The organism is Aquimarina agarilytica ZC1 (genome assembly GCF_000255455.1).
Classification (GTDB): domain Bacteria; phylum Bacteroidota; class Bacteroidia; order Flavobacteriales; family Flavobacteriaceae; genus Aquimarina; species Aquimarina agarilytica.
Genome location: NZ_JH621256.1, coordinates 76920 through 128726, shown reverse-complemented (window position 1 = coordinate 128726; position 51807 = coordinate 76920). Strand labels below are relative to the sequence as shown.

At 32.4% G+C, this 51807-nt stretch carries 36 protein-coding genes and 1 pseudogene; 16 read left to right on the top strand and 21 right to left on the bottom strand.

Translation table 11 applies throughout. From position 1 onward, the window contains the following. Positions 1-184 precede the first annotated feature (184 nt). On the bottom strand, positions 185-811 hold the full coding sequence (locus KQA_RS0208325) for a WG repeat-containing protein (RefSeq protein ID WP_010179996.1): 627 nt from the start codon (positions 809-811) through the stop codon (positions 185-187). Between the two features lie 217 nt (positions 812-1028). Continuing rightward, positions 1029-1742, bottom strand: a complete 714-nt coding sequence (locus KQA_RS0208320; RefSeq protein ID WP_010179994.1) for a DUF4294 domain-containing protein — start codon at positions 1740-1742, stop codon at positions 1029-1031. A 113-nt stretch (positions 1743-1855) separates the two neighbouring features. Between KQA_RS0208320 and KQA_RS0208315 the strand changes: the two genes are divergently transcribed. The 8 genes from KQA_RS0208315 (at position 1856) to KQA_RS0208275 (ending at position 11912) form a co-directional block, all read left to right on the top strand. After that, on the top strand, positions 1856-2947 hold the full coding sequence (locus KQA_RS0208315; protein ID WP_010179992.1) for a M42 family metallopeptidase: 1092 nt from the start codon (positions 1856-1858) through the stop codon (positions 2945-2947). 100 nt (positions 2948-3047) lie between these two features. Continuing rightward, the gene (locus KQA_RS0208310; RefSeq protein ID WP_010179990.1) at positions 3048-3611 is read left to right on the top strand and encodes an NUDIX hydrolase; all 564 of its coding nucleotides are present in this window, start codon (positions 3048-3050) and stop codon (positions 3609-3611) included. Between the two features lie 68 nt (positions 3612-3679). Next, positions 3680-4807 (top strand): TlpA disulfide reductase family protein, encoded by a 1128-nt coding sequence (locus KQA_RS0208305; protein WP_040396212.1) that lies wholly within the window; start codon positions 3680-3682, stop codon positions 4805-4807. Positions 4808-4931: 124 nt separating this feature from the next. After that, positions 4932-6383: an MBOAT family O-acyltransferase gene (locus tag KQA_RS0208300; RefSeq protein ID WP_010179986.1), complete on the top strand. Its 1452-nt coding sequence runs from the start codon at positions 4932-4934 to the stop codon at positions 6381-6383. Positions 6384-6387: 4 nt separating this feature from the next. After that, positions 6388-7341: a hypothetical protein gene (locus tag KQA_RS0208295; protein ID WP_010179984.1), complete on the top strand. Its 954-nt coding sequence runs from the start codon at positions 6388-6390 to the stop codon at positions 7339-7341. A gap of 454 nt (positions 7342-7795) precedes the next feature. Then, entirely contained in the window at positions 7796-10240 is a 2445-nt protein-coding gene (gene thrA, locus KQA_RS0208285) for a bifunctional aspartate kinase/homoserine dehydrogenase I (RefSeq protein ID WP_010179982.1), read from the top strand. Positions 10241-10280: 40 nt separating this feature from the next. Next, positions 10281-11213 (top strand): homoserine kinase, encoded by a 933-nt coding sequence (locus KQA_RS0208280; protein WP_010179979.1) that lies wholly within the window; start codon positions 10281-10283, stop codon positions 11211-11213. Between the two features lie 90 nt (positions 11214-11303). Beyond that, positions 11304-11912, top strand: a complete 609-nt coding sequence (locus tag KQA_RS0208275; RefSeq protein WP_010179977.1) for an acyloxyacyl hydrolase — start codon at positions 11304-11306, stop codon at positions 11910-11912. Between the two features lie 99 nt (positions 11913-12011). Here the strand turns inward: KQA_RS0208275 and KQA_RS0208270 are convergent, their stop codons facing one another. The 17 genes and pseudogenes from KQA_RS0208270 to KQA_RS18725 all read right to left on the bottom strand — a co-directional run bounded on the left by KQA_RS0208270 (position 12012) and on the right by KQA_RS18725 (position 39465). After that, on the bottom strand, positions 12012-14144 hold the full coding sequence (locus KQA_RS0208270) for a S8 family peptidase (RefSeq protein ID WP_010179975.1): 2133 nt from the start codon (positions 14142-14144) through the stop codon (positions 12012-12014). Positions 14145-14688: 544 nt separating this feature from the next. After that, the gene (locus KQA_RS0208265; RefSeq protein WP_010179973.1) at positions 14689-16815 is read right to left on the bottom strand and encodes a S8 family serine peptidase; all 2127 of its coding nucleotides are present in this window, start codon (positions 16813-16815) and stop codon (positions 14689-14691) included. Positions 16816-17162: 347 nt separating this feature from the next. Then, positions 17163-18974 carry a 30S ribosomal protein S1 gene (gene rpsA / locus KQA_RS0208260; RefSeq protein WP_010179971.1) on the bottom strand — a complete coding sequence of 604 codons (1812 nt, stop codon included), beginning with the start codon at positions 18972-18974 and terminating at the stop codon, positions 17163-17165. Positions 18975-19190: 216 nt separating this feature from the next. Next, complete coding sequence (locus tag KQA_RS0208255) at positions 19191-21197, bottom strand: OmpA family protein (RefSeq protein WP_029209521.1); 2007 nt, start codon at positions 21195-21197, stop codon at positions 19191-19193. 3 nt (positions 21198-21200) lie between these two features. Next, positions 21201-22118, bottom strand: a complete 918-nt coding sequence (locus KQA_RS0208250) for a PorP/SprF family type IX secretion system membrane protein (protein ID WP_010179967.1) — start codon at positions 22116-22118, stop codon at positions 21201-21203. 2 nt (positions 22119-22120) lie between these two features. Then, positions 22121-25417: a T9SS type B sorting domain-containing protein gene (locus KQA_RS0208245; RefSeq protein ID WP_010179965.1), complete on the bottom strand. Its 3297-nt coding sequence runs from the start codon at positions 25415-25417 to the stop codon at positions 22121-22123. A gap of 293 nt (positions 25418-25710) precedes the next feature. After that, the gene (locus KQA_RS0208240; protein WP_010179963.1) at positions 25711-27360 is read right to left on the bottom strand and encodes a DUF1501 domain-containing protein; all 1650 of its coding nucleotides are present in this window, start codon (positions 27358-27360) and stop codon (positions 25711-25713) included. Positions 27361-27369: 9 nt separating this feature from the next. Continuing rightward, entirely contained in the window at positions 27370-28824 is a 1455-nt protein-coding gene (locus tag KQA_RS0208235) for a DUF1800 domain-containing protein (protein WP_010179960.1), read from the bottom strand. A gap of 157 nt (positions 28825-28981) precedes the next feature. Further along, a complete protein-coding gene (cmk, locus tag KQA_RS0208230; protein ID WP_010179958.1) occupies positions 28982-29668 on the bottom strand; it encodes a (d)CMP kinase in 687 nt (228 codons plus the stop codon). After that, positions 29658-30686, bottom strand: a complete 1029-nt coding sequence (gene porQ, locus KQA_RS0208225; protein ID WP_010179956.1) for a type IX secretion system protein PorQ — start codon at positions 30684-30686, stop codon at positions 29658-29660. The genes cmk and porQ overlap by 11 nt, the downstream gene beginning before the upstream one ends. 70 nt (positions 30687-30756) lie before the next feature. Further along, positions 30757-31902, bottom strand: coding sequence for a 3,4-dihydroxy-2-butanone-4-phosphate synthase (ribB, locus tag KQA_RS0208220; RefSeq protein WP_010179954.1), 1146 nt, complete (start codon positions 31900-31902; stop codon positions 30757-30759). A gap of 79 nt (positions 31903-31981) precedes the next feature. After that, positions 31982-33412 carry an LptF/LptG family permease gene (locus KQA_RS0208215; RefSeq protein ID WP_394330918.1) on the bottom strand — a complete coding sequence of 477 codons (1431 nt, stop codon included), beginning with the start codon at positions 33410-33412 and terminating at the stop codon, positions 31982-31984. 28 nt (positions 33413-33440) lie between these two features. Then, a complete protein-coding gene (locus tag KQA_RS0208210) occupies positions 33441-34070 on the bottom strand; it encodes a LolA family protein (RefSeq protein WP_010179950.1) in 630 nt (209 codons plus the stop codon). A 74-nt stretch (positions 34071-34144) separates the two neighbouring features. After that, positions 34145-36625, bottom strand: coding sequence for an FtsK/SpoIIIE family DNA translocase (locus tag KQA_RS0208205; protein WP_010179948.1), 2481 nt, complete (start codon positions 36623-36625; stop codon positions 34145-34147). A gap of 198 nt (positions 36626-36823) precedes the next feature. Next, positions 36824-37228, bottom strand: coding sequence for a hypothetical protein (locus KQA_RS0208200; protein WP_010179946.1), 405 nt, complete (start codon positions 37226-37228; stop codon positions 36824-36826). A 228-nt stretch (positions 37229-37456) separates the two neighbouring features. Beyond that, positions 37457-37752 (bottom strand): annotated as a pseudogene (locus KQA_RS18730) (transposase). Between the two features lie 72 nt (positions 37753-37824). Then, positions 37825-39465, bottom strand: coding sequence for a S8 family serine peptidase (locus tag KQA_RS18725; protein ID WP_010179942.1), 1641 nt, complete (start codon positions 39463-39465; stop codon positions 37825-37827). A 183-nt stretch (positions 39466-39648) separates the two neighbouring features. Here KQA_RS18725 and rplS point away from each other — a divergent pair, with 183 nt between their 5' ends. From rplS to KQA_RS0208160, 6 genes are all read left to right on the top strand, one after another. Continuing rightward, positions 39649-39999: a 50S ribosomal protein L19 gene (rplS, locus tag KQA_RS0208185; RefSeq protein ID WP_010179940.1), complete on the top strand. Its 351-nt coding sequence runs from the start codon at positions 39649-39651 to the stop codon at positions 39997-39999. Between the two features lie 317 nt (positions 40000-40316). Next, entirely contained in the window at positions 40317-42542 is a 2226-nt protein-coding gene (locus KQA_RS0208180; RefSeq protein WP_010179939.1) for an NADP-dependent isocitrate dehydrogenase, read from the top strand. Between the two features lie 349 nt (positions 42543-42891). After that, positions 42892-45267: a TonB-dependent receptor gene (locus KQA_RS0208175; RefSeq protein ID WP_010179937.1), complete on the top strand. Its 2376-nt coding sequence runs from the start codon at positions 42892-42894 to the stop codon at positions 45265-45267. A gap of 3 nt (positions 45268-45270) precedes the next feature. Next, entirely contained in the window at positions 45271-46116 is an 846-nt protein-coding gene (locus KQA_RS0208170) for a DUF4249 domain-containing protein (RefSeq protein ID WP_010179935.1), read from the top strand. A gap of 123 nt (positions 46117-46239) precedes the next feature. Then, positions 46240-47049, top strand: coding sequence for an N-acetylmuramic acid 6-phosphate etherase (gene murQ, locus KQA_RS0208165; RefSeq protein WP_010179933.1), 810 nt, complete (start codon positions 46240-46242; stop codon positions 47047-47049). Positions 47050-47054: 5 nt separating this feature from the next. Then, positions 47055-47285: a DUF6095 family protein gene (locus KQA_RS0208160; protein ID WP_010179931.1), complete on the top strand. Its 231-nt coding sequence runs from the start codon at positions 47055-47057 to the stop codon at positions 47283-47285. On the opposite strand, the gene KQA_RS0208155 is transcribed toward KQA_RS0208160, so the two are convergent. Next, positions 47282-47791 carry a DinB family protein gene (locus KQA_RS0208155; RefSeq protein WP_010179930.1) on the bottom strand — a complete coding sequence of 170 codons (510 nt, stop codon included), beginning with the start codon at positions 47789-47791 and terminating at the stop codon, positions 47282-47284. The genes KQA_RS0208160 and KQA_RS0208155 overlap by 4 nt on opposite strands. Before the next feature lie 168 nt (positions 47792-47959). Here KQA_RS0208155 and KQA_RS0208150 point away from each other — a divergent pair, with 168 nt between their 5' ends. Both KQA_RS0208150 and KQA_RS0208145 read left to right on the top strand, forming a co-directional pair. Then, entirely contained in the window at positions 47960-48796 is an 837-nt protein-coding gene (locus KQA_RS0208150) for a hypothetical protein (RefSeq protein WP_010179929.1), read from the top strand. 357 nt (positions 48797-49153) lie between these two features. Further along, positions 49154-50326: a molybdopterin molybdotransferase MoeA gene (locus KQA_RS0208145; protein WP_010179928.1), complete on the top strand. Its 1173-nt coding sequence runs from the start codon at positions 49154-49156 to the stop codon at positions 50324-50326. A 506-nt stretch (positions 50327-50832) separates the two neighbouring features. Here the strand turns inward: KQA_RS0208145 and KQA_RS0208140 are convergent. After that, positions 50833-51654 (bottom strand): ABC transporter ATP-binding protein, encoded by an 822-nt coding sequence (locus KQA_RS0208140; protein ID WP_010179927.1) that lies wholly within the window; start codon positions 51652-51654, stop codon positions 50833-50835. Positions 51655-51807 lie beyond the last annotated feature (153 nt).

Genomic DNA, 51807 nt, shown 5'->3' with positions numbered 1-51807 from the left:
TTGGAGCAATAGCGGAAAGAGCGAGTAGTGAAAGCCTGACCCAGAGGGGAACGCCATTATTGGTTTAATCTGATCAGTCCCGCATTACTGATACGTTATATTAATAATTCACCCATTTCAATTTAAAAAAAGCCTTTTCGTTTCACTAAACAAAAAGGCTTCTCTTATATATAATGTAGTAATATTATTTCTTCTTTTTATCTAGCGGTTGCAGGTTATCATATATAGGAGCTAATGTTTCTTTTCCTTCCATATTAATTAGACCATACTTCCCATTAAGCATAACTACCGCCAGATCTTTTTTGTAAATATTAAAATTTTCAATTTTATCATACTTTGCCGGAACTACTAAAGCCCCACTTGTATTTATAAATCCATACTTATTATCCAACTTTACTTTTGCCCAACCTTTTCTTATTTTATCAAATTGGTCTATTTCTTCGTATACTGGCTCTACTATTGTTTTCCCGACCCCATTTATGAAACCTAATTTCCCTTCTTTAGAAACCAATGCCCAGTCTTTTTTGTAAACATTAAATGCTTTGATCTCTTGAAACATTGGAGGTACAGCTTCTTTCCCTTCTTTTGTTATAAACCCTGTAAGTTTATCTTTGGTTATTTTTGCCCAACCTTTTTTTTGAATATCAAATTTGCCTATTGTTTCGTATTTTGGGGCTACAATTTGAACTCCGTTGGAATCTACTAAACCAACCAAGTTATCTTTATTGATTACAAAATAATCTACACTCTGCGCATAGAAGTTTGTTATCGCACTAAATGCTATTGCTGTAATTATTAGTTTTCCTTTCATTATGTTGCTGATTTATATTAATTAGTTGATTAAATTTTAAAAGTAGGGGTACTATTGCTTCGTCATTATACTTCAATAAAATGAGTAGCCCCATTCTACATCATTACTGAAGACTTATTTTTCTTACAAAATACAACAAAAAGCACAAAAACACTTACAATGTTATAACTAGAAGTTATTATTTAAAAATAAATGAAGAATTTTAACATTATCCTGTTTAATTAACCGGCACAGGTTCGTATGCTTTCCATTTTTCTATTAATTCAAATAAATTGAACTTTACTGCGGGAGGTTGCCGAACTAAAAGATCATTTTGAAAACTACGCTCTAAAATATCTTCAATGAGGTAATCTTCATAAACATTGGTTGGATCAAATTCTCTTTTTAATGATATATTGAAAAGATGGGCTGTTTTTTCATACCAAAATGCTTTCCACCCACTACGGTAGTTTTTTATTAAATCAAACATAGTTCGACCTGTTTGACGATGCACTAATTTTATAAGAATCTGACCTTCGGTTCTCGAAAACTTTTTGAGTTCTTTTGTAAAACGATCTTCCATAAATTCTTGCATATTTTTAATATACTTCTTCCTACGGCGTTTCTTTTTTATAGTTTCTAACTGGGTCACAATCTTTGTCAATGTATCGGCTGCCATTTTTGCATAGGGATACACCTTTCTTGTTTTACGCGCTAGTATTAAATATTTTTTTCTTTTGAGACTTGAATTAAATTTAAGACCCGGTAAAATAACAATTTCATTTAAAGGTATTGATTCTGTTGCCGTGCTATCACCTTCGACCATAAATAACAGTCGTTCTTTTTTTATTTCTTCCTTACTTGACGGTAAATATGATATGGTATCCTTTACCTGAGCTTTTGTTATAAAGGATAAACAAAAAAATATATTAAATATAAAAAATCGTTTCATTAGGTTATTCATGTTACTAAAACTGTACCAAAAATAATAATATCGGTCGTTCTATTATCTTAGAATGCTTAAATTCGTTAAAAATTGTATTGTACGACAGAATAAATTATATGATGGCAAAAAAAAACATCCTTAACAAAGAGTCCTTAACTTTTTTAGAAACTTACCTTAATAACGCCTCTCCAACTGGTTACGAATCGGAAGGGCAAAAAATATGGATGAATTATCTGAAACCTTATGTTGATGAATTTATTACTGATACCTATGGCACTGCTGTAGGAGTTATTAATCCAAAAGCTGAATTTAAAGTGGTTATTGAAGGCCACTCTGATGAAATTTCATGGTATGTAAATTATATTAGCGACGAGGGACAAATATATGTCATTCGAAATGGTGGTAGTGATCACCAAATTGCACCTTCGAAACGCGTTAATATTCACACAAAAAATGGTATTGTTCCTGGAGTGTTTGGCTGGCCAGCGATTCATACTCGTAAAGGTGGCACCAAAGAGCAGCCTGCAAAATTAGACAACATTAGTATTGATGTAGGCTGTAGCTCTAAAGATGAAGTTTTGGCCCTAGGTGTTCACGTAGGTTGTGTAATTACTTATCCTGACACATTCACTATTTTAAATAAAAATAAATTTGTTTGTCGCGCTTTAGATAATCGTATGGGAGGTTTTATGATAGCCGAGGTAGCGCGCTTACTTAAAGAAAATAATATTGAACTTCCTTTTGGTCTTTACATAACCAATTCGGTACAAGAAGAAATTGGTTTACGTGGTGCCGAAATGATTACACAACGTATACAACCTAATGTAGCAATAGTTACTGATGTTTGCCATGACACTACTACTCCTATGATTGATAAAAAAGTAGAAGGTGATAGTAAAATCGGTGCTGGTCCAGTGATATCTTATGCCCCAGCTATTCAAAACAAATTACGAGAACGTATTATTGAAACTGCTGAAAAAAATGAAATTCCTTTCCAACGTCATGCTTCAAGTAGAGCAACGGGAACCGATACTGATGCATTTGCCTATAGTAATGGAGGTGTAGCTTCGGCTTTAATTTCTTTACCACTGCGCTACATGCATACTACTGTAGAAATGGTACACCAAGATGATGTAGAAAATGTAATCAAATTAATTTACGAAAGTTTATTAACTATTAAAAATGGGGAAACTTTTAGCTATTTTGACTAATTACACGTTTACTATCTTTTAAACATAATTAACACCATAAAGCTGTCTGGAATAACACTCTCGACAGCTTTTAATTTTTAAACTATTATTATTACTTATTTTGGCTGATGAACTTATTGACATATTAACCCCTAATGGCACCCTTACGGGAGAAGTTAAACTTAAATCTGAAGCCCATAAAAAAGGGCTATGGCATGCCAGTGTACAAATTTGGATATATACCCCCGATGGCAAAATACTTATACAAAAAAGAGCAAAAAATAAAGACACCTACCCTAACCTATGGGATATTTCGGTTGCAGGTCACTTAACTGCTGGAGACTCCCCTATTGATGCAGCTATTCGTGAAATTGAAGAGGAAATCGGCTATAGAGTTTTCAAAGACAACTTAATTTTTTTAAAAACGATAAAAAAAAGCAAGCAAGTATCCTCCTCAATCATTGACAACGAATTCAATTATTTATATATAGTCAAATTACCTATTATTATTTCCAAACTAAAATTACAGATTGAAGAAGTAGCCGAAGTAACACTTATTTCAATTTCTGACTTTGAAAATCAATTAAAAAACCATCCTAATATTTTTGTTCCTCATGGAGCTTCATATTACAACTTTATCATAAATACCATAAAACAAAAAAATAATAATCAAAAAAAGGAATAAAATACCTACTATTCAGTTAATAAAATGGTAGTATATTTACCAAACATTGAAAAATTAAAACGACACTCATGAAAAAAATAGCTGTAATTTCCCTATGTATGGCTTTGTTTGCTTGTAAAAAAGAAGCAACAAGTGACTATACGATTACTGGAAATATTACTGGTTTTGATAACAATACTAAGGTATATATTAATAAAATAAGTGATTCTAATCGACAAATTGTTATCGATTCTACACAAATAGTTGATGGTAAATTTAGCATAAGCTTACCTAAAGTAACTTCAAAGGATTTTAACTTTATAACTTTTAATGGTGCCCAAGGCAATATTCTTTTAATTGCCGAAAATGAGCCTATTAGCATTACTGCCGATAAAAGCGACCTAAGAAAAGCAGAAATCAAAGGAGGTGCTGAAAATGCTTTATTCTCCGAATATTTAAACAATATTACTGCCATTAAATATGAGGAAGGTAATATCTCGAACAAAGGACGTACTGCATCACAGACTGGTAATTATGAGGAATTACGAAGATTAAAAGCCAAATCAGATTCTTTAACAGCTGTTAAAAAGGATATGCGCTTAAATATTCTTACTAAAAACCCTAATTCCATTATTAGTGTTATGGCATTAAGTGATTTGGTAAGTTACAAAATGATCAAAGGAGAAGAAGCAAAAGCTTTTTTTAGTAAAATGAGTCCTGAATTACAGCAATCACGTTTAGGTATTAATGCCGAAAAAATGCTGGCGAGCCTTATTGAAGAAACTTCGGATATTGGTGATGAAGTTGCCGATTTTTCTGGTCCTACACCAGACGGACAAACTTTAAGTTTAAAAAAGTCATTAGGTAAATACACTATTCTTGACTTTTGGGCTTCATGGTGCCGACCTTGTAGAGTAGAAAACCCTAATGTGGTCCGCGTATACAATAAATACCATGATAAAGGCTTGGAAATTATTAGTATTTCACTTGACAAAGATGCTAATAAATGGAAACAAGCTATTGCCAATGATGGACTTACATGGAAACATGTATCTCATTTAAAATTTTGGCAAGAGCCTATTGCAAAACGCTTTGGTGTTCGCTCTATTCCTGTGACCTATTTATTAGATGAGAAAGGTGTGATCATTGCCAAAAACTTAAGAGGTCAAGCTTTAGCTGACAAACTAGAAGAATTATTAGGAGATAAGGGAGTATAAAACAAGTACCCATTGAAAAAATATTAAAAAAAACCAGCATTTAGCTGGTTTTTTTTGTGTTTTTTAGCATATTTATTACCTAAACACCAACCAATTACACTCTAAAAAAACCAAATCACACTAAATGCTATTTAACTCTTTTGCTTTTTTTGTTTTTTTACCCATTGTTTTCTTTTTACACTGGAAGGTTTTTAACAAAAAAAAACAATTTCAAAATTTATTTTTATTAGCTGCTAGTTATTTCTTTTATGGTTTGTGGGATTGGCGTTTTCTTTTTTTAATAGTTGCTAGTACTCTGGTTGATTTTTATATTGGTCAGCATATTTATAAGAGTAACTCCCTAAACCAACGAAAAAAACTACTTTGGTTCAGTATCATTTTTAATATTGGAATACTCTTTTTCTTCAAGTATTATAACTTTTTTATTGACTCTTGGGTTAGCCTGTTCCATATATTTGGTATAGAATTAAAAAATACTTGGACACTAAAAGTTATTCTACCAGTAGGTATTTCATTCTATACTTTTCAAACGCTATCCTACTCTTTGGACGTGTATCATAAAAAAATAACACCTACTACCAATTTTATTTCATTTGCTACTTTTGTTTCTTTTTTTCCTCAACTTGTTGCTGGTCCCATTGAAAAAGCTTCAAATTTGCTTCCTCAAATTACTCAAAAACGCACTTTTAATTATACCAAATGTACCGAAGGGCTTAAACTGATTCTTTGGGGATTATTTAAAAAAGTAGTTATTGCCGATGCCATAGCTCCTATTGTTGATGATATTTTTCAGAACTATGCTAACTATTCTTCTTCAACACTACTATTGGGAATTATTTTGTTTAGCTTTCAAATTTATGGTGACTTTAGCGGGTATTCTGACATGGCGATTGGTACAGCTAAACTTTTTGGTATTGAATTAATATCTAATTTTAAGTTCCCCTATTTATCTAGAAATATTAGTGAATTTTGGCAACGCTGGCACATTTCATTATCTAATTGGTTTAAAGAATATGTATATTTCCCTTTGGGAGGTAGCCAATATGGATTAACCAAATCCATTAGGAATATAAGTATTGTTTTTTTAATAAGCGGGTTTTGGCATGGTGCCAACTGGACATTTATAGTTTGGGGTAGTATTCATGCTTTACTATATATTCCTATATTTTATACCAAAAATAACCGAAAATATTCCAACACTATCGTAGCTCAAACAACACTCTTACCTAGTGCTAAAGAAACTATTAATATTATTACCACCTTTAGTTTAGTTAGTTTATCCTGGGTGTTTTTTAGAGCACAATCAATTACTGAAGCCTTTGGCTACTTAAAACAAGTATTCACTAATTTTAGTTTTGAAATTTATCAGCATCCATCTGGATATAGAATGATTGACTATTACCTTATATTAATTCTATTTATTATTTATGAGTTTCGTATTCGAAAAAATGAACGTGCTCCCTTTAACTTTTCACCAAAAGCGCTCCGATTCATTTTATATACATTAATTATATTTTGTTTAGTCTTATTTTTTGATGATCAGACCGATCGTTCTTTTATTTACTTTCAATTCTAAACCTATGTTAAAATTATTTCTTAAAATTGGAGGTTATCTTTTTCTAATATTAATAGTATTAGAAGTTTTAGTTCGCATATTTCATTTAGCCAAGGATACTCCAAAAAGATTCATTGATGAAGCTAAGGTTGAAAAATGGATTCCTAATCAAAAAGGAATTGCTGTTACTGGCAATCGAAAACAAAATCATGCGCGCTATCGTATTAACAATGCTGGATTCAACTCTTACCAAGAATACACACCAACTAAGGAGCAATTTGAACTTGCTTTGGTTGGGGATTCTTTTATTCAAGGTTTTCATCAAGACTATACCCATTCCATTGGAAAAAAAATTGAAAATGCCCTACCTGCTATTAAAGTATATGAATATGCTTATGCAGGTTATGATTTTGCCGATCAATTACATTTGATACACGCCTATAAAAAAGACTTTGACTTAATTGATCAAACGATCATTTATATCGATTTTAATACTGATTTATTACGTGGCGAATATGCTGTTATTCAAGATCGTATTGCTTTACAATCCCCACTAAACAACATGCTTAAAAAATGCAAATTATTGGTATACACTAAAAGCATTGGGGTACTTGACCCTCCCAAAAATCTAGTTGCCAAATTAATAAATAGCCTGAATAAAAGGCCCCGTGCCACGCATACAAAAATTAAAAAAGTATCTCATCAAAAAAATAACACAATAGTTACATACTTAAATAATTTCAAAAAACTTGTAACTACTTATGGTTTTGATAAAAAACGCTATTCTTTACTATTAAATACGAATACAACACCAAAACCATTCTTGGATTATTTAATGGCTAATCATTTTAAAATTATTGACTTTCATCAAGCCTTAAAAAATGCAACCGCTCCTACCTATTTAATATATGACCAACATTGGAATGATTACGGAAGAACATTAATAGCCAACCAAATTAGTAAAACCATAATTCCTTAAACCCGGATTATATAATAGAACTTTATTATGAGTATTAAATGGGCAATAAAATCCAAGTCCTTTCTTAATTTTAACATAGCATCGTTATAATTAAATCAAAATTCAGTGAAACGTTTGATTTTACAGAGATTTCGATTCGAAATAGGTTTTCTACTGCATTATCCGGCTTAAATAAGAACAACAAAAAAAGAGCTAGTAATAAAACCCATAATATGAAATTCTATAGCCTATAAAATTATAAAAAGTACTATTTTTGGCAAATTAAAATGAATAGGATGTTTAACACAAAAGAAATTACTGTGTCGGTAAATAGAATGTATATTACTTCTGGCGAAAGCTTTAATAGCTTATATACTACTACAACCCTTTGGGGTTTTTAAGCTATTTATTAAATCGTCCAATTATGTAGTGTTTTCACTACCATTCACTCATTTATTTATAAAAACATATACCCATGAACGTTCTAAAATTCGGAGGTTCTTCAGTCGCTACAGCGCAAACCATACAACAAGTATTACAAATAGTAGCTAACCAAAGTAAAAATGACTCTTTATTTGTCGTTGTTTCTGCACTTGGTGGAGTTACCGATTTATTATTAAAAGCAGGAGCGCAAGCTGCCGCTAATAACAATGAATATAAAGAAACACTAAGTGAAATTGAAAAAAGACACTTAGACACCGTACGCGAATTGATTCCCGTTACGGAACAAAGTAGTGTTATTAGTACGGTAAAGTCAAAACTTAATGATTTAGAGGCCTTGTGCGAAGGTGCTTTTTTATTAAGTGAACTTTCTCCTAAAACTTCATCGGTTATTGCCAGTTTTGGTGAATTATTATCATCATATATCATTTCTGAAGCTGCGAAGGCTAAGAAAATGGATTTAATTTTACAAGACTCTAGGGATTATATCACTACTGTAGAAGCTGAAAAAGTTACTCTAAATTACGAGGTAACAAATAATAAAATTTTAGCTTTTGCTAAAAATAACAGCTCCAAAATTGTATTATTCCCAGGTTTTGTTGCCCGAACTGAATCGGGTGAACCAACTACATTAGGTCGTGGTGGTTCCGATTTTACTGCTGCAATTTTAGCTGCCGCTGTTCAAGCAAAAGACTTATTAATATGGACTGATGTTAGCGGTATGTTTACAGCTAATCCTAGAGTGGTTAAGCAAGCTAAACCGGTTTCTCACATTTCATATCAGGAAGCCATGGAGCTTTCACACTTTGGTGCTAAAGTGATTTACCCACCTACTATTCAGCCTGTATTGGAAAAAAATATTCCTATTTACATAAAGAATACATTTGCTCCAGATGATTTTGGCACATTAATTACTAGAGAAGTAGCTGAACGTAAGCAAGCAGTAACAGGTATTAGTCATATCGAAAATATTTCTGTGATCACTCTCGAAGGTGGTGGCATGGTTGGTATTCCTGGTTTTTCGAAGCGTTTATTTGAAACACTTTATGCTGCAAAAATTAATGTTGTTTTAATTACGCAGGCTTCATCGGAACATTCTATATGCTTAGCTATTGATAGTGCCGATGCCGATAAAGCAAAGACTGTTATCGATGCCTCATTTGAATTCGAAATATCAAAAGGAAAAGTACATCCTACCAAAACAGAAAATGATGTTGCTATTTTAGCCCTTGTAGGTGACAATATGGTAGAACATCAAGGACTTAGTGGTAAAATGTTTAGTACCCTTGGTAAAAACAATGTAAATATTAGAGCGATAGCTCAAGGGGCTTCCGAAAAAAACATTTCGATAGTCATTGCCAAAAAAGATATTGATAAAGCCTTAAATTCTTTACACGAACAATTCTTTGAAGTAAAAACAAAACAATTGAATTTGTTTATTACTGGAGTTGGTAACGTGGGGAGTAAATTAATTGAACAACTACAACAACAAGCAGATTACCTAAAGGAAAATTTACGTTTAAAAATTAGAGTTGTAGCGTTATCAAATTCAAGGAAAATGATTTTTAATCCAGAAGGTTTAGACCTTACTAACTGGAAAGAAAGTCTTGAAAATGGTGAACAAGCGTCACCTGATGCTTTTTTTAAGCAAACAAAAGCAATGAATTTACGTAACAGTATTTTTGTTGACAATACAGCAACTGAAAAAATTGCTGCCGTTTATAAAAATTATCTTGCCAATAGTATTGGTGTGGTTACTTGTAATAAAATTGCTTGTGCTGATGCCTATATAAATTATCATGAATTACAAACATTATCACGAGAGTATAGTGCTCCATTCCTTTATGAAACTAATGTAGGTGCTGGTTTACCAATTATTGATACATTGAACAATTTAATTGCTTCTGGTGACAGAGTTCGAAAAATACAAGCGGTACTTTCTGGAAGTTTAAATTTTGTATTTAATTACTACAAAAAGGGAGTAAGCTTTTTTGATATTGTAAAGCAAGCTCAAGAACAAGGTTATACGGAACCTGATCCAAAAATTGACTTAAGTGGTGTTGATGTAGCTCGAAAAATTCTAATATTGGCACGAGAAAGTGGTCAAGTTATGGAACTTTCGGATATTGAAAACAATCCTTTTTTACCTCAAGAAAGTTTAGCTACAGCTAATGTTCCTGACTTTTTTGAAAGTTTAAAAACTAATGAAGCTCATTTTACTGAGATTCTAGAAGCTGCTACTTCAAAAGATTGTCGTTTAAAATACGTAGCGCAATATGAAGAAGGTAAAGCATCTGTTGGTCTACAGCATATTCCTTCGGATCATCCTTTTTACAACTTAGAAGGAAGTGATAATATCGTGTTATTTTACACTGATCGTTATCCGGAACAACCTTTAATTGTCAAAGGTGCTGGTGCTGGTGCCGATGTTACCGCTTCGGGTATTTTTGCAGATATCATTCGAATTGGTAAACAATAGCAGGTATTAACTTCTGCTAAAAAGGAAGAATTCTAAGATTATGAATAAAAAATCATTAAAAGTTTTTGCCCCTGCTACGGTAGCCAATCTTTCGTGCGGATTTGATGTATTGGGATGTTGTTTGCAAAACGTAGGCGATGAAATGCAAATAAGCCTTTCGGCAGAAGCTGGAGTTCGTATCACTAAAATTGAAGGTGCCGATTTACCTTTAGCTACTGATAAAAATGTTGCAGGTGTCGCTGTAGTTGCTATGCTTGAAGCTTTAAATGACACTTCAACAGGAGTAGATATTGAAATTTATAAAAAAATTAAGGCTGGTAGTGGTATTGGTAGTAGTGCTGCAAGTAGTGCTGGTGCTGTTTGGGCTGTAAATGAATTATTAGACAGACCATTTACCAATAATGAATTAGTAAAATTTGCTATGGAAGGAGAACGTTTAGCCAGTGGGAATGCCCATGCGGATAACGTAGCTCCTGCCCTTTTAGGTGGATTTACATTGGTTAGAAGTTATGCTCCTTTGGATGTATTGAAATTAAATACACCCCAAGATTTATACATGACTATTATTCATCCACAAATTGAAGTTAAAACAGCCGATTCGCGTAGGGTAGTAAAACCCACAGTTCCTTTAAAAAGTGCAGTAACACAATGGGGAAATCTAGGTGGTTTTGTCGCTGGTTTATACACCAATGATTATGATTTAATAGGTCGGAGCCTAGAAGATGTTATTATTGAACCTATGCGTTCTATTTTAATTCCTAAGTTTACTGAAGTAAAAGATGCCGCTTTAACAAATGGTGCTTTAGGTGCTGGGATTTCTGGTTCTGGTCCATCTATTTTTGCACTAAGCAAAAGTAAAGCTACAGCCGAAAAAGTAGCAAAAGCTATTGAAAAAGTATACACTTCTACTGGAATCTCCTTTGATATTCATGTAGCAGGTATCAATGCCAATGGCGTTACGCTTATGGAATAAAAAAACATGTATCTAGTAAGTAAAAATATTAAATGCTATTCTTTTAAGAGTAGCATTTTTTGATTGTTCACTTTTTTATAAATTGCTCTAATGAAAATAGGCTATCTCTTTCTAATTATAATTAGTGCCAATACTTATTCGCAAAGTAAAAAGGAAAAAAGCCCTCATATTGGAGTTGCATACAAAACACTCTCCCAGACTAAACATAAAATCGGCTTTAATTATGGATTGGGAAGAAATAATGGTTTAGGATTTACAAATATCAATATCGAAACTGATTACGTAGTACATTTATTTCAATTTCAATATTACAGAAGCCTTATTCAAAAAAAATGGATCGGTTTAGAAGCTTTAGGACAACCGCAAATCAATTTTGGTCAAATTGATCATAAAAAAAACACTTTTGAATTTGGTCTTAATATTGGGATACTCATTAGATTCAATCTTTTAAAAGATAAAATTAGTATCTACGGTCTAATTAGTGCGGGGCCTCACTTTATTTCATCTACACCTTCGCGACAAGCACCTAACTTTATTTTTTCTGATAATTTTTTTGGAGGTATTAATTATCGTGTTTCTAAAAATTTATTCTTAGACCTTAGACCAGGAAAAAGACATCTTAGTAATTTAGATTTTCAATTTCCTAACGGTGGCATTAATACCTTTATTATAAACTTTGGTATTATGAAATTACTATAAGTTAAACATCGATTGTATTTATTTTACATAAAAAGCAAAGCCCATCAGAAATTGATGAGCTTTACTTATATCGCTTAGTATAATTATTTTTACCGCGTTCTAATTTTTAAAAATAGAATGTGTTTCAATCAATTTTTGAGTTTTTAAGTCAACTATATTAACAAAATATAAGCCTTTTGGCTTATTCCCTAAATATACCGTTTCATTTACATCCCTGTCTTCTAAAGTAATCTCTTTATGAAATACATTTTCTCCTGTAAATGAAAAAATGTCTATAAATAATTCACATTTTCCTTCAACAACTAAATTTAACTTAAACTCTCTCTCAAAAGGAGAAGGAAATGCACTTACAGAAATTACGTTTGATTCACCACGCTCTATAGCATCATTCATCACAAAATCATCCCCAAGAATTTCAACCAAAGCATCAAATGCATTAATAAAACCATGGCCTGTTTTTACATCATAACCTTCATCAAAACCTTCAGTTAATGGATCATCCATATCTTCGGCAGTATTTTTAAAGGCATCACGAATATCTGAAGTGGTTAAATCATTTTTAGCTTCTAATAATAGAGCAGCTGCAGCAGCAACTAATGGTGCACTTGCAGATGTTCCAAAAAAGTTAGGAAAACCATCTGGCGCAAAAGTTAAATCAGATCCAAAAAAGCTTGTATTTGTTCCATTTGGTCCAACTATAAAAGGATTTTCATTAAAAATCGGTTCAATAGGAGTTCCATCACTTGCTAAAAGAATTGGTGTTCCTCCAGCAGAAGAGAAACCATTAACTATATTAGTTTCCAATGGAGCAGCACCTAATGACACTCTAAAATCATTAAACTCGGGAGTATTAAAATATGAAGCTGCACCTACAGCAATCGCTCCACTCACATTTGAGTGACCTGTACATGTACCTGCATTACTTCCTATTAGATCAACAGCAACAGCACCTTGATCTCTATCAATATATTTTATTATTCTTGGATTAGGCCCAGCATTTCTTTCAATCAATAGATCAACACTCAAATCAGCATCAGTTTCATTCTCAAAACCAATTATTTCTATATTAAAACCATCATTTATATTATCAATAACACTAGCATCTAACAGTTCACCTGTTTCAACATTAAACAAAAAGGCATCTAAATCAGTCTTAGGAGCAGGATTAGGTTTATCATTAATAGCAGGCTGTGGGTCATCCCACATGATCCATAAAGATATACTCTCCCCAGCAGGTATTGTCAAAGCTTGCGCTATATCATTACCTCCAAAATCTAAAAGCTCACCTCCTGTAGGCCCATCTACACCTGATCCAACATAATCATTTTCATAAGAAGTTCTATCCGAGTTTCCGGCTGAAGAAAAATAAGAAACGCCCTTAGCTGCAACTTCATTTATGGCTCCTCCAATGGCACCATCTTGAAAATAACTTTCTGCAAAATACGACACATCATCAACAATTATATCACAACCTGCAGCTTCTAATGCTCTAATTCCAGCCGCAAAGTCTAATAAACCATCAAAAGCTGTATAAAAAAACAATTCTGCCCCTGGAGCTATATCATGAATCAATTCCGCCATAGCTCTTCCTTCATCACTTCCTCTAGGTGATTCAGCTTCTGGATCTTCTGGCAAATCCTTTAATACCACAACTGGTTTGGTATACCCATTTGGATTTCCAACTCCAGGTAAATCTCCTTCTAATACTGAATTTTCGGCACCTAGTAGTGAATTGTAACTATCCGAAAGTATACCTATTTTAATCCCTGTACCATCTAGGCCTAAAGTATTCTTAATAGAATCTGTAAGCATTGATCGGTCTCCCTCACTATCCACTACTCCAACATTTAATTTTGGCTTAAATTCCGGTATAGCTGTTTTTAAATGAATTAAATCTTTTAGTTTTTCAATACTGCTTAAACTAATTTTCCCACAGATCATACCATTAACCATGATACAGTCCTTAGCGCCTATAGTTAATAATTCATTTAATAGTAATTCTGTGTCATCTGTTGGTGATGCTATAAAAGCTACATTACCATTTTTAGTTATAAAGCGGTCTATTTTGGTTGGATCATTTAATAACAACTTAAATCCGAGTCCTAATTTGGAATTTGATTTAAGTGATGTAAGCTGTTGCTTTTGAATTTCACTTAACTCATATTTTTGAGCAGTTATCGACATTCCAAACAGAAGCGAAAATAAGAAGTAAATTAAATAGCGATTTTTCATTTTATTTAGTTTTAGAAATTACTTAATTATCAAAACCTTTTAAAAAAAGAAAACGTCAAACATCAATACTACACTAATATTATAAGTTCTAAAATGTCTTATAAATTAATCATGTTTTTTTTAAAATGGTGGTCTAGCTTTGTAAGTTAAATTTAAATAAACCTTATTATACCTAGGAAAAAAAAGCCTTTATTGTGTTTTTTTTAAGATTAAAAAATCATATTTTCATTAAAAAGGCGTTTTTATAATTTATTTTTAACAAAAACCACAAATAAAAATCAAATTATAACTTATATACTCTTTATTTATTAAAAAATAACAATCTATAAGTAAGACTAATACTACATTTTTATTACTTAGATTTTAAATTCCCTAATATTAGTATGAACCTCTTTATTAATTTATAGACTTTGGCAGTGTACGATTAACAAATAAAAATTGCTATATGAACTTTAATTATATAGTATTTTTATGCTAAAAAGCCATGTACTTCAAAAAATTGATGCACATGGCTTAGGATAACTATATATTATTTTTATCTATTCTAATTTTTAAGAATTGAACGCGTATCGATTAATTTTTTAGTTTTTAAATCAACCACATTCACAAAATATAATCCCTTCGGCTTATTTCCTAGATATACCGTTTCATTTACATTTCTATTTTCTAAAGTAATCTCCTTATGAAATACATTTTCGCCTGTAAATGAAAAGATATCTATATACAATTCACATTTTCCTTCAACTACTAAATTTAGCTTAAACTCATTTTCAAATGGGGAGGGAAATGCATTTACCGAAATCACATCTGACTCTCCACGTTCAATGGAACTATCCATTACAAAATCATCACCAAGAATTTCAACCAAAGCATCAAATGCATTAATAAAACCATAACCCGTTTTTACATCATAACCTTCATCAAAACCTTCAGTAAATGGATTATCCATATCTTCAGCAGTGTTTTTAAAGGCTTCTCTAATCTCAGAAGTAGTTAAATCATTTTTAGCCTCTAATAATAAAGCAGCTGCAGCAGCAACTATAGGTGCACTTGCCGAAGTTCCTGAAAAGTTAGGAAATCCATCGGGAGCAAAAGGCAAGTCTGTTCCAAAAAAACTTGTATTAACCGCATCTGGTCCAATTATAAAAGGACTCTCTGTAAAAATTGGATCAATTGGTGTTCCATCACTAGCCAAAAGGAGCGGAGTACCTCCTGCCGAAGAAAAAGCATCAATTAAACTATTTTTTATAGGAGTATTAAACGGCGTACCAACTAATGTAGCTCTAAAATCATTAAATTCTGGGGTACTAAAATATGCAGATGAACCTACAGCAATAGCACCTCTCACATTTGCGTGACCTACGCATGTACCAGCATTAGTTCCTATTTCATCTTCAAAAACTACATTTCTACTTCTGTCAAGATATTTAATCATTCTTGGATTTGGTCCCTCTTTTTTCTCTATCAACAAACTAACACTTTGATCTGTATCACTTTCATTATTATATCTTATTAATTCTATATTGTGTCCCTCACGAATACTATTTACAGCACCTATTACTAATAAATCTTCTGTTTCCGAATCAAACAAATAGGCATCTAGATCAGTCATAGGTGCTGGATTAGGTATATCGTTAAATAGAGGCTGTGGATCATCCCACATAATCCATAAAAATATATCTTTACCAGCTGGTATTGTTAAGTTTTGAATCACACTATTACCTCCAAAATCTAAGAATTCACCTCCCGTAAATCCTTTTAGCCCCGATGCTACATAATCATTTTCATAAGAATATCTATCACTGTTTCCTGCTGCAGCAAAATACGAAACTCCTTTAGCCGTCACCTCATTTACTGCCCTTCCTACTGCACCATCTTGAAAATAACTTTCAAAAAAAAAGGCCGCATCATCTACAATAATATCACAACCTACTGCCTCTAATGCCCTAATTCCAGCAGCAAAGTCGAACAGGCCAAAAGTTGCTGTATGAAAAAACAATTCAGCTCCAGGTGCCGTATCATGGATTAATTCCATCATTGCTCTACCTTCATCACTCGTTCTGGGTGTTTCCGCCTCCTTTAATACTACCACTGGCTTGGTATATCCATTTGGATTACCTAGACCGGGTAAATCTCCTTGTAGTACCGAATTTTCAGCTCCTCCTAGGGAATTATAACTATTCGAAATCACCCCTATTTTTACTCCCGTACCATCCAGACCTAAATTATTCTTAATAACATCGGTATGCATTGATCGGTCTCCCTCACTATCCACCACTCCAACACTATAGTCTGGTTTAAATTCTGGTATAACTGTTTTTAAATGAGATAAACCCTGTAATTTTTTTATTGTATTTATACTCGCTTTACCACAAATTTTACCATTTATAATAACACATTCTTTAGCACCTACAGTTAATAATTCGTTTAAAAGTAATCCTGTGTCACTAATTGGGGCAGCTATAAAAGCTACATTTTCATTTTTGGTAATAAAAAGATCTATTTTGGAAGGATCATTTAATAAAATATCAAACCCAAGTCCAAGTTTGGAGTTTAACTTGGCTAATGAAATTTTTTGTTTTTGTGATTCAGTTAGCTTAAATTTTTGTGCTGACATTGATCCAGCAAACAAAAACAATGACACAAGACTAATTAAATAGCAATTTTTCATTTTTATTTAGTTTAAGAAGTTACTTTGCTACAACAAACTGTTTTAAAAGAAAACCTCAAATACTATCAAAACCATACCAATTTATATCAAGTATAATTTCCTTAAAATCAATTGTGTTTTTTTAATTGTGTCTAGTTTTTTTGTAAAATTAAATTTCTACACAAAATCACAATGATTATTATGCTTTATTTAAGAAAAAAACAACAAATAATTAATAGGAAAAATAACTTCAAAAAAGAGTACCTAGTTTACTGCCTACAAGTCTTTTGTGAACGACACACATACACAAAAAAAGCCACCCAAAAATGGGTGGCTTTTAATTAAATATCTAGAATTTAATTAAGGAACTAGTTCCCTCCTTTTTCTAACTTCGCTTTTAATTCAGCTAAAGCATCTAAATCACCAAGAGTTGTTTTCTCTTGAGATTGCGCTTTTTTGGCTGCTTGCTTCACCGCTTTTACTTCTTCTTCTTTGAAGATAGCTGTATGCGATGCAACTACTCTTTTAAATTCTTTGTTAAATTCAATAACAACAAAATCTGCAGAGTCACCTTTAGCTAGTTTAGATCCATCTTCTTTTTCTAAGTGACGACTCGGAATAAATGCTACTACATCTTCATTAAATTCAATAGTTGCTCCTTTATCATTCACATCACCTAAAACAGCAGTATGCTTAGTTCCTACTGCAAACTCACCTTCATACTTATCCCAAGGGTTAGCATCAGTTTGTTTGTGACCTAAACTTAACTTACGTCCGTCTACATCTAATTCAAGGACAACAACCTCTAATTTATCTCCAACAGAACAGAAATCAGATGGGTGCTTCACTTTCTTAGTCCAAGAAAGATCCGAAATATAAATTAATCCGTCAATTCCTTCTTCTAATTCAACAAAAACACCAAAGTTTGTAAAGTTACGAACCACACCTGTGTGACGTGAACCTACTGGGTATTTAGTTGTAATATCAGTCCAAGGATCTGGAGTCATTTGTTTAATACCAAGTGACATTTTACGCTCTTCTCTATCTAAAGTAAGAATTACAGCATCAACCTCATCACCTACTTTAACAAAGTCTTGTGCAGAACGTAAGTGTGTAGACCAGCTCATTTCACTTACGTGAATTAATCCTTCTACTCCTTCTTCTACTTCGATAAATGCACCGTAATCTGCAATTACAACTACTTTACCTTTTACTTTATCTCCAACTTTAAGATCGCCGTTAAGCGCCTCCCATGGATGTGGCTTTAATTGCTTAAGACCTAATTGGATACGTGTTTTAGCCTCATCAAAGTCTAAAATTACCACATTTAATTTTTGATCTAATTCAACCATTTCATTAGGGTGGTTGATACGAGACCAAGAAAGATCTGTAATATGCACTAATCCATCTACACCTCCAAGGTCAACGAATACTCCATAAGAAGTAATGTTTTTAACTGTTCCTTCAAGAACCTGACCTTTTTCAAGCTGACCAATGATTTCTTTTTTCTGCTCTTCGATATCTGCTTCGATAAGCGCTTTATGAGAAACCACCACGTTTTTGAATTCATGATTAATTTTAACCACTTTGAATTCCATTGTTTTACCAACATAAACATCGTAATCACGAATAGGCTTCACATCAATTTGAGAACCTGGTAAGAAAGCTTCAATACCAAATACGTCAACGATCATACCACCTTTAGTACGACATTTAACAAATCCATTAACAATTTCACCAGTTTCATGTGCATTATTAACTCTATCCCAAGCTTTAATTACACGCGCTTTTCTGTGTGATAATACTAATTGACCTGTAGCATCCTCACGGATATCGATTAATACTTCAACAGTATCACCTACTTTTAAATCTGGGTTGTAACGAAATTCGTTTAACGAAATTACCCCTTCAGATTTTGCATTGATATCAATAATAGCATCACGATCTGTAATGTTAATTACTCTACCATTTACTACCTCATCATTTAACGTGTCAACAAAGTTTTCAGCAACAAGCTTTTCAAACTCGATAAGCTTATCGTCTTCGATTGGGTCAATACCCTCTTCGTAGTTGTGCCAGTTAAAATCTTTAAGGAATTGCTCAGGATTCACAGTTTCTACTACTGGAGTAGCTACAGCTTCCGTTTCCTGAACTTCTGTGTTTTTTGTTTCTTCAGACATTGAAGATAAAATTTGTATTCTACGTAGCTAAGGTTAATTAAGGCTACTCCGCAAAAGTGTTTTATATAGTTTATTCCCAAATGTTTAACCTTACGCCACAAATGGAGTGCAAAAGTACAAAGAATTCTTTAGATTTTACTTATTATTAAAATCATTTTATAAAAACATTAAACTTGAATATTACAGGCTAAGCTTAGTAAATTAAATATAACTCAATTAATATTTTATAATCTCAAACTCACTTCGGCGATTAGTTTGGTGTTCCTCCTCCGAACACACTTTCCCATCACAACTAATTAAAGGTTGTGACTCACCAAAACCTGCAAATTTCATTCTACGTGCATTTACATAACCCACTAGCGCCAAATAATTACGTGTAGATTCTGCCCTTTTTTCTGAAAGCAATTGATTGTATGATTTTGTTCCTCTACTATCGGTATGCGAACTAATTTTAATGTAAACAGATTTATATTTTTCCAATTTTAATGCAAAGTCATCTAATACTTTTTTTGAATCTGCTCTAATATTCCACTTATCATAATCAAAATAAATTGGCGGTAAATCAAAGTACAACTTCCCGTTACGCTCCGTTACTGGTGGACCAACTTTATCATTCAATAGCTTATCCTTAATTACTTCTGGAGATTTTTCTAACTCCTCTCTCTTTTTTATTTCTGCAATGGATTCTATCTTCTTTTGAAGGTAAATAACATAAGTTTCGTTATTTTTTTCTTGGATCAAAATAGGCTTCTTTTGAGACTCATAACCTATCGCACTGGCCTCAAAATCATATTTACCAGGAAAAATAGACAAACTAAATCTAGAAATACTATCTAAATCCTTATTGTATATTTCATTTTTATCCCATAAACTTACCGTTGCATTTGGAATATATGCTTTTGAATCTATATCACGTACCTCAAAATCAACATTGTACTTACGTAAATAAATTTCCCCTATTTGCATAAACCTATATATATCATCTGTTTTTTTCCTGTTAGAAGCAAAAAAACCATCCGTTTCATTATAATAAGTCAATGAAAAGTCATCAAAGCTTGAATTTACAGGTGCTCCTAAATTAATTGGAGTTGTAAATTCTCCTTTAATTTTTTCTGAAACAAAAATATCTAACATCCCTAATCCCAAATGCCCATTGGAAGAGAAAAACATATTTCCCTTTTCATTAATGAATGGAAATTGCTCTCTGTTTGCTGTATTAATTGTTTGTCCCAAATTAACAGGAACTCCATAGGTATTATCCGCATTAACATCAACATAATAAATATCAAAATCACCGTAACCTCCTGGCATATTTGAGGCAAAATATAATTTTTTACCATCCTCACTTAATGACGGGTGCTCTACTGAATAGTTTACATCATTAAAGGCTAATTTTTCAGGTTTTGACCATACATTTAAACTATCGGAAAATACCGATCTGTATAAATGTATCGCATTATTTTTAATGGTATCAAATTTTTTCTTTCCTCGTTCATCATTACTTTTAGAAAAATAAAGCACCTTAGCATCTTTAGAAAAACAAAAATTACCTTCATGTAATTTTGAATTAATTTCTTTTGAAAAAGGTTCAATTTCAGAAACTGGTCTATTCAAGCTATCCACTTTTACTTTATATATATCTAAAAAAGGTCGATGCGTCCATTTATAGTTTTTAGTCAACAATCCGTTTAGGGATCTATCCGAAACAAAATATACCGTACTATCCTTTTTTAATGCTCCAAATTCAGCCGAAGATGTATTTAAACCTCTATACTTTTTTACTTTATAATCATCTTCTTTTAATTTAAACCTTTCAATAATTGATATCGCTTCTTTCTTATCTAATTCAGTTTCATTTTCATTTTTTTTATATAAAGCCAAAAATCCAACCGCTTTATCATATTCACCTAAAGCTGAAAGTACTTGGTGCATTTTAAAATTAAACTCATTGGCATAAGTTTTATCGGCACCTTTAAATTTACCTTTTAACAAACTCCTTAATGCTCGATATGCTTTTCTGTACTGAAAAGTATTATAATATGACGTTGATAGGTTTTCAAAAATGTGTTTAGTATACACCTTATTATTAAGCTGTTTTTTATACTCAACTATAGCATTTAAGTAATCGCCATTATCAAAGTAACGATCTCCTCTACTCTTTTTTTGTGCCATTGATGTTAATGAAACCAACAAGGCTATTGTAATTATTATTCTTGTTTTCATGGCTTAAAAGAATCTTGGTGAAGTGTATTTGTTTCCTAAATGAAGTAAATCGAAATCAAATAGTAACATGATTTCATGACTTCCATTACTTGTACTTTTTAAATCGCTTAAACTAAAATCATATGCATAGCCTATACGTAAATCTGGTGTTATTTTAAAACCAAGTAAGCCTACAAAAGCATCTTGGTAACGATATGAAGCTCCCACCTCAAAACGATCATATACTAATGCATTTGCAGAAATATCAAAAGTAATTGGAGATCCCACCACTTGTTTAACCACCGTAGAAGGTTTTAATTTTACGGTATCTGAAATTTCAAATACATATCCAAATACCCCATATAAATGAATAGCTGATTGTGCCACGCTTACTCCATTCAATGCTGCATCATTTGGCAACAAATTTGGAGAAGAAACTCCAGCGTAAAAATTAGTGTCAAATAAATATACTCCTGCACCAATTGCCATTTGATATTCGGAAGTTTTATCTCGAAATGCAGGATCATCCACAACATCAGATCCTAATGCATTTACCCTAAAACTATTTATCCCCGCTTTTAAACCATATGACAAACGTAAACTTTCAGAAAGCTGAGTTATGTATGCAAAATCTACATTCAAAAAGTCATTACGCACTTGAACAGCATCCCCAATAGCATCGTGCACATAATTTACACTTAATTCTATTTTTTCTCCGAAAGGAATATTCCCAAAAACATTGGCAGTTTCTGGAGCACCTTCAATACCTTGCCATTGTTTTCGGTATAAAATACCTGAAGAAAATAAGCCCGCCTGTCCTTTAACATATGCTGGGTTAACGGTACTCATATTATACATATACTGTGAGTACTGAGGTTCTTGCTGTGCCGTAGCTACTGAGCAAAAAACCATTGCGATTATAAAATAAAAACTAAATCTCATGTTTATTTGCTTAAATAGAAACTACCTTGAATTGGAGCGTTATTTTTAAAATTAGGATTGAATATGTAGAAGTATACACCCGATGGTAAATTATCTCCAATACTTAGAGACTGATTACTTTGACCATTAAATTCCGATGTATCAATTGTCCCCTCATAGACTTTTACACCGTATCTATTATATATTTCTAAATTAAAATCTGGAAAAGCCTCTGGTATATTGTATAGTTTACCATTGGTTAAAACCCCATCTTTAACTAATTCAAAAGTATCATTTTGAGTATCCCCATTTGGCGAAACACCATCTTGAAAATCTAAGGGACAAATGATACGTTGATCTTCCGTAGAAACAGTTTCACCTACATTTAAAATACGTATAGTTACTGGAACCCTTTCGGATTCACATTCTTGATCATTAATATTCACACCTCCATTTGCTATATAAAATACATCACCATTAAACAATTTTGGGTTGTCTTCTATTTTTTGCGAACTTTCTAAGGAAGTATACCAATTTAAATTTAGAGCAGTAGTTTCATTACCATCTTTATCAATTATGATCACTGGAATATCTTCCAATCGCTTCCCATCTAGTATACAAAAAATAGGATCTTGAACTATGGGCTTAGGAAGTGATACCAAATTTATTTCCACATTTAATGTTGAAATATCACAAGGAGCTGCATTAGTAACTGCATATTGAAAATTATAAATACCAGATTCCAATGTTACAAATTCCAAATTTCCATCAGCATCTAGGGCATTGGTACTATCCACATCTATAAATTCACCCGTTCTTGTGGTATCTACATCTAACAATGTAAATAGATTCACACGTCCATCCAATTTACAAAAAGATGCATTTACGTTTTCACCAATATCTATGGGATCAACAAGCTCTATAGTAACTCTAGACATTACTTCGGTTGGAATACCACACTCCCCTCTACCTCCAACTGTATAAGTATATACCCCAGGTCCAAGGATTGGCAATGTATCATCTGAACTATCGAACTTTCCTAAAAATTCATCGGATTCATAACTAAAAGGACCGTTCCATCTTCCAGACATTGAAGGTGTTCCTCCTAACTGTTCAAATAAATTAATAGTTAAATTATTTGAACATACCTTTATTGGATCAACAGGACTTATTCCAGCTGTGGGTGGATTCACATCATCAATTATTTCGATTATCAATTGACGTATAGGCGAATCACAAGGTGAGTTGTCAAAAACATATTCAAAATTATAAAAACCCCCTGTTATTAAATCAACATTTAAAATACTCCCGGCTAAAGCTCCTGTAGCGTCAACATCCGTAAACACTCCATCTTTAGGTGTTGTAGCTGCTAAAAGACTTAGTAAGTCTATATTACCATCCCTTTTACATGAAAAATGAGTAATGGGTCTATCAAAAGTTATAGGATTAACAAAGTTAACCGTTACTGTGGCTTGACTAATTAAATCACAATCTTCGGCTTTACCAATAGTATATGTATATACTCCTTCTTTTAAACGGGGTAAATCGGCATTATTAAACACAAACTCAAAATCATGATCTGATGAAGAAAAACCATCGGGACCACTCCATATTCCAATAATATCTGGACTTCCGGTTAATTGATCAAACAAATTTAAGTTTTTGTCATCTGAACACACGTTAACTTCAACATTCTCACCGGCATTACCAACAAACCCTCTATTTTTTATTGTAAAATGAATTACAGCAGTATCGGTACAAGCACTTGTTGGATGTGTAGTAGTATACGTTAATTGAAAATCTTGATCTGCATCAATTTCAGAAAAAACAAATTCATTCGCAATTACATTACCAGCTTCATCGGTCCACACTCCAGTTGATGAAATAGGATCTCTGTTTACATTAGTTGTTAATAAACTCCTTAAACTTACAGGATCATCAGTTTCACAAAATTCTAAACCAGTTGTACCAATTCCTGCGTATTCAAATGGCTCAACTGTTATTTTTATTTGAGTGGATAATGATTCACAAGGATTAACACAAGTATTTATTCGATCGGTATCCCCGTCAACACATTCCTTTCTTACATCTGATGCATTTATCCACGGGTCTACACTATATTCAAACACATATTCTCCTGGTTGAATAAAAGAACTTGGTCCTCCTATAAAGTTTTCTCTCCTGAATTTAACAATTCCTGCAGTTCCAAAATCGGGTTCAATATCAATAGTCTCTGGTCCAGAAATTTGTGTCCATGTTGTGAATACTGATATATTTTCATACTCAAAAGTCACTCCACCTTCTGTAGTAAATTCAATCAAATTAAATAAATTTACTTCCGTTACTGCGGAATCATTTACACAAAAAGTACTATTGTTTGAATTTTGCTTAAAAGGTCTTAACTCCTCAAAAACAGTAAATAAAATGGTTGATGTATTATCATTACATACCCCCGAACGTTGTTCTACTGTATAATTAAACTCAATATCACGATACCCAAAGCGAGGTCCACTCCCTAATACCACATTTTCATAAATGTTTTTAAAATTAACAAATGAATCTAATTCATTTTCAATTTCCCCAGTAACATCTAAATCTTGTCTCCAAATCCCTTCAATATCTTCACCAGCTAAATAAATATTATCCCTCAAATTAATATCTGTATCATAATCCCCTCTTATAATTTCACTTTCGCAAATGGCAGTATCAGTAGGTAATCCCGAATTCACCTGACGCACTACAGATACACTTACATTTGTGCTTGACACCATTTCACAGGTAGCTATACTTGTTACTGTATAAGTAAAATCAAAAACTTCTTGATCTACTAATGGTAAACCAGGCTGATAAGGAATTTTAGCCTCAAATTCAGAAGAACCAGGTTCTATAAAACCTAAAAAATTTGAACTTGTACCATTATATGTCCATACACCATTTAAATGAGGTGGAGGAGTTGTTGCATTAGATGCCAGTGTTTCATACAAATCATATGGCTCACTATCACAAGCCTCAACCACAATTGAGGATAATGGCACTCCTGAATAGGGACCTAAAATTAATGTTATTGTGGCCGCTTTATCGGTGCCACAAGCTGCAGTAGTTAATTGAAACCTGTAATCATCACTATTTAAACCCGTAGTGGCTGACTGTAATGCCCATAACGCAACATCACCCGTAGATTCATCTAAAGCAATTCGAAATCTTGGTGCTATTTCCCAAGTTCCAGGCTCCAAATTACCTCCGGTTAGTTTATTATATTCATCATATAAATTAATAATTCCATCTGCATCACCATCGGTATCGAAATCAATAGATTCCATATTACATATGGTAATTGTTTCCTCTATATTACATTGAGCCGAAACTAAAAATGAATTATAAAGTACTAGAAAAAAAAGTAAGTATTTTCTTAAATATCCCAAAGCTAAATCTTTAAGCCGCGAAAATATAAAAAAATGTTAATAACTTTGTTGAAATCTATTGTTTTTAATCTGTATTATGTGTATTTTGAAGAATTACAGTCATCTTACTACTATTTATTTGATATACTTTTAATATACATAGTAAATAAGAATAAAGCATATCCATACATAAAACGAGTATACATATATTTTTAATGCACATAAACCTTTGCGCTAAACTTTTTATCTGCTACAAGTATTCGATACATATATATCCCTTGACTATAGCCTCTACCTACTATTTCTGAAAGATTAATAGTATCTGTTCCCGAAAACATCATTTCATTTTTAATCACTTTTACGAAAGCTCCCGCCATATCATATAGTGATATATTAACATGAGATGTTGCTTGGGTTTGTATATGTAAAAAAGTTTGATCATTCTGAATACTTGTTGTGTGGAAAAAATCCAAGGCCGTATCAACATCTTCGTTTATACCTCTGCATGTAAAACCAAAATCACGCTCTTCAAATGGAGTTTCCATCAACAAAGCCCTATCAACGGCCGCTTCATCGACACACAGCCAGTTTTTCATTACCGAAGCATAAATTTCTCTAAAATCAAAAGAGTACTTTAAATTACCAATCACATCTAAATCATTCAAATCAGGATGACTTCCTACAAATCCATTTGCATCTATTGTTGGACCAAACAGCATTACAGGTGCCGCTTGTCCATGATCAGTTCCATTTGAACCATTTTCTTCTGCCCTTCGGCCAAATTCGGAAAAAGTCATTGCCATCACATTTTTTTCCAAACCAGCAGTCGCTAAATCATCAAAAAACACTTTTACAGAATTAGACAAACTAGCCAATAATTCTGGATGAGTTTCTTCTTGATTACCATGAGTATCAAAACCACCTAAGGCTACCATATACACTTTGGTTCCCAAACCTCCTCTAATCATTCTGGCTACAATTTTTAATTGTTCACCTAAACCTCTTTTTCCTTTTTCTAATACTTCATAACCAACAGAAGACGCTCCTGCTTTATCAAAAGCGCTACTTATTTTTTTTGCATAGGTAAATGTATTATTCGTTACACTACGTAAATATTTCAAACGTTCACCATAGGTACAATCGGGAATATCATTTAAGCCATGTAGTGTTCCATTTTCTCCAATACTCCTTAACTGTTTTGGATTGGCAACGGTAACTGCATAATTACTTACTCCTCTTCCATCAAAAATTAAATTTCCAATACTCCCTATTTGAATAGCAGCTGGAATTTCTGGCGGATTTGCTAAAAAATCGGGATATAATTCTTCAAAATAGCGTCCCATAAATCCCGAATCTTCTATATCCTCCAGATCAGCGTTTGCCCATATATTGGACGATTTAAAATGAGATAAATCTTGATTTTCATAACCTACTCCATGAATCACCTTCATTGCTCCTTCCCCCCACATGGACTCAAAATCTTTTAAAGCTGGAGGAATTCCAAAATCATCGTTCAATTTATACAATTGATTTTCTGGTATTTTTATAGTTGGTCTTAAATTCGCATACGTATCATAATCATAAATAGGAACTATGGTATTCAATCCATCATTCCCTCCTTTTAAGCGTATTAATACCAAAATATTTTCTGTATCGGCCGCAGCTATAGCCGCTGTCAATTCTGAAGGTTTTGATGCAGTGATATTGGTATTCGCTAACATGATAGAACCTCCACCTGCCAGGCCTAGTGCTTGTAAAAAAGACCTTCGATTCCAACGCTCATGCTCCTGTCTATGCATATCAGAACCTGGTCTATCCGAGTCCGTTTTTTTTATGTTTTTTTTAGTATGATTGGTACACATAAGTAGGGCTTATTTAAGTTGAAATTCGGGCACTCGAAAAATATGTTGTAGCAAAAGAAGTACTTGCCATGGTACAGATTCAAAATCTAAATTCCATGTTCCATCTGTGAAATAATTTTCTGGCACATTTGACATAAAAATATCCGTCGCCACTGTGTAATCAGACGCTGTATTTAATCCTTTGGGCAAAAGGGTATCAACAATATTCCGAACAACTTTATATACATCATTACTCCCCCCAGAAACCTCCTTAGCAAACGCTCTAAACTTCTCTCGATTACCAGTCTCCTTATTCCAAATCTGCCAAGTTAAACTATCATTAAACTGCCAACGAGCCGTTAATGTGCTTGTATTAATCCAATCGAAGTCCCCTTGCCAACCGGCAACATCAACTGGTTGAAAAAATGATTGACCTGCAGCTCCAGTTTGCCAATACATCTGAAGTTTTTTATCATCATCCAATGAACGAGATAGTACTTTTAAAAAATTGAGATTTATATCATATGGACTTTTTATAATGGTTCCAATTGCTTCATCATCAAAAAAATGTTCACTCTTAAATAGTTTCCTTAACAAAGGCTCTATTTCAAAATCAACAGCAAAATCCGTTGCTAATTCTTTTATTATTGATTCATTAATAGTTGGACTAACAAAAAAGCGGTATAGTTTTGTCACTATAAAAGTGGCTATAAGATCTGCTTTCTCTTCAAAAAGAATATCAATTACATCCACATAATTCCAATTCCCTACTCTTCCAAAAATATTTTTCTGCGAATCATTAAACGTTTTTGCATTGAAGGTAACAAACTCACAATACTTACCATCATTATAGCCTGTTAATGCCTTTGAAGTTTCAACAATATCACCTTGAGTATACCCGTTATTTTCACCTAATGTAAATAACTCATAAAGTTCACGAGCATAATTTTCATTTGGTTTTTTCTTTTTATTATCCTTCCCATTTAAAAAAACTAGCATGGCACTAGTCAAACCAATTTCACTTACAAAGGTTTTGAAATTACCAAAACAGTTTTTTTGTAACACTGAATAATACTCATACATAAAATGGGCACAATTATATGTACTTCGTTGTGTTACAAAATGATTATGCCAAAAAATAGTAAGTAATGACTGTAAGCCTTTATTATACTGATCATCGACTACTTGCGTATACCATTCTCTTAAGTTCTCTTGATTGATCTCTTCAAAATCCAAACCTTCATCATCATAGGATTGTTTTCCTCTAAAAGCCCAAGTAGGTGCCGCAGTAGGCCCCAGACTTACAGCCTCATCAATAAATTGATCTACAATTTTTTGAGGGTTATTTTTTAAAGCAGCTTCAATTAATCCTGGAGAAGCTCCATAAGTTAATCGTCTGTATAAATGCTGCGCCCTTGTTTTATTCCAAGGCTTATCAGAATTGGGTACATAGGGTAGTAATGAGCTCGTGTTACACGTTGCCATATATAATAAATTTGGGGTAAATTATTAAAGTAACGGCAAATAATATAATAAATTATTTAAAAACAATCATTATTTTAATACTAAATCTTATTCACATCAGAATAATTGATGCACATACATAAATACCATAATTAAAATAGATTAAGCAACAGGATTGCTACATTGCCTGATTTACTAGCTCTAAAATTTTATTGAATTGTGCTGTTCTTGATAAATCAGAATTATCAATCACTATTGCGTCTGCCGCCTTTATTAAAGGAGAATCTTTACGAGTGCTATCTATATGATCACGTTCAATCACATTATTCAACACTTCTTCAAAAGTAACTTTTTCTCCTTTGGACTTCATTTCATCATAGCGACGCTGTGCTCTTACTTGGGCTGAAGCTGTCATAAAAAGCTTAAGTTCTGCATTAGGAAAAACTACAGAACCAATATCTCTACCATCCATTACTATACCTTTATGGACACCCATTTGTTGCTGTTGTTCCACCAGTTTCTTTCGAACTTCAGAAATTGCTGCAACTTTACTTACCCATTTGGAAACTTCAATACTTCGTATAAAACTTTCTACGTTTTGATCATTTACATAAGTTTCTACAATGGCTGTCTTGGGGTTTTGCTTAAAACGAATATTAATCCTCGAAAGTGCCTTTTTTAGTTGATCAACAGCTAATTCATTAGCTACAATGATTCCATTTTGCATAGCATACCAAGCTACAGCTCTATACATTGCTCCAGTATCTACATAAGTATAGCCTAACACCTCCGCCAATTGTTTGGCAACGGTACTCTTTCCTGTGGACGAATGTCCATCAATGGCAATAATAATTTTAGTATTCACCTAAATTTAAATTTAAACCAAAAACACTAGAAGATCCTGCTAAATTATAACGCGCATATCCATAACTGAATGTTAATTTGCGAATTTTTAAAGAAAATCCTGCAGAAATACCAGCGAATGAACGTTGATCTTGAATACTTAATTCTTCTGATCTTCGGAAATTATATCCAACACGAAGATTAAAGCCTCCTCTAGGAAATAATTCTGCACCTAGGTTTACATGTCTTAACACATTATTAAAAAAACTTGGATCATCAACCTGTGATTCTTCCCCTAATAAATTATCCGAATTTCTATTTGTGTTTGAAAAAGCTAAATTCCAAAATTGAAGATTTTGCAAAGTCACAAACCAACGTACAGGTACATGTTTTGGTATTTGTGAAATTCCTGCATTTACCTCCAAGGGTAATTTCTCTTTAGTCCCCGCGTAAGTTGTAATTTGTGTCCCTACATTACGAACAGCCAAACCTATATTCAAATCCCATTCCTCTTTATAATAAAGTAATCCAAAATCTAAGGCAGCTCCCAGAGAACTATATTGCTCTAATTTTGAACTTATAAATTTAAAACTTGATCCGACGTAAAAATCTGTTTTTGGTATTTGCTGCGCATATCCAAATGATATGGCTGTTTCGGCTGCAGAAAAATCACCTGTTTCATTACCAAACAAATCAAAACCTTCAAACTTACCATAATTGGCATATATAACCCCAAAATGGATCATTTTTTCAGTTCTTCCTAATCTAAAAGCTGCTGCGGCTGAACCATAATTAATATCCGCTAAATAGTTTACATAATTTACCGAATAATTTCTATTCATGGTTCGATTAATGGTAGCAGGATTAAAAAGTCCTGAAGTAGGATCTTTTTTAAAATCAGTAACTATCTTCCCGCCAAGGGCAACCTGCCTTGCAGAAGATTCTAAATTTAAGAATTGATAAGTAGCCCTACCACCTATTTGCGCTTGCGTAGAAAAACATAATGTGATTAAAAAAAATACTACTAAGTTTCTTTTCATTAACAATATTGTGAATACCAATAACGTGATATTATTTTGAATATTTTACCTTTTTAATAGACAAAAAACGTTAATAATTAATGTAATTACAAATTTCAAGACCATAACCCATCATTCCTACACGTTTTTTTTGAATACTATTTGATATTAAATTCACCTTTGATATATCTAAATCATGCAAAATTTGTGCCCCAATACCGAAATCCTTAGCATCCATTGTCAATTTAGGTGGCCTTCCTATTTCTGATCCTGTCTGCGTTTCTCTTAGTGCTTTTAACCTATTTAACACATTTAAAGATTGTGTTTCTTGATTGATAAACACAATGGCCCCCATACCTTTTTTATTAATTATAGAAAACATTTTTTCTAAACGTTCATCGGCATTATTGGTAAGCGTACCTAAAATATCGTTATTAAATAATGTTGAATTAATACGTGTAGGAACTTCGTCTCCAGAATTCCATGAACCCTTTGTAAGCGCTATATGAATTTGATTATTTGTAGTTTGTTTGTAAGCGCGCAAACGATATACACCAAAACGGGTATTGATATTAAAATCTTCTTCTTTTATTATTAAAGAATCATGCTGCATCCTGTAGGATACTAATGATTCAATTGATACTATTTTTAAATCGAATTTCTTAGCAATTTCAAGTAATTGAGGCATTCGTGCCATGGAACCATCATTATTCATAATTTCCACAATAACACCTGCTGGTTGATACCCTGCTAGTCTAGCAAAATCGATAGCAGCCTCTGTATGTCCTGTTCTTCGAAGTACCCCCCCCTCTTTGGCTCTTAATGGAAAAATATGACCTGGTCTAGATAATTCATGGGGTTTGGTAGTACTTTCAACTAATGCCTTTATCGTTTTTGAACGATCACTAGCCGAAATACCTGTAGTTACCCCGTTTCCGTTTAAATCTACCGAGACCGTAAAAGCGGTTTGCATGGGATCGGTATTATCACCAACCATCATACTTAATTTTAATTCATCGCAACGTTTTTCTGTTAAAGGCGTACAGATTAACCCCTTACCATGTGTCGCCATAAAATTAACCATTTCGGGCGTCACCATTTCGGCAGCTGCAACAAAATCACCTTCATTTTCACGGTTTTCATCATCAACAACTATGATAACTTTACCTGCTCTAATATCGGTAATAGCAGACTCAATAGTGTCCAGTTTAAAATCGGAGTGTTGTGTTGAAACCAAATTGCTAGGGTGTTGAAATTCTATGTAAAGATATTACTTTGATTTTTATTTAACTCAAGCTAAAAATAGTTTATCTAAACTATTTTTTCTTTTTTTTGAAAAGTTTTTTGAAAAAATGATCTAAAAACTTAATCAACTTAAATTTACTCAAATCTAAAGTGATTAAATTTTTCTCGGTTGTAGCTCTATAAGTTAATAATATTCCTAATGGAAGAATGATTAATGTAGATAACCAACTTGATAAAAATGGACTTATAGCTCCATTTTCGGCACTATTTTTAGCAAATATTCCAATAAAATGATACGACAAAAAGATTCCAATAGCATACAAAAGAGGTAAACCTAATCCACCTTTACGTATAATCGCCCCAAGAGGCGCTCCTATAAAAAACAAAACAATACAAGCAAAAGCCAAAGCATACTTTTCATGCAATGCAATTTCAAATTTATTTAGATTTTCCTTCGTTCTTTGTACATCTTTAGCCTCTTGTTTAATTCTATTTAAATTACTATTAATTAACCTATTTGCTTCATTTAATACCGTTCGTTGTTTTTCATATTGTAAAATATGTTCAATAGATGCTGGATATTCATCAACCTCACATGGAAAATTCATACCATCTGCAATACTATTAATTTTTAATCGCTGCACGGTTCTTCTGGCAAAATCTTCCCTATCTGTATTTAATTTCACCGAAAAAGAATCTATATCTTTTTTTAGCAAATTAACATTTAACATCTTACGGTTTTTGATGTAGTCATTTTTAGACATATCTACGTCATTAAACGAACTCAAATCTAAATTGATCGCATATTCCTTAAACTCACTTTTTACAAAAGGGTGTTTTTTTCGTTCTTTTATTTTTTTAGGAATCACTTCATCATAATAATAGCCATCTCTTAAAATCAAAGACAACACATCCGAATCTGCTCCACTTACTAACTCTCCCGATTTGGATTTAATAACCGTATAATTCCCTTTTAAATTAGGTTTTTGCTTATGAATAATAACATCATCTAAATACTGATCATTATCACCATATTTACTTGCTACCTTTATATTAATATCTCCAACCTCATTAAACTGATTCGCTGTAATAGCCACTGCTGGTTTTAAACGAACTATATTACGACGTAGTCCAATAAACTTACGTTGGGAGGCAGGAATAATATCATTTGCAAAAAAGAAAGTTCCGATACTTAAAACAACCATAAATATGGTCAAAAATCGTATGGCACGTTGTAATGAAATTCCTGTGGATTTCATTGCCGCAAATTCATAATGTTCGGAAAACTCCCCAAACACCATAATAGAAGCTATTAAAATAGACAAGGGTAATGTTAACGGAATAAGTGTTGGTGATGCATATACTATAAACTTAACAATAACAGAAAACTCTAAATCTTTACCTGCTAGTTCTGCTATATACAACCATATCATTTGCAGTATCATGATAAACATCACAATAAAAAACACCACAAAAAAAGTTTGTAAAAACCTATTAAATATATACTTATCTATTATTTTCAAAATGCACCTAATCTAAACGATTAATATAGTAATCGCTATACTTCGCTTCATCAAAGATAAACAAGGTATTCGAAAGTGGTTGATTTGTTTTAAACTGATTTACGGTTACATAAATTTCAGTTCCATTACTTTGTTTTAACACTTGCTTGTATATATGTTTTGTTTCACTATCAATACCTAATAATATTGAAGTTATTTCACCAGATTTTTGTTCTGGTACTAATTTTACATATTGAATTTTACGACCATTTACATTTTGTACAATATCCATGCTTGCAACATAACCTTTTTTATAAAAAGTAAGCATTTTTGAAGGCGTTAATCCCTCATCTGCAGTTGGTGTCGAAATTGAAATTTCTTCATCTTCAGGAACTATAATATGTAATTTTTTACCATCATATATTTGAGTTGTCCCCATTAAATTAAGCACATATTTTTCTCCTTCTAGAGTCACATCCCCCCTTGTCTCTTGTTCTAAATTTGCCGAATTATTGCTAATAGTATATTTAAAATCAATAACAATATTTTTATATGACTTAACCTTTTCTGATACCTCATCCAATAAAGCTTTCGCGGATTGTGCCTGAAGCACTATAGAAGAAAATAACAATGTACTTAGTAAAAGAAATTTTTTCATTTTATTTTTTTTGAGTGACAAAAATACTACGCACCACCTAATTTTACCAATTAAATGTAGTGCGATTATTCTATTTAATTACCTTCGGCTAAAAACTGTTCCAAAGCTACCAAGTCGGGAATTAATACCTGCCTAGCTTTACTCCCTTCGAAAGGTCCAACAATCCCAGCCGCCTCTAACTGATCAATAATACGACCTGCTCTGTTATACCCCAATTTTAGCTTACGCTGAAGTAAAGACGCCGAACCTTGTTGCGCTGTTACAATAACTTCGGCTGCTTCTCTAAAAAGGGCATCACGATCTTTAACATCAATATCAAGATTTGTGCCACTCTCCTCGCCAACGTACTCTGGAAGTAAATGTGCATCGGGATATGCCTTTTGAGCCCCTATATAATTGGTAATTCGTTCTACCTCGGGTGTATCAACAAAGGCGCATTGTACACGTATTACATTATTCCCATTATTATATAACATATCACCTCGACCAATTAATTGATCAGCACCTCCGGTATCCAAAATTGTTCGTGAATCAATTTTGGACATTACCCTAAATGCTAATCGAGCAGGGAAATTAGCTTTTATCATCCCAGTAATCACATTTACCGATGGACGCTGTGTTGCTATAATTAAATGTATCCCAATAGCTCGGGCTAATTGTGCCAAACGAGCAATAGGAGTTTCTACCTCCTTACCAGCTGTCATAATTAAATCCGCAAATTCATCAATAACCAATACAATGTAAGGTAAAAAGCGATGTCCATTTTCTGGATTTAATTTTCTTGCTTTAAATTTTGTATTGTATTCTTTTATATTTCGAACGTACGCGTTTTTCAACAACTCATAACGAGCATCCATTTCAATACACAATGAATTTAAGGTATTAATCACCTTAGTATTATCGGTAATTATAGCCTCTTCTGAATCCGGTAATTTAGCCAAAAAGTGACGCTCTATTTTATTAAATAAAGTTAATTCTACTTTTTTAGGATCAACCAAAACAAACTTTACCTCCGCAGGATGCTTTTTATATAATAACGAAGTCAAAATAGCATTCAACCCAACCGATTTACCTTGCCCTGTTGCTCCTGCCATTAATAAGTGAGGCATTTTTGCTAAATCGACCACAAAAGTTTCATTTGAAATGGTTTTTCCAAATGAAATTGGCAATTCCATTTCTGCACTTTGAAATTTAGCAGAAGCAATTGCCGAACGCATAGAAACTATTGTCGATTTTTTATTTGGTACTTCAATACCTATAGTTCCTTTACCAGGTATCGGTGCAATAATTCGGATTCCCAAAGCTGCTAATGACAAGGCAATATCATCCTCTAAATTTTTAATTTTTGAAATACGCACACCTGCTTCTGGAACTATTTCATACAAAGTCACTGTAGGACCAATAGTCGCTTTAATATGTGCAATTTCAATTTTATAATTTTTTAAGGTTTCAACAATTTTATTTTTATTTTCTTCAAGTTCTCCTTGATCAATTGTAATATTGTTTTGACCTGTAGAATAATCTTTTAACAATTCTATTGTTGGAAATTTATAATTACCCAGTTCTAATTTTGGATCAAATTCTCCAAAATCTTCCACTAATTGTTTACTTAAATTCTCAACTTCTTCCTCCTCTTCAACTGCTGTCTCTACCTCTATACTCAAAGGTTCTTCCTTGGGTATTTCTACTGAAAATGAATCATCTGCTCCTTTTGTTTCTTTTCCTTCCTTAACTACAAAATCATCTAAACTTGTTTCCGGTTCAGTCACAGCAACTTTCAAACCAGATTCATCCGATTCATTTGCTACTTCTGTTTTGCTTGGATTAGATATTTTTAAATCTACTTCTGGAGGTAATGTTTCCTTGATTCCTGTATTTAATGGAGCTGCAGATGTATTCGCAGCAACAACTTCATCCATACTGGATGCCATATCTTTTTTAATTGTATTCTTTGTTTTTGAAAAGGCCTCTTGAATAGTTGATGGTGTCAAGTTTAATCTAAAAATCAAATACAATAATCCAAAAAACGTTAAAATTAAAATAGCGCCTATTTTACCAACATAATCCTGTAAGTAATCATTAATTTCAAAACCAACTACCCCCGAGAGCAATCCGTAAAAACTATTAAAAAAACCTAAAATGACACTCCCCAACAATACTAAATACAACCCCCAAAACCATCGCTTTTTTAATTGTGCTTTTCCTACTCCAAAAAAATAAGTAATACCTGTTAGCACTAAAAGTCCCGAAAAAATGAATGACATTATCCCAAAACCTTCAAAAACCAATAAATTTCCTACAAAAGCTCCAAATTTTTGTAATAAATTTTTGGCAGGAATATCACGCTCTAAACCATTAATAATACTTTGGTCAGCTTGCCATGTAAAAAAATAGGAAATTAATGATATAAGTACAGCAACCCCTAAAAGAATAAAGCCACCACCTAATAAAAGGCGTTGCTTTTCAGAAAGCTGTTTTTTAACAACTACTTTTTTCTGAGTAGTCTTTTTGGTCTTTTTGGTTGTTGATTTTGAAGAAGATTTCTTTAAAGCCATTTGATAAATATATGACCAAATATAAACGAAAAACTTTGTGTTCGGCATATACCAAACACAAAGTTTCTATGAATTTATCAAAGTTTATAGCTAAAAAAATAATTATCGGCTATAATGACTTCAATTTAATAGTATTACTTTAAAATTATTTTTGCATTGTAGAATAACACTTAAATACTTTTACTTAGATCATAAAAGTTAGTCAATTGTAATATTTGGCATATTATTAATTTGCGTTACGGCATCTTCCCAAGTAGTTCCTACAGGCCTTAAATAAAAGTCTATTTCATATTTTCTACTTCTTTTCAACTTTGTAGTCACATTAATAGGGACTTTTACTGTACCCTCTCCTTTTTTTACCGACACTATCCCATTAGCTATCCATACACCATTACGCTTAAGTGCTACCACTACCTCTCTACCTCTTTTTGCTACATATTTTACATCAAAAACCAATTGACTGTTTATATCTAATGATTTACTTCCTACAAATTCAACTCTTTCTTTATTCTTTTGAATACTAACTTCTTTAGAGTCCCATGAGCTTAGTAACATTAAACTTAATACAAGTGCGCATATTCTAATGAACTTTAATGATCTCATAATTTGATTTTTTTAAATTTTATTTATTAATTATTTAGGTTGTAAACAAAAGATGACTTAAGCATTTTTACCTACTGCTAAAGTACAAGCACAAAGTCTGCCATTATTATAAAAACACAAAAGAAAGTATCAATATATCGATAAAATACCATTTTATTCGATAAAAAACGTTAAAAACCTACAAAATAGTGTAGGAGTAAATAATCCTCGGAGCAAGCCCACGAGGCATTAAAATAATTTTAACTGATTATCTTTTTTCAAAACCTTATACTTTTCTTCAATCCCTTGATTTTTGACATATTTTGCAATCATCTGTTCTGTGCCATGTTGACCAACTGTATTAACAAAATACCCCTTGCCCCAAAATTCACCTCCCCATAATTGTTTTTTCACCTCTGGGCAACGTCGAAAAACTTCCCGTGCTATCAAAATACTACTCTTCTATATTTAGCACTACTCACCAAATGATACAGCAAAACTGTAACATTATGACTCTTATGGATATATTTACTATTTTGGGACATCGAGTCACAAAATAGTAATAATTAACGAGGCAAGCCTCGAGGTATTAAACCTGATAGCGAATAAAAAAAACATTATTTTTTAACAAAACGAAACATAGCCATATCCAAACCAATTAATTTTAAAAAATAAACCCCAGATGTTAAAGTATTTACATTTACTAATGAATTAGTAATTAATTCCCCTCTGAGTAATTCTTTTCCATATATATCAAAAACACAATACATATTTGGTTGTAATTTATTAGGTATACCTAGTTTCAATACTTCATCAACAGGGTTCTCCACCAATAAAATTTTATTTTTATTGAATTCAGACTTTTCTATTGACAACTCATTATCTCCTTTATAAGCTTTAAAAAAATCTGGAATTCCATATCCCAAACTTGTATTAGGATCAGTTGCTTGATTTGAAGACATTTTAACAAGTTTAACAATTTCTGAAGGAGACTTTTCCGGTAAACTTTGCCATAGACAAGCCACAGCTCCAGCTAAAATTGGGCTACTAAAAGAAGTCCCATTACTTTGTCCTACAATACCTGAATCCATTAAAACTCTTACATTTTGTCCCATGGCGGCCACATCGGGCTTTAACCTATCATCAGCTGTTGGCCCAAAAGAACTAAAACTTGCTTTTATTCCATTATTATCTGTAGCTCCAACACTAAATACATTCTTTGCATCTGCTGGTGCAGTAATAATTCTCCAAGGTGAATTTCCAGAATTACCTGCTGAGTTTACTATTATCATTCCTTTATTAAATGCAATAGTCGTACCTTGAGATATAAAAGTAGTTTCACCATTCATATCATTATTCGAATAATTATACTTAGGATTATCAAATTGACTGTAGCCTAATGAGGTATTAATAATATCAACCCCTAAACTATCCGCTTTTTCTGCAGCAGCAATCCAGTATGCTTCTTCTTTAGGTGTTTCACTTTCGGCCACTTCAGACCTAAACAAATAATATGAAGCATCGGGTGCTGTACCAACAAATTCATTTTCAATAAAACCAAGCATAGTACTTAACACATTAGTTCCATGAGAATTGCCTTTGTAACTAAATATATCATTGGTTTTACGTTCAAAATCATAGCCTCCTAATAACAAATCTTTTTCTCTAGCCCTATCAAAACCCGAAATTAGGTCAACATTTTTAAAACCGGCATCAATAACGGCAATTGTTATTCCAGCACCTGTGTATCCCATATTATGTAAAGGAGCTAAATTAATTAAGTTCGTTTGCTCAAATGAAGTTCCGTATTCAAAATCTGTGGCTATCTCAAACTTATCTACTTTTAAACGCTTTGCACTCTTTTTACTAGTTGTTTTTTTATACCCGTTAGCATTTAAGCTTCTATCCATATAAAACACCTCTTTTACAAAAGATTTACTTTCAAGTGCCTCAATATCGGTTAGCTCACCTTCTACATACACACCATTAAACCATTTTGAAGAGGACAAATATGTAATTCCATCTTGCGCTTTTATACTATTAACATAAGATACCTCTAAAGGTAAGTCACGGTCATCAATAGGAATATTATGTTTTTGCTTGCGCAGCAATGCTTTTTGGGATAAAAATTTTATTGGAGTTATTAAACGTTTTTCAATATTTGGCTTTGATTCAAAAAAAATCCAAGCCTGCTCCTTTTCTTGACCCAATAAGGGAATATAAAATATAAAGAATAAAGAATAAATAAAGAAATGCATATTTCACTGGTAGCCTTGTTTTTTCCAATTTACGAAATTAAAATCAGCTTTGTCAATTCAATTAAAAATAGCAATATCTATATTGCTTGTTTAAAATAAATTAATTAATTTTGCAGCCTGTTTATCCAACCTCTGGCGATATCCGTGAATGTTGTTTGAATAAAATTAATTTTAATCCAAATTATGGAAAGCTTAATTAAATTTGTACAAGACGAATTTGTAACTAAAAATGAATTACCCACTTTTTCTGCTGGAGATACAATTACTGTATACTACGAAATTAAAGAAGGTGAAAAATCACGTACTCAGTTTTTTAGAGGTGTTGTAATCCAAAGAAGAGGTTCTGGAACATCTGAAACTTTTACAATTCGTAAAATGTCAGGTACTGTTGGTGTAGAGCGTATCTTCCCAATTAACTTACCTGCTATTCAAAAAATTGAAGTAAATAAAAGAGGTAAAGTTCGTAGAGCTCGTATTTTCTACTTTAGAGAACTTACTGGTAAAAAAGCACGTATTAAAGAAAAAAGAGGATAGTCTTTATTTTTTTAAAAATACAACAAAAAAAGACTACCAAATGGTGGTCTTTTTTTTGTTCACACTACTATTCAAATACTTTAATACAAAAGTTGACCTCAAAAAAATTATAAAGTAGCAAATAACAAATTCAATTATTGCTAAATCAATAATTCTATTTACAAAAATCGACACTATTTTCAACATTACACAAAACCAGCAATAACCCAAATAAAACGCACTTATTTTCATATATTCGCGTGCATTTATTTTTAATAATTTCTATTTAAAATAAAACGTTAGAATTAAAGTAAGTTTATTTACAAAAACAAAAATACATGGCTAATAAATCGACCATCATTTATACTAAAACAGACGAAGCTCCAGCTTTGGCTACCTATTCTTTTTTACCAATAATTAAAAGTTTTAGTAAAACTGCAAATATTGATATTGAAATTAAAGATATTTCTCTTGCAGGAAGAATTATTGCCAATTTCCCTGATAATTTAAATGATAATCAAAAAATACCAGACGCATTAGCTGAATTAGGTGCCTTAGCCAAATCACCAGATGCCAATATTATCAAGTTACCAAATATTAGTGCTTCAATACCTCAGTTAACTGCTGCTATTGCAGAATTACAAGCTGCAGGTTATGACATTCCTAGCTACCCTGCTGAACCTAAGAACGATACTGAAAAAGCTATTAAAGCACGTTATGCTAAAGTATTAGGTAGCGCCGTTAACCCAGTTTTACGTGAAGGTAACTCTGACCGAAGAGCACCAAAACCAGTAAAACAATATGCAAAAAACAACCCGCATAGTATGGGAGCTTGGTCAAGTGATTCGAAATCACATGTAGCTACCATGAACGGCGGAGATTTTAGAGCAAATGAAAAATCTGTAACATTAACTAATGGAACAGCTGTAAATATTATCCATACTGACTTAAATGGAACTAAGACAGTATTAAAAGAAAATCTTAGCTTACTTGACGGAGAAATTATTGACGCTACCGTAATGAGCAAAAAGGCATTATTAAAATTTGTTGAAGAACAAATTGCAGATGCTAAGGATGCTGGAATCCTTTTCTCATTACACATGAAGGCCACAATGATGAAGGTTTCAGACCCAATCATTTTTGGACATGTAGTAAAAGTATTCTTTAAAGATGTTTATTCAAAACACGCTGCAATTTTAGAAAAAATTGGAGTTGAAGAAAATAATGGATTCGGAGACTTAGTCGCTAAGATCGAAGATTTACCTGCTAATGAAAAATCGGCTATAGAAGCAGATATCAAAACTGCTTTGGAAAATGGTCCTGACCTAGCTATGGTAAATTCCGATAAAGGTATTACTAACTTACATGTACCAAGTGATATAATTATTGATGCCTCAATGCCTGCAATGATTCGTACATCTGGTCAAATGTGGAATACCAAAGGTGAATTACAAGATGCCAAAGCTGTTATTCCTGATAGTAGTTACGCTGGTATTTACCAAGCTACAATTGATTTTTGTAAAGAGCATGGCGCTTTTGACCCTCGTACCATGGGTACTGTTCCTAATGTAGGTCTAATGGCTCAAAAAGCAGAAGAATACGGTTCACATGACAAAACGTTTGAAGTAGAAGCTAACGGAACTATTAGTGTTGTTGACACGAATGGTAGTACACTTATAACTCACAGTGTTGAACAAGGTGATATTTGGAGAATGTGTCAAACTAAAGATTTACCTGTACAAGACTGGGTTAAATTAGCTGTTAACAGAGCCAGAGCAACCAATGTACCTACTATTTTTTGGTTAGATGAAAATAGAGCTCATGATGCTGAATTAATAAAAAAGGTAAACACCTATTTACCAAATCACGATACAGCAGGCTTAGATATTAGAATTTTGTCACCAGTTGAAGCTACAAAAGTTTCTTTAACTCGTATGAAAAATAGCGAGGATACTATTTCTGTAACAGGTAATGTGCTTCGTGATTATAACACAGATTTATTCCCTATTCTTGAGTTAGGAACTAGTGCAAAAATGTTATCTATTGTTCCTTTAATGAATGGTGGAGGATTATTTGAAACAGGTGCCGGTGGATCTGCTCCAAAACACGTACAACAATTTGTTAAAGAGGGGCACTTACGTTGGGATTCTTTAGGAGAGTTTTTAGCCTTAGCCGTTTCTTTAGAGCACGAATATGATACTAATGCTAATGCCGAAGCTTTAGCACTTGCTGAAACATTAGACATTGCCACTGAGAAATTTTTAGCAAATAAAAAATCACCTTCACGTAAAGTGAATGAATTAGATAACCGCGGAAGTCATTTTTATTTAACTATGTACTGGGCTGAAGCCTTGGCAGCACAAACTAAAAATGAAAAATTAAAGAATTTGTTTACACCTATTGCAGAAAAGCTTATTGCAAATGAAGCTATTATTATAGCCGAATTAAATGACGCGCAAGGAACTAATATTGATTTAGGTGGATACTATTTACCAAATGTGGATAAAGTTTCTGATGCTATGCGACCAAGTAATACTTTAAACAGTATTCTAGCAAAAATCTAAATACAACCAGATTTTTATATTTTAAAAAGCCAAATCGAAATTCGATTTGGCTTTTTTTATTCCTCAATAAAAATAAAGTATGAGTTATACGATGTATAAGAATTTTATTAAGAATCTATGATGCATAATAAATACTAATATTTGCATTGCCAAAAGTTAAATTAAAACACCATAGTAGCATCTACAGTAGCTTATAAATGGTGATTTTTTTTACACATAACAAATGTTAAAAAGTAGTGTAACTAACAATTTGGTAATAATCATATTCCTAACTTGGTTTTTTATTATAATAAACAACTCACCATAAATCAAAAGTTAATTTTGTAGCTTAGTATTAATTATTTTATTCATGCCACTAAAGAGTATAGCTTTAAGCTTATTTTTCATTATTGTATCAACTCCTTTTTTTGCACAAAAAATTACGCTTAGTGGTACCATTTCTGATGCTGAAAGTAACGAAGCACTAATCGGCGTTAGCATACTCATTAGCGACTTGGATAAAGGAACTATCACTAATGAATACGGATTTTACTCTATAACAATACCCGAAGGTATTCACGAAATAAACTATAGCTATATAGGCTATGAATCAAATACTATTCAGCTCAATTTAAAAGCAGATAAAAATGTTAATATCACATTAAACAAAAGTACTCAAACACTTAAGGAAGTTATTGTAGAAAGTACTCCAAAACAATTTAAAATTGAAGCTCCCGAAATGAGTGTGAATAAACTTTCTATTAAAACTATAAAAGATTTACCTGCAGTACTTGGTGAAGTAGATATCATAAAATCACTTATTCAACTACCAGGAGTAACTACAGCAGGTGAAGGTGCTGCCGGATTTAATGTTCGAGGTGGTTCGGTAGATCAAAATTTAATTTTGCTTGATGAAGCTACTTTATTTAGCTCCTCGCATTTATTTGGTCTATTTTCAATTTTTAATCCCGATGCCATTAAAGATTTAAAATTATATAAAGGGGGCATTCCAAGTCGATTTGGTGGTCGAATAGCATCGGTACTAGATATTTACCAAAAAGAAGGAAATAATAAAAAATTTCACGTCAAAGGAGGCATCGGACTTGTATCTAGCAGATTACTTTTGGAAGGTCCTATAGCTAAAGAAAAAACGTCATTTATTTTAGGAGGACGTAGCTCATATGTACACTTATTTCTGCCAATATTTGATATTAATAGTAAAGCACTTTTTTACGATCTAAATTTAAAATTAAAACATATACTCGATGATACTAATAAACTTTACTTATCCACTTACTTAGGGAATGATATTTTTGAATTAGATGGTCAATTTTTTAATCAATACGGAAACCGCTTTATCAATTTAAGATGGAACCATACATTTAATAATAACTTATTTTCAAATGCCTCAGTTATTTACACCAAATACAACTATCAACTAGATTTAGATTTTATTGGGTTTACCTGGAATTCAGGTATATCTAACTTAAATTTTAAATACGATTTGGTAAACTACCTAAAAGACAATATCACTATACGTTATGGTACAAATCAACTTTACTATAATTTTAATCCAGGAAAAATTGCTCCAAACAGAGATGATTCTGCCATAAGAGAAGAACAACTTACCAAAAAATTTGCTATAGAATCTGGATATTACACCGAAGCCGAAATAGACTTGACGGATAAACTGACAATGAATGCTGGTTTACGATTGAGTACTTTTTTTAGATTAGGACAAAAAAACATTTTTCAATACGCTAATGACCAAGCGGTTGTTTATAATGAAAATTTAGGTATTTATGAAGAAGCAGTAGAGATTGGGTTTACTTCCGTTTCTCGAAAAAAAATAACAAAATCCTTTATTAATTTAGAACCTAGACTTAGTTTTTCATACAGCCTTAACAAAAATACTGCCTTTAAAACAAGCTATCAGCGTACTGCTCAATACATTCATTTAATATCTAATACCACCTCCCCTACACCATTAGATATTTGGGAACCAAGCGGCCAATTTGTAAAACCGCAACTTAGTAATCAATATGCCATTGGATATTTCCAAAACTTACATGAAAATACATATAGCTTTTCGTTAGAAACTTACTATAAAGACATAAAAAATAGAATTAATTATATAGATGGAGCCAATATTATTGCCAACAAAGCCATTGAACGCGTACTATTAAATGGTATAGGACGCTCCTATGGATTAGAACTTTTATTTCAAAAAAATGAAGGTCGTTTTAAAGGCTGGTTTTCATACACTCTTTCTAGAACAGAGCAACAAATTAAAGGAAGAACACCTATTGAACCTGGTATTAATAACGGAAAATGGTTTGTTAATAATTTTGACAAAACTCACGACCTATCACTAACTACAACATACAACTTAAGTAAAAAGTTTAAAGTAAATGCTGCTTTTAATTTCCAGACAGGATTACCCGTTACTTTTCCTAGTAACCAGTTTGAACCTCTTGATGGCATTATAGTACCCGAGTTTGAAGAACGAAACTCCAGTAGATTACCCAATTATCATCGCTTAGACTTATCTTTAAACTACACGCCCAAACCAACATCTCCTAAAAGGTGGAAAAGTGAATGGGTACTGAGTGTTTATAATTTATACAACAGAAAAAACGCCACAAATATTAGCTTTGGTTTTAATAATGAAACCTTTAGAAATGAAGCTACAAGGCTTGCCATTTTTGGTGTTGTTCCTTCAATTACTTATAATTTTAATTTTTAAGTTATGAAAAAAATATTCCTTCTCATACTTATAGCCATTTCAAGTTTTGGTTGTGAAGACGTTATTGATATTGACCTTCCATCAGCTCCACCTCGTTTAGTGATTAACGCTAGCCTGGAACGAAACTTTCAAAGCGATGGGAGCTTTAAAGATATCGCTATAGTTAGACTATCATTATCAACCCCTTTTTTTTCTACAGAAAAAAAATATGTTGAAGATGCCATTGTTACCATTACTAATCTTAACACCAATCAAGTATTTACTATTGAAAATACTCCTTTTAATACTGGAACTTACCAAAATCAATCAAAAGACTTACTTGTTATTGAACCCGATACCAATTATAAATTAACGGTGATCCATAATAATACAACCTATGAAAGTATTGAACAGTTGAATGTATCTACTCCAATTGATGAAGCTACACAGATAAAAAACACTAATAATTTTGATGAAGATGAATTTGCTATAGAAATTAAATATACCGACATTCCTAATATGACCAATTTTTATGTTTTTGATTTTGGATGGGGCAATTTACAATCTATAAACCATGAAGATTTTTTTGAAGACGGAAAACAAACACCTACGACTCAATTTTTTGAAGAAACTAGAGGAGATGTATTTAGAATTCGCTTATTGGGTTCCGATAAACGCTTCAACAACTACATTAATGCTCTTGTCCAGCTATCAGGTGAAACCAGTAACGGTCCATTTTCCACTGTACCATTTAAAGCAAAAGGAAATATAATTAATACCAATAACCCTGAAGACTTTCCTTTTGGTTACTTTCATGTAAATGAAGTATACGCAATAGATGTCAATCTGGTTCCCAATTCCGAATTATAGATAATTAAATTAAAAAATAAAGTATCGTTCCTTTTTACATTAGATCATAAACAGAATAGAATTTTAATACATAATACTGGGTTAAGCCTAAAGAAATTAATTTCGGGTTCAATATCTTTGCATATGGACTTTAAGAAAATAACAGAACAAGAATCCAATTATACAAATTTAGAGCAAATGACTGCTCTTGAATTAATACAATACATCAACAACGAAGACAAAACCGTTGCCTTTGCTGTTGAAAATGCACTTCCTCAAATTACCACTGTAATTGAAACCGCTGTTAAATTACTACAACAAGGCGGACGTATTTTTTATATGGGAGCTGGGACAAGTGGTAGACTCGGTGTAGTTGATGCTAGTGAATGCCCCCCTACGTTTGGGGTATCTCACGAACTAGTTCAAGGCATAATTGCTGGTGGTGATAAGGCTATTCGTAAAGCGGTTGAAAATGCAGAAGACAGTACAACTCAAGGATGGGTTGATCTAGAAAATAAACATATATCTACTAATGATATCGTAATTGGTATTGCTGCATCCGGAACAACTCCTTATGTAATACATGCCTTAAAAAGTTGTAATAAAAATCAAATAACTACAGCTTGTATTACTTGCAACCCCAAAAGCCCACTTGCGTTAGAAGCTAAACTGCCTATTGAAATTAAGGTAGGCCCCGAATTTGTAACTGGAAGCTCTAGAATGAAAGCAGGTACTGCCCAAAAAATGGCTTTAAACATGATATCCACAGCTACCATGATTCAATTAGGCAAAGTAAAAGGGAATCGAATGGTCGATATGCAATTAAGCAATGATAAGCTTGTAGAAAGAGCCATTTTGATGCTAATGGATACAGCTAATATTAAGCGTCAACATGCCGAAAAACTAATTAAAAAATACGGAAACGTTCGTCAAGCTTTAGACACCTTACAATAATCGCTATGGAGGACCAAAAAAGAACCAATAAAGAAGTACTAGCCAAAGGTGTAAAAACATTAGCAATGGCTTTAGGAGCTATAGGCTTAGGCCCAGTAATTGTGTACAATGCTTTTATGAACAAAGAACATCCACTATTTTTAGTGGCACTCATACCAGGTATCCTAATAATGTTACTCGCTATCTTTCTTATTTTAAAAGGAATTAACCTAATGCTCAAAAGTTTTTTTGACTAAATCCCTTTACGATGCTGTATCGGTGTTGTTGGATTATAACCAAAACCAGAAATATTATGCATCACATTTAATTTATGTAATACATAACCAATGGTAGCAAAATGATGTACCGCATGGCTATTAGCATGTGCCATTATACTATCCAATGTATAATTCACTGTTACGTTACCTTGCCCTAGATTATCGGTCACATGTATCAGATAATCGGTATTAACATCCAAAAAACTTACAAGAGTTTCTTGAATTCTTGCAATATGCTTTTTAGCTGCGTTTTTATTTGTTGCTACTTCTTCTTCCCGCTTTCTAGCTGTTAAATCAATTTGATTATTATCCAAACCATCAATTACACAATTAAAAAAGTCCAACGTATGTCGCAAATGCGAACCAACACTTGAATAGTATGGCCCTACACTTTCGTCTGTATACTGTTGATTTGTAATAACATCTAATAATAAACTTGCTTGATTTAAATTTTGATTAATGGCTGATACTATGGCTGATCTCATATTTTAAAGATACTTATTATAAAATTAAATCCTAAATGAATGTAGCTAAATGACTATTTATAAAAATTTAACATTTAAATAAAACAGATTAAATGCATTTTTATTCGATTAAATGCAAAATTTTTATATATTTGTATCACACAAATAAAATAAAATCAACCTATTAGCATGAAAAATTTCCCAATTCTCGCCATTAGTCTCTTGTTTGTAGTAAAAACTTACAGTCAGTCTGAATGTACTGACGCGTTTAGTGCTGCGAATTACAGTGTAGCACACACAAACAATGCTTACGAAGCAACAAATACGGATCATGTACAAGAATGGACCGAAAAGGCTATTGAAACCCTCAATGAAGTAGAACAAATTACTGCAAATTGTGGTTGTAGTGATGCTTCAAATTTTGCATATGAAGGTATAGTTGCAGCTGAAAAATCTTTAGAAGAAAACACTTGGGAGCGTAGTCGCTTTTATGCCAAAAGAGCGCGTGCAAAAGCTAAACTAATGATTAGCGCCTTGTCTGATTGTGCTAACACTGATGTTTCCAAATACCGAAATAGAAATGAAAATACTAGTGTTGATGAATATGCAGTTGCCGATAATAGTTATAATGATGATTACGATAACATTGCTGCCGGACGCGATGAATTAGTAGCTGAACAAGAAGCACTAATGAGACGTCAAAAAGAAATAAAATTAAAAATAGAGAAAAAAAAGCAAGAGGAATTACAATTAAAACAGCAAAAACACATAGAACTACAAAAACAATTATCTGTGAAGTCAAATGCTGAAGCTGCCTTAGCTCAAATTGAATCTGCCTATGCAAATCTAGCAAAAACGCTTGGATGTGGCCAAGCTTACCAAGCGGCAAAACAAAATTATACCATATCACAACAACAACTCAAAAATGAAAAGTTAAATGATACTAAATTCAGATATACCGAAAAATTAAGTGAATTATCTGAAAAGGCTATGTTACATTTCTCTAACTGTGCCGAAGGCTTTTAATCACCTATTCAAAAAACTAGTGTTTGTTCGATTGCCCTATCTTACTTAACCTAAACTAAGCGTGTTTTTGTTTGTATTGCTCAAATTAATGTCATTTCGCCCCAAAGTGAAATAAAAAAATACAGTCCAAATTCACGCTTTTTTATATCCTTTTTTGTTGCTTCAATTACTTGCGATAATCCTTATTAAGTAAAGACTTGCCCCCTACTACTTCTTAAATTCTATATATCAAAAATATAATCCTTCCCCCTAAATTTGATCATTAAAATAGCTTATTCCAAGCTTAATTTAGCAGCTATATTATAGCAACAGAAACCATATAATAGCACGACTATATGTATTTTTGTTAAAAAAACCATGATATCAGTTGATGAAGCTTTATCAAAAATTGAAGCACACAAACAAACTTCGGATCCGATTACACTCCATATTACAAAATGCCTACATTATGTGTTAGCCAAAAATGTATATGCATTAATAAATATGCCACCATTCAGACAGTCCGCTATGGATGGTTACGCTATTTTCATACATGAAAATGACACTTATTCCTTAGTTGGAGAAATAAAAGCAGGTGATGCTCCAAACCTATCCCTCCAAAAAGGTGAAGCTGTACGCATTTTTACTGGTGCTGCTGTACCCAACTCAGCCAATGCAGTAGTAATGCAAGAAAAAACAACTGTAAAAAACAATATACTTACCATAAATGAAACTCCAAAAAACGAACAAAATATACGTCCATTAGGAGAACAAATAAAAAAAGGGACACTTGCCTTAACCAAAGGCACCGCTTTAACCCCCTCTAAATTGAGTTTTTTAGCCAGTTTAGGTAGTAATCAATTACTAGTTTACCCTAAACCAAAAGTAGCCATTGTAGTTACCGGAAGTGAATTAACCCCTCCTGGAACACCACTTGAGGAAGGTAAAATATATGAAAGTAATTCGCTCCTATTAAGTGCTACTTTGCAAAATGAACAGATAAATGATTTTACAATTTATAAAGTAAAAGATGACTACCAAAGCACCGAAGATCTATTAAAAAAAGTAATTGATGAAAATGATTTTGTATTAGTTAGTGGTGGTATTTCTGTTGGTGATTATGATTTTGTAGGAAAAGCCTTAAAAAACCTAGAAACAGAAGAGATTTTTTATAAGATTAAGCAAAAACCAGGAAAACCATTATTCTTTGGCAAAAAAAATACTACTTACGTATTTGCTTTACCAGGGAATCCTGCCTCTGCGCTTACTTGTTTTTATATTTATGCCCTACCGCTTTTACGTAATTTTAGCAACCAAAAACAAACTCACTTAAGCAAAATAACTCAAAAAATAACTCATGACTATCACGTAAAAGGGATTCGAGCTCAATTTTTAAAAGCAAAATCATCAAAAAATGGAGTAGAAATTCTAGGTTTTCAAAGTTCTGCTATGATCCATGGATTCAACAATGCAAATGCTTTGGTTTTTATTCCCGAAAACACTAGTTTTATAAAATCAAATGAAGATGTTGAAGTAATCTTACTTCCTTAAAATAAGTATCCCTGTTGCAAAACGAGTCAAAGCTTAACTATTTTGAATACTAACAATATTCTAATAAACAGGGATACTATTTTTATAATACGTTTTACTTACGTAATATTATACGTATAAGTATCCCAAAATTAAGCATTAATACTTAATAAAAAATAAGTATCTAATATTTTATTTATTTTTTTAATATAACTCAAAAAAATACTGCTTTTGCATAAAAAAACACAGGTAAAAGTCTTTATTTAAGATATTAATGTAAAATAAACCTCACAAAGACACTTAGTTGATTCTATTATACTATTTTTTTACAGGTAAATTTAGCTGTAAAAAATCCCGTCAAATTTCGCCATTAACTTAAAATAATTATCATGAAATTCACTATCGAAGAACTTAATCAACTGAAATTACGGCTCAACTCTGACGGGACACTACTAACATCTAACGTAAATAGCTATTTTGTATTAAATGAAATTAATATCAAACAGCTATTTAGTTAGTATACTTTTCTAATGCTCTAAAAAATTAATTAAATGTTCTCTATACTTATAATAATCTGGATGTTCAATTAACTCCGCTCTATTACGTGGGCGTTCAAAATCAATTTCTAAAATATCACCTACCTTAGCTCTTGGTCCTGAAGTCATCATAATTACTCGATCTGCTAATAAAATAGATTCATCAACATCATGCGTAATCATTATAGCCGTAATTTTTTCTTGATTCCAAACCTCAACCAATACATCTTGTAATTCACCTCTGGTTAAAGAATCTAACATTCCAAAGGGTTCATCAAGGAGTAATACCTTAGGTTTTAATGCAAAAGCACGAGCAATACCTACTCTTTGCTGCATTCCTTGTGAAAGGTCTTTAGCTTTTTTAAACATTGAATCCTCCAAACCTACTTTAGCTAAATAATATTTCACAATATCATCTCTATCTTTTTTTGTACCATGAGCAAATACTTGCTTAACCCCTAACATCACATTATCATAGGCAGATAACCAAGGCAGTAAACTTGGCGATTGAAAAATAACTCCTCGATCGGGGCCTGGGCCTTTTACCGTTGTATTGTCGGCAACAATAGTTCCTCTGGAAATTTCATTTAAGCCTGCAATCATAGTCAGTAGTGTACTTTTACCACAACCCGAATGACCGATTATCGAAATAAACTCTTCACGCTTTACTTTCAAATCCAAATCATCTAAAACTACATAATCTCCTTTTGGAGTAGGATAAATTTTAGTTAATTGATTTATATCTAACATAATCTCGTTACTGAATAGACCGTTGTCTACGCGAGATTCCTTTTTATTATCTGTTGCTGTCATTTTCTAATTTCTTTAAATTTCAATAAAAAGCAAATCACTCATAATTAATTCCTTATGATTATTTTTTCTTTTTTTTGAAATAAAGTCCAATTTTATTCTTTTATATTGAATAAAATATATATTTTTGCCATCGCTTAATTAAACAAGCGTAAT

Coding starts and splice junctions, on each gene's coding strand:
- KQA_RS0208325 (WP_010179996.1), bottom strand. CDS start 811: ATGAAAGGAAAACTAATAATTACAGCAATAGCATTTAGTGCGATAACA.
- KQA_RS0208320 (WP_010179994.1), bottom strand. CDS start 1,742: ATGAAACGATTTTTTATATTTAATATATTTTTTTGTTTATCCTTTATA.
- KQA_RS0208315 (WP_010179992.1), top strand. CDS start 1,856: ATGGCAAAAAAAAACATCCTTAACAAAGAGTCCTTAACTTTTTTAGAA.
- KQA_RS0208305 (WP_040396212.1), top strand. CDS start 3,680: ATGAAAAAAATAGCTGTAATTTCCCTATGTATGGCTTTGTTTGCTTGT.
- KQA_RS0208300 (WP_010179986.1), top strand. CDS start 4,932: ATGCTATTTAACTCTTTTGCTTTTTTTGTTTTTTTACCCATTGTTTTC.
- KQA_RS0208295 (WP_010179984.1), top strand. CDS start 6,388: ATGTTAAAATTATTTCTTAAAATTGGAGGTTATCTTTTTCTAATATTA.
- thrA (WP_010179982.1), top strand. CDS start 7,796: ATGAACGTTCTAAAATTCGGAGGTTCTTCAGTCGCTACAGCGCAAACC.
- KQA_RS0208280 (WP_010179979.1), top strand. CDS start 10,281: ATGAATAAAAAATCATTAAAAGTTTTTGCCCCTGCTACGGTAGCCAAT.
- KQA_RS0208275 (WP_010179977.1), top strand. CDS start 11,304: ATGAAAATAGGCTATCTCTTTCTAATTATAATTAGTGCCAATACTTAT.
- KQA_RS0208270 (WP_010179975.1), bottom strand. CDS start 14,144: ATGAAAAATCGCTATTTAATTTACTTCTTATTTTCGCTTCTGTTTGGA.
- KQA_RS0208265 (WP_010179973.1), bottom strand. CDS start 16,815: ATGAAAAATTGCTATTTAATTAGTCTTGTGTCATTGTTTTTGTTTGCT.
- rpsA (WP_010179971.1), bottom strand. CDS start 18,974: ATGTCTGAAGAAACAAAAAACACAGAAGTTCAGGAAACGGAAGCTGTA.
- KQA_RS0208255 (WP_029209521.1), bottom strand. CDS start 21,197: ATGAAAACAAGAATAATAATTACAATAGCCTTGTTGGTTTCATTAACA.
- KQA_RS0208250 (WP_010179967.1), bottom strand. CDS start 22,118: ATGAGATTTAGTTTTTATTTTATAATCGCAATGGTTTTTTGCTCAGTA.
- KQA_RS0208245 (WP_010179965.1), bottom strand. CDS start 25,417: ATGGAATCTATTGATTTCGATACCGATGGTGATGCAGATGGAATTATT.
- KQA_RS0208240 (WP_010179963.1), bottom strand. CDS start 27,360: ATGTGTACCAATCATACTAAAAAAAACATAAAAAAAACGGACTCGGAT.
- KQA_RS0208235 (WP_010179960.1), bottom strand. CDS start 28,824: ATGGCAACGTGTAACACGAGCTCATTACTACCCTATGTACCCAATTCT.
- porQ (WP_010179956.1), bottom strand. CDS start 30,686: ATGAAAAGAAACTTAGTAGTATTTTTTTTAATCACATTATGTTTTTCT.
- KQA_RS0208210 (WP_010179950.1), bottom strand. CDS start 34,070: ATGAAAAAATTTCTTTTACTAAGTACATTGTTATTTTCTTCTATAGTG.
- KQA_RS0208205 (WP_010179948.1), bottom strand. CDS start 36,625: ATGGCTTTAAAGAAATCTTCTTCAAAATCAACAACCAAAAAGACCAAA.
- KQA_RS0208200 (WP_010179946.1), bottom strand. CDS start 37,228: ATGAGATCATTAAAGTTCATTAGAATATGCGCACTTGTATTAAGTTTA.
- KQA_RS18725 (WP_010179942.1), bottom strand. CDS start 39,465: ATGCATTTCTTTATTTATTCTTTATTCTTTATATTTTATATTCCCTTA.
- rplS (WP_010179940.1), top strand. CDS start 39,649: ATGGAAAGCTTAATTAAATTTGTACAAGACGAATTTGTAACTAAAAAT.
- KQA_RS0208180 (WP_010179939.1), top strand. CDS start 40,317: ATGGCTAATAAATCGACCATCATTTATACTAAAACAGACGAAGCTCCA.
- KQA_RS0208175 (WP_010179937.1), top strand. CDS start 42,892: ATGCCACTAAAGAGTATAGCTTTAAGCTTATTTTTCATTATTGTATCA.
- KQA_RS0208170 (WP_010179935.1), top strand. CDS start 45,271: ATGAAAAAAATATTCCTTCTCATACTTATAGCCATTTCAAGTTTTGGT.
- murQ (WP_010179933.1), top strand. CDS start 46,240: ATGGACTTTAAGAAAATAACAGAACAAGAATCCAATTATACAAATTTA.
- KQA_RS0208160 (WP_010179931.1), top strand. CDS start 47,055: ATGGAGGACCAAAAAAGAACCAATAAAGAAGTACTAGCCAAAGGTGTA.
- KQA_RS0208155 (WP_010179930.1), bottom strand. CDS start 47,791: ATGAGATCAGCCATAGTATCAGCCATTAATCAAAATTTAAATCAAGCA.
- KQA_RS0208150 (WP_010179929.1), top strand. CDS start 47,960: ATGAAAAATTTCCCAATTCTCGCCATTAGTCTCTTGTTTGTAGTAAAA.
- KQA_RS0208145 (WP_010179928.1), top strand. CDS start 49,154: ATGATATCAGTTGATGAAGCTTTATCAAAAATTGAAGCACACAAACAA.
- KQA_RS0208140 (WP_010179927.1), bottom strand. CDS start 51,654: ATGACAGCAACAGATAATAAAAAGGAATCTCGCGTAGACAACGGTCTA.